Source organism: Betaproteobacteria bacterium (genome assembly GCA_009377585.1).
Taxonomy (GTDB): domain Bacteria; phylum Pseudomonadota; class Gammaproteobacteria; order Burkholderiales; family WYBJ01; genus WYBJ01.
The window spans coordinates 1-57671 of sequence record WHTS01000003.1 but is presented as its reverse complement, the minus strand read 5'-3'; the positions used below and the strand labels follow the sequence as shown (position 1 = coordinate 57671).

Below are 57671 nucleotides of genomic sequence, written 5' to 3'. Positions count from 1 at the left end.
AAAGATGTTCGGATGCAGAACATTCTTCGTGCGGTTCATGAATTCCACGAACCCACGGATGCCCCCGGTGAAGGCGAAGACTTCTTCCTTGGCGCTGCGTTGATCGACCAGGCGTATGCGTACGCCATGATTCAGAAACGACAGCTCCCGCAGGCGCCGTGCCAGGATGTCGTAGTGGTATTCGACGTTGCCAAACACCCCTCGGCTGGCGAGAAAATGCACCTCGGTGCCGCGCTTCTCGCTCTTGCCGATCGCCTTCAACGGCTCGACCGCCAAGCCCTCGCGAAACTCGATGAAGTGCGCCTCGCCGTCGCGGCGGATTGTCAGTCGCAGCCAGTCCGACAACGCATTCACCACCGAGACGCCGACCCCGTGCAGCCCGCCCGAGACCTTGTAGGAGTTGCTGTCGAATTTCCCGCCGGCGTGCAGCTCCGTCATGACGATCTCGGCAGCCGAGCGCTTGAGCTCGTCGTCCTCTTTGATCTCGGTCGGAATGCCGCGGCCGTTGTCGGCGACGCTGATGGAATTGTCGGAGTGGATCGTGATCAGGATGTCGTCACAATGGCCGCCGAGCGCCTCGTCAACCGCGTTGTCGACCACTTCGAACACCATGTGGTGTAAGCCGGTGCCGTCGGCCGTGTCGCCGATGTACATGCCCGGACGCTTGCGCACGGCTTCCAGGCCCTTGAGGATCTTGATGCTGCGCGCATCGTACTCCATGCCCTCGTCGCGGCGCGGAAACTCTTCGTTGTCGTTCTCCATCGAACCTGTCATGACTAGATTCGCATCGGCATGATGACGTACTTGAAATTCTCCAACCCGGGATCGGTCATCAATACGCTGCTGCTCGCGTCGCCGAACGCGCACGTGACGTGGCTGCCCGAGAGCGCATTGAGCACATCGAGCAGGTAGTTCACGTTGAAGCCGATATCAATCGCGGCGCCGGAATAATCGAGCTCGATCTCCTCCTGCGCCTCTTCCTGCTCGGTGTTGCTGCAGGATACGCGCAGGCTGTCCTTGGTGAGCACCCAGCGCACGCCGCGGAATTTGTCGTTGGAAAGGATCGCTGCGCGCTGCAGCGCCTGCAGCAAGCCGAGGCGCTCGACCGTGATGATGTTGGGATGACCAGTCGGTATGACGCGGCCATAGTCTGGAAACTTGCCGTCGACAATCTTGGTAAAGAGCTCGACCTCGCCGAAATTGAATCGCACCTGGTTGCCCAGCAGCCCGATGCGAACCGGGGCATCGCTTTCCGCCAGCAGTTTCGACAGTTCCAGCACGGCCTTGCGCGGGAGAACCACTTCGTGGCGAGGGTGCTCCAATTCGAGGCGGGTGTCGGCGAATGCAAGGCGATGGCCGTCGGTGGCCACCACGCGCAGCTCACGCCCTTCGACCGACAAAAGCAGCCCGTTCAGGTAATAGCGGATGTCCTGCTGCGCCATCGCGTATTGCACGAGCATGAGCAACGAGCGCAATGTCCCCTGCGGCACTACGACCTCGCCGACGTGGTCGCTGCCTGCTGCAAGGCGCGGGAAATCGTCCGCCGGCAAGGTTTGCAACGTGAAGCGGCTGCGTCCGGATTTCAGTTGCAGGCGGTTGGCGCTGCTTTCGAGCGACACCTTCGCTTCGGTAGGCAGGGCACGCAGGATGTCCTGCAGCTTTCGCGCCGAAGTGGTGATCGCGGTCGCGGTCGGCTGCGAGCCGAACGATGCCTTGCAGCAGACCTGGATCTCCAGGTCGGTGGCCAACAACGTCAAGCCATCGTTGTTCTGGTCGAGCAGGACGTTCGACAGGATCGGCAGCGTATGACGCCGTTCCACGATCCCACTGACCGTCTGCAGCGGCGACAGCAGTTCGTCACGCGAGCATTCCAACAGCTTCATTGGTTATCCAATGTGGTGGTAGTAGTAGGCGGCAGTGAAACTGCGGGAAAACGAGCCAAGGCGATCAATGCAGACGACAAAACAGATATGGGGGGGAGGGGACAGGATTTGTATGGAGTGTGCATGAATTGTGAATGAATTTGCCGAATCCGCGCGCAGGCCTGCTTATCCACATTTCGTACCGGAAAGCGCATCGTCAGTTTCTCAGCACCTGCAGCAACGAATTAAAGTCGCGCGTGATGTCGGAATTGGTGCCACGCAGCTCCTTCACCTTGCGGCACGCGTGCAGTACGGTGGTGTGATCACGGCCGCCGAACGCGTCGCCGATGTCCGGCAGGCTCAAGGGCGTGAGCTCCTTTGCCAGCGCCATCGCGATCTGGCGCGGACGTGCGATCGTACGGCTGCGCTTCTTCGAGTACATCTCCGAGACCTTGATCTTGTAGTACTCGGCGACGGTGCGCTGGATGTTGTCGATGGTTACCTGCCGGCTCTGCACGGCGATCAGGTCGCGCAGGGCTTCCTTGCACGTATCGACGCCGAGGTGCTGGCCCGAGAATCGGCAGAATGCGAGCACGCGCTTGAGCGCGCCCTCGAGCTCGCGCACGTTGGACTGCACCTGCTGCGCGATGAAGAAGGCAACGGGCTGATCGAGGCCCGCGCCTTCGAGCTCGGCCTTCTTCAGCAGGATCGCGACACGCATCTCAAGGTCCGGCGGCTCGACCGCGACCGTGAGGCCCCAGCCAAAGCGGGTCTTGAGGCGGTCCTCCATGCCCGTGATTTCCTTCGGGAACGAATCGCACGTGATCACGATCTGGCGGCGCGACTCGAGCAGAGCGTTGAAGGTGTAGAAGAACTCTTCCTGCGTTCGATCCTTGTCGGCGAAGAACTGGATGTCGTCGATGAGGAGCAGATCGAGCGACTGGTAGTAACGCTTGAACTGATCGAACGAACGATGCTGCACGGCGCGCACCAGGTCGGAGACGTACTGCTCGGCGTGCAGGTAGCGAATCTTGGCGTTCGTGGTGCGCTCACGCAGGAGGTTGCCGATCGCATGTAAGAGGTGCGTCTTGCCGAGCCCTACGCCGCCGTAGATGAACAGGGGATTGTACGAGCTGCCGGGGCTGTCGGCGACCTGAATGGCAGCGGCGCGCGCAAGCTGGTTCGCTCGCCCGGTGACGAACGTCTCGAAGGTGTAGGCCGGATTGAGCCGGGAAGGATCGGCAATGGGCTGCGGACGCACCGCTGCTGCGTCGACCCGGGGAGCGTTGCCGACGGCATGATCGTGCACGGCGTTGTTCTGCCGCGGCAGCAACTCGATCGCGATGTTCATGGGCGTATCGAAGTGCTCGTCGGCGAGGTGTTGCACGCGTGCGAGGTAGGTGTCCTTGATCCAGCGCAGCGCGAGCCGGTTCGGGACTTCGAGCAGCACGATATTGTCGTTGCGGCTGCACCGGATCGGTTTGATCCAGGCGGTGAATTCCTGCGGAGTCAGTTCGCGCTGAAAATATTCGAGGCAGGAACGCCAGAAGCTGCTCATGGGGGATAGGGACAGTCTCGTGGAAGGCACGGCTCTGGTGGCCGATTGATTGGCGTACGGCTTCGCATTTTACCGCCTTTCATCGACGCTTATCCACAATCGGCGAGCGCCTGCGATGCGCTGGGCCGCATGGCGCGGGCAACCTTTCACGATTGACAGTGCTGCGACGTGGAATGTCTAATACAAAGCTTTTTCGAGTCTTCCGGAGTGACGGCAAATGAAACGCACCTACCAGCCTTCCAAGACACGCCGAAGCCGTACGCATGGATTTCGCGCTCGCTTGAAGACGCGTGGTGGGCGTGCGGTTCTGCGGGCACGGCGAGCCAAGGGTCGCGCGCGCCTCGCTGTGTGAGCTCCAGGCTGCGCCTGCCTCGTGCAGCGCGCATTCGCGATGAGATCAGCCTGCGGCCATTGCAGCGAGCCGGGCGGGCGCGAGGACACTGGTTCGTCGCGGCAGCCATGGCAAACGGCCTCGGCGAGTCGCGTCTTGCAGTGCGCGTCGCCAAGAAGGTCATGAAAAGCGCCGTGGCACGCAACAGGATACGCCGCTGCGTACGGGAAGTATTTCGCCAGCGGCGCGCGGCGTTCGTCCCGAGCGATTTTCTCGTTTCCCTGGTTCAGCCCTATCGCAGCCGATCGCTGCAGGCTGCACGACAGGAGCTCGAGCGGTTGTTGGCGCAGGCGGCACGGCGATGAGCAGGCTCATTGTGGCGTTGATCCAGGCGTATCGATATGCGCTGAGTCCGCTGTTCGGGCCCTCGTGCCGTTTTCATCCTTCGTGCTCGGAGTATGCGCTCGAGGCCGTCTCGCGCCATGGGTCGCTGCGCGGCGTTTGGCTCGCGCTCAAGCGCGTGCTCCGATGCAATCCCTGGCACTGCGGCGGACACGATCCGGTGCCCTGAACAGAAGACGACATGGATACCCAACGCCTGATTCTCGCGATGATTTTCTTTTTCTCGTTGTTCATGCTGTTCGAAGCATGGCAGCGGGACACGCGTGGTCCGAGCCTGCCCGCCACAGCCGAGAAGAAAGCGCCCGACTCCCCGCAAGCACCGCCTGCCACGACGCCGGCTCCGACCACCAAGCTCGAGCCGCCCACCACCGCGGCCATCACGGCACCGCAGCTTCCCAAGCAGACCAGCGGCGAGGTCGTTCGCGTCGAAACCGATGTCTTCAGCATCGAGATCGATAGCGTCGGCGCGACGATCACGCGGGCGGAACTGAAGCAGCATCGCGGGACGGTCGATACGAGCAAGAACTTCGTGCTGCTCGAACGCGAGCCCGGTCGTATCTATGTGGCCCAGTCCGGGCTGATCGGCGAGGGGCTCCCCAATCACAATACGCGCTTCGTCGCTTCCGCCAAGGAATACAAACTCGGCGAGGGGCAGAAACGTCTGGAAGTGCGCTTCGAGGCCCAAGGCGAAGAGGGCGCCAAGGTGGCCAAGGTGTTCGTCTTCGAGCGCGGCAACTACACGATCGGCGTACGGCAAGAAATTCAGAACACGACCGCCACCCCCTTGCAGCCGTATGCGTATTACCAGGTCGCGCGCGACGGGAATCCGCCCGAGGGCGATTCGATGATGATGCCGACCTACACGGGGGTCGCCGTCTATACGGACACGGAGAAGTTTCAGAAAGTCGCCTTCGATGACATCGAGAAAGGCAAGACGTCCCATACCCACACCGCCGCCGACGGCTGGATCGGACTGGTACAGCATTATTTCGTGACCGCCTGGATTCCGCCCGAGAACGTCTCGCGCGAGTTCTTCACCCGGCGTCTCGGCGACAATCTCTATTCGGCGGGCGTGATCCTGCCGTTGAGCCGGATCGAGCCCGGCGCCTCGGCCACGCAGCAGGTCACGCTGTATGCGGGCCCGCAGGATCAGGACAAGCTCGCCACCATCGCCCCCGGGCTCGACCTCACCGTCGACTACGGCTGGCTGACGGTCATCGCGGCGCCGCTGTTCTGGGTGCTCAAGACCTTGCACCGCTGGGTCGGAAACTGGGGCGTGGCGATCATCCTGCTTACGGTTCTGATCAAGCTCCTGTTCTATCCCTTGTCGGCGGCGAGCTACAAGTCGATGGCGCGCATGCGCGTGCTGGCGCCGAAGATGCAGCGGCTGAAGGAGCAATACGGCGACGATCGTCAACGCATGCAGCAGGCGATGATGGAACTGTACAAGACCGAGAAGATCAATCCGCTGGGCGGCTGTCTGCCCATCCTGGTCCAGATCCCGGTGTTCATCTCCCTTTACTGGGTGCTGCTCGCGAGCTTCGAGCTGCGCCAGGCGCCGTTCATGCTCTGGATCAAGGATCTGGCCGCTCCCGATCCGTACTTCATCCTGCCGGTGCTGATGGGCGCGACCATGATCATTCAAACCCGCCTCAACCCCGAGCCGCCGGACCCGGTGCAGGCCAAGATCATGAAGATCATGCCAATCGCGTTCAGCGTGTTCTTCTTCTTCTTCCCCGCCGGGCTGGTGCTCTACTGGCTGGTCAACAACATCCTGTCGATCGCGCAGCAATGGCACATCACCCGGAGCATGGAGCAGCACGCGGCACCGGCCCATGGGCGCCGATGACACGATCGCCGCAGTAGCAACACCCGCAGGCCGGGGCGCGATCGGGGTGGTGCGCGTGTCTGGACCGGCTGTCCCGGCGATCGCCGCCGGCATCGTCGGCTCGGCGTTGCGGCCTCGCACAGCGCACCTGGCGGACTTTCGGGACGGCACGGGTGCGGCCCTCGATCGCGGCCTCGCGCTCTACTTCCCCGCTCCGGCCTCGTACACCGGCGACGACGTGCTCGAGCTGCAAGGCCACGGCGGCCCGGTCGTACTTTCGCTCGTGCTCGAGCGCTGCCTCGAGCTCGGCGCCCGCCTGGCCGAGCCTGGCGAGTTCACGCGGCGCGCATTCCTGAACGACAAGATCGACCTCGCGCAGGCCGAGGCGGTCGCCGATCTGATCGATGCCGCCACGGCCCGGGCGGCCCTTAGCGCGGTCCGGTCGCTCTCCGGAGAGCTGTCGGAGCGCGTTGCTGCATTGCAGCAAGCGCTGCTCGAAATACGCGTGGCATTCGAAGCGAGTTTCGATTTCCCCGAGGAAGAGCTCAACCTGCTGAGCGAGATGGGTGCGGTTGGACGGCTTGCGGCATTGCGGCAGGAATTTGCCAGGATTGTGCGCGCGGCGCAGCAAGGCAGCCTGTTGCGGGACGGGGTGACGGTTGCGTTGATCGGCCCGCCGAACGTCGGTAAATCCAGCATAATCAATCGATTATCTGGAGAGGAAGTAGCCATTGTCACGCCCGTGCCCGGTACCACGCGGGACCTGTTGCGGGCCACCATCGCGTTGGACGGCATTCCGGTGCACTTGGTCGATACGGCCGGATTGCGCACCACAGAAGATCCCGTCGAGAAAATCGGCGTGGAACGCGCCCGTGCCGCGGCGCGTCAGGCGGACCTTGTGCTGCGCATCATGGATGGCACGGCGGAGTCTCCAATGACTACGGACAGTGGAGAACAAACGAACGGGCAGCTGATTCATGTGCACAACAAGATTGATTTGGCCCAGGTCGACTCGCGAGCGGAAACCGTTGCGGGCGAGGAACACGTCTGGATTTCGGCCAAGCTCGGGTCGGGAATCGAGCTGCTGAAAGCGGTCATCGTCCGGGCCGCGGGTGCCGAGGCGCTCGCAGAAGGAACCTTCATCGCGCGGCAACGTCATCTCGAGGCGCTAGGCACGGCGGGCGCGCACGTAGCGCAGGCCGAAGCGAGACTGGACATCCCCGAATTCGCGGCCGAGGAGTTGCGCTTGGCGCAGACGGCCTTATCCCGGATCACGGGCGAGCAGGTGGCGGACGACCTCCTGGGCGAGATCTTTTCCCGCTTCTGCATCGGGAAATAAGAGGGATTCCCAAGAAGCGACTCTTCGAGTTCGACCTGGCGCCCGGCGAGGGAGCTGGTGCGCGAAGGTGAGCCCGATTGCTGGTCCGGCTCGGCCATCAGCCGGCGATGTTTCACGTGAAACCATGCACCGTACGCCACCGTTTCTGTTTCACGTGAAACGTCCGATTGAAACGCCGCTCGTTTATCATTGCGTCACATCAGAGAGCGGGCACCATGGATTTCAACAGGCAGTTCGACGTGATTGTCGTCGGCGGGGGGCACGCAGGAACCGAGGCCGCGCTCGCGTCTGCCCGCATGGGCTGCGCGACGCTGCTCCTCACGCATAATCTGGACACCCTCGGACAAATGTCCTGCAACCCGTCGATCGGCGGGATCGGGAAGGGGCATCTGGTCAAGGAGATCGACGCCCTCGGAGGCGCCATGGCAGCGGCCGCCGACGAGGCCGGAATCCAGTTCCGCATCCTGAATGCGAGCAAAGGACCGGCGGTGCGTGCAACGCGTGCCCAAGCCGATCGTGTGCTTTACCGTCGCGCGATACGCGGCCGGCTGGAGAATCAGCCGGAACTCTCGCTGTTTCAGCAATCGGTCGACGACCTCGTTCTCGACGGCGATCGCGTGGCCGGCGTCATCACGCAATTGGGCATCCGCTTTTCGGCGCCAACCGTCGTGCTTACCGCCGGTACCTTCCTGGCCGGCCGCGTCCACGTCGGCCTGGAAAACTACGCCGCGGGCCGGGCAGGCGACCCCGCGGCCGTGCGCTTGTCCGAGCGCCTGCGCGAGCTGAACCTACCGGTCGGCCGCCTCAAGACCGGCACGCCGCCCCGCATCGACGGGCGCAGCATCGACTTCTCGGTCATGCAGCGCCAGCCCGGCGACGAACCGACGCCGGTGTTCTCGTTCCTGGGTCGTCGCGAACAGCACCCCGAGCAGCGGCCCTGCTGGACCACTTCCACCAACGAGGCGACGCACCACATCATCCGCAGCGGCCTGGATCGCTCGCCGATGTTCACCGGCGTAATCCAGGGCGTGGGACCGCGCTATTGCCCGTCCATCGAGGACAAGGTGGTGCGCTTTGCCGACAAGGCTTCGCATCAGATTTTCCTCGAGCCCGAGGGTTTGAGCACGCACGAGTACTATCCGAACGGGATCTCCACGAGCCTCCCGTTCGATGTGCAGATCGCCGCGGTGCGCACTATCCGCGGGCTGGAGAACGCACATATCCTGCGGCCCGGCTACGCCATCGAGTACGATTATTTCGATCCGCGCGCGCTCAAGTCGACGCTGGAATCGAAAGCGATTCAGGGCCTGTTCTTCGCCGGCCAGATCAATGGGACGACCGGCTACGAGGAAGCGGCTGCGCAAGGGCTGCTCGCCGGCATCAACGCTGGCCGTCGTGTCCGTGGCGAAGAAGACTGGTGCCCGCGGCGCAACGAGGCGTATCTCGGCGTGCTGGTGGACGACCTGATCACCCGTGGCGTCAGCGAACCCTATCGAATGTTCACCAGCCGGGCGGAATTTCGCCTGAGCTTGCGCGAAGACAATGCGGATTTGCGCCTGACGGAAACGGGCCGGCAGCTGGGCGTGGTCGACAATCATCGGTGGGATTGCTTTCAGCGCAAGCGCGCGGCCATCGACAGCGAGCTCGAACGCTTGCGCGCAAGCCGCCTCGATGCGCGCGCGCTGGCGGCCGAGCAGCAGGCCCGGTTATTCCCGGAAGGGCCCGCGCGAGACCTTCTCCTGAGCGATCTCCTCAAGCGACCAGGCGTTAAATATCGAGATGTGGTGGATGCTGCGAAGCTCGAGGGAGTGGCCGATCCGGCGGTCGCCGAGCAGGTCGAAGTCCAGGTCAAGTACAGCGGCTACATCGAGCGCCAGCGTGAGCAGGTGGCGCGCAACGAGCGCTACGAGTCGTGGCGCCTGCCGCCGGACATCGACTACCTGGCGGTTAGCGGGCTTTCCAACGAAGTGCGCCAGCAGCTCGCGCGCCAGCGCCCGGAGACCCTCGGGCAGGCGGCCCGCATTTCAGGGGTAACCCCGGCTGCGATTTCCCTGCTGCTCGTGCATTTGAAGCGAATGGCCTCGCCCGCGCGGCAAAGCGCCTGATGAGCGCCGAGACGCTAGCGAGCGGTGTTACCCAGTTGGGCATCGAGTTGCCGGACGGCGCCGCCCAGACGCTCCTTGCCTATCTGGAACTGATCACGAAGTGGAACCAGGTCTACAACCTGACAGCCATCCGCGATCCGCAGCGCACGGTGGTCGAGCACGTGCTCGATAGCCTGGCGATCATGCCGCATGTGGTGGCACCGCGCGTGCTCGATGTGGGCACCGGCGCCGGTTTGCCGGGCGTACCTTTGGCCATTGCCCGGCCCGCATGGCGGATCGTCCTGCTCGACAGCAGCCACAAGCGCTGCAGTTTTTTGCAGCAGGCGGCGATCGAGCTGCGACTGAACAATGTCGAGGTGGCATGCGAGCGGGTCGAGTCGTATCGGCCGGCCGAGCCTTTCACGAGCGTCGTCTCGCGCGCTTTCTCCGATACCGCCCACTTCGCGCGTGTCGCCTTGCCGCTCGTTGCGCAGGGCGGGACGATGCTCGCCATGAAAGGTCTCTATCCCCATGAGGAGCTGGCGCAGCTTGCGCCCGAGGTTGCGCTCAAAGAGGTCGTCGCCCTCGCCGTTCCAGGGCTCGACGCACAGCGTCATCTAGTCGTCATGACAAAAGCATAATGGCTGCGCGCGTTCTCGCGGTGGTGAACCAGAAGGGCGGTGTGGGCAAGACCACCACGACCGTCAACCTCGCCGCCAGTCTTGCCGCAGCCAAACGTCGCGTACTGCTGGTCGATCTCGATCCGCAGGGCAATGCCACCATGGGTAGCGGCATCGACAAGCGCAAGATCGCACCGACCGTCTATGCCATACTCATCGAACAATGCCGCGCGGGCGACGCCATCCTGCGCTCCGCGCAGGGCGGCTACGATCTCATCTCGGCCAATCGCGAGCTGGCCGGCGCCGAGGTCGAGCTGGTGGCCATGGGGCAGCGGGAGACGCGCCTGCGAGACGCGTTGCGCGAGTGCGTCGAGCGCTACGACTTCGTCCTGCTCGATTGCCCGCCGGCTCTGAACCTGCTCACCGTCAACGCCCTGGTCGCGGCCGACGCGGTCATGATTCCCATGCAATGCGAATACTACGCGCTCGAAGGGCTGAGCGATCTGGTGGAGACGATCAAGCGGGTGCGCGAGCATCTCAACCCGAGGCTCGAAATCGACGGCCTGCTGCGCACCATGTACGACCCGCGCAACACGCTCGCCCAGCAGGTCTCGAAGGACCTGATGAGCCATTTCGGCGACAAGGTGTATCGCACGATCGTACCGCGCAACGTGCGCCTCGCCGAGGCGCCCAGCTATGGCGTGCCGGTGCTGGGCCTGGATCGCAAATCGAAGGGCGCGCTGGCTTACCTGGCGCTCGCGGGCGAGATGCTCGCCCGTGCCGAGCGCGCCGAGGAGGCGGGTTGATGGCGAAGATGCGGGGTCTGGGCCGCGGGCTCGATGCATTGCTCAATGCCGGGGGCGAGTCGGCGCCGGTCATGGAAGCGCCACGCGAGCTGGCGCTCGATGCGCTGGCGCCGGGGCGCTTCCAGCCGCGCGTGCACATGGACCAGTCGGCGCTGGAGGAACTGGCCGAATCGATCCGCTCGCAAGGCGTCATTCAGCCGATCGTGGTTCGGCCTGCGGGCGAGGGTCGCTTCGAGATCCTGGCCGGCGAGCGGCGCTGGCGCGCGGCCGGCATCGCAGGGCTGGCGCGCGTGCCGGTGGTGGTGCGCAACGTTCCCGATCGCGCCGCGATGGCGATGGCGCTGATCGAGAACATTCAGCGCGAGGACCTCAATCCGCTGGAGCAGGCGGGCGGACTGAAACGACTGGTGGACGAGTTCGGGCTCACGCACGACGAAGCGGCCCGGGCAATCGGCTCGTCGCGCAGCCAGGCGACCAATCTGCTGCGGTTGCTCTCGCTTGCCGCGAGCGTGCAGGCGCTGCTGCGCGAGGGCCGCATCGACATGGGTCATGCGCGCGCGCTGTTGGCGCTTGAAGGCGCGCGGCAAGTCGAGATCGCCAATCGCGTAGCCGTCAGCGGGCTTTCGGTGCGACAGACCGAGCAGCTCGTGCGCTCGGCGCTCGCGGCGCCCGCGGGCGTGAAGCGGCCGCGCCGCAATCGCGATCTCGAATCGCTCGAGCAGGAGCTGTCCGATCGGCTCGGCACGACCGTGGCCATTCGCCCGGGGCGCAAAGGTTCGGGCCAGCTGATCGTGCGCTACGGCAGCCTCGAGCATCTGGATGCACTGCTCGAAAGGCTGCGTAGCTGATTGCCGGCAGTCAAATTGACTCTGCGCGGCCTGCACAATTAGAATCCACAGGTTTTTCAGGATGTCCGTGTTGGGGCGTCTGGGAAACCGACCGATGCGAGCTGCGGCTTGCTGGCAGCTCCTGGCTACGGCAATCAGCGCGGCGGTCGCGGGTTTGTTGGGGGGCATGCACGCGGCCATTTCGGCCGCGCTGGGCGGAGCGCTGATCACCGTCGCGAACATCGCCTACGCGTGCACTGTGAGTCTGAGTGCGCCGCGCACCGCGGGCGCGACGATTCGAACGTTGTTTCGCGCAGAAGCCGTAAAGGTCGCGCTTGTCGTGTTCGGACTATGGCTGGTGTTCACCGGATACGGCGAGGTCGTGGCCTTGCCCCTGGTCTGTACATTGATCGTCACCGTGCTGCTGTGGCCGGTGGCGCTGCTCTATAGGGACTGATCGCGTTCAAATGGCTGCTGGCACCGAATTCTCCGCGACCGGTTACATCTCGCACCACCTCACGCACCTCAAAGGCACGCTCTTCGGCGGTGCGGTGCACCTCGACACGATCATCACCTCGTTCATCCTCGGCGTCGTGGGGCTGTGGTTGATGCATACGGCGGCCCGCCGGGCCACCGCGGGCGTCCCGGGGAAGTGGCAGGCCGCGGTCGAGCTGCTGGTGGATTTCGTCGACGACCAGGTGAAAAGCGTCTTTCCCGGCAATCGAAGCATGGTCGGTCCGCTCGCGCTCACGGTATTCGTCTGGGTCGTGCTGATGAACGCGATGGATATCCTGCCGGTCGATGTGCTGGCACTGGGGACGAGCCCAATTGCGCACGAGTGGCGGTTCGTGCCCACGGCGGATGTCAACACCACATTCGCCCTGGCGCTTTCGGTATTCGGCCTGATGATCTTCTACAACATCAAGGTCAAGGGCTTGGGGGGCTGGCTGCATGAGCTGTTCTGCGCGCCCTTTGGTTCCAACCCGGTGCTGTGGCCCTTCAACCTCGCGTTCCAGTTCGTCGAGTACGTATCCAAGCCGCTGTCGCACAGCCTGCGGTTGTACGGAAACATGTACGCCGGCGAGCTTATCTTTCTGCTGCTGTGGACGTGGGCGGCCTCGGGTGTCGTCGGCGCTTTCTTCGGCGCGCTGCTGGGCTTGGGCTGGGCGATCTTCCACATCCTGATCGTCATACTCCAGGCCTTCATCTTCATGATGCTCACGGCGGTCTACATTGCCATGGCGCACGAGCATCACTGAACGCGCTTTCACATCACCATCCGTCAGACTAAAAGGGGAAGACATGGACAAGCTGCAACTCCTCGCGACCATCCAGGCCTATACCAGCGTGGGCATCGGTCTCATGATCGGCCTGGGCGCGGCCGGCGCATGCATCGGCGTGGGTATCATGTGCAGCCGCTTTCTGGAGGGTGCAGCCCGGCAGCCGGAGCTGATGCCGCAACTGCAGGCCAAGGTGTTCCTGCTGCTCGGCCTGATCGACGCGTCGTTCATCATCGGCGTCGGCCTGGCGCTGTGGTTCGCCACGGGCAACCCGCTGCTTGCCGTCATCCAGTAATCGCACACGAACGGCCGTAGCCGAGGACTTGTCATGAACATCAACGTGACGCAGCTCCTTTCACAGGTCGTGATGTTCGCGGCCTTTGTCTGGTTCTGCGCCCGGTTCATCTGGCCGCCGCTCATGCGGGCGATCGAGAACCGGCAGAAACAGGTTGCCGAGGGCCTGGCCGCAGCCGAGAAGGGTCGCCAGTCGCTGGAGATATCCGCACGCCAGGCCGAGCAAGCGGTCGCCGAAGCACGCTCGCGGGCGGCCGAGATCGTCGGCCAGGCCGAGCGGCGGGCGGCGCAGGTTGTGGAGGAAGCCCGGGGCGCAGCCAAGGAAGAAGGCAACCGCGAAAAAGCGGCGGCCAAGGCCGAGATTGCGCAGGAGTACACGCGGGCGCGCGAACAGTTGCGCGAACACGTGGCCGCGCTGGCGGTCGCAGGCGCGGAGAAGATTCTGCGGCGCGAGGTCGATGCCAGAACGCACGGCGATCTGCTCGCCGACATTCAGCAGCAGCTGTAGTTTCGACACGGGGCACACGATTGGAGCTGCAGCAGCGAATCCCGGACTCAGGACACTAGTCGATGGCCGAACCGAGCACGATCGCACGACCCTATGCCGAAGCGGTGTACCGCCTCGCGGATTCGGCCGGGAAGCTGGGCGCATGGTCCGACATGCTGGCCAACCTTTCGAAAGTGGCGGCCGATCCCGCGGTCGCAGCGGCCCTGAAGGATCCGAACCTGTCCGCCCCGAAGGCCGCCGGCATGCTGATCGGCATTCTGAGCGGCCAGTTGAGCGGCGAGGCCGAAAACCTGGTACGGGTGCTGGCCGACAACCGCAGGCTCGACGTACTGACGGAAATTGCGAGCCAGTTCGACCGGCTCAAGAACGAACGCGAAGGCGTGGTCGAGGCCGAGATCGTCTCCGCCACGCCCCTGGAGAACGGCCAGCTCGAGGCGCTCGTGTCCCGGCTCGAAGCGCGCACCGGCAAGCGCGTGAAGCCGCGTGTCAGCGTCGACCGGGATCTCATTTCCGGCGTGCGGGTGCTGATCGGGGACAAAGTGATCGATGGATCGGTTCGAGCGCAACTGCACGCGCTCGCAGCCGCTCTCAAACAATAGGAGTCGTCATGCAGCTCAACCCATCCGAGATTTCGGAGCTCATCAAGAGCCGCATCCAGAACCTGGACGCCGCTGCCCAGATGCGCACGCAGGGCAGCGTGGTCTCGGTGACCGACGGCATCTGCCGCATCCACGGATTGTCGGACGTGATGCAGGGCGAGATGCTGGAATTCCCGCAGAACACTTTCGGCCTGGCGCTCAATCTCGAGCGCGATTCGGTGGGCGCGGTGATTCTGGGCGAATACGAGCACATCACCGAGGGCGATGCGGTCAAGTGCACCAGCCGCATCCTGGAAGTGCCGGTCGGGCCCGAGCTGCTCGGGCGGGTGGTGAATTCGCTCGGACAGCCGATCGACGGCAAGGGCCCGATCGAGGCCAAGCTCACCGACGTGATCGAGAAGGTGGCCCCGGGCGTGATCGCGCGCCAGTCGGTGTCGCAGCCGGTGCAGACGGGCTTGAAAGCGATCGACGCCATGGTGCCGATCGGTCGCGGCCAGCGCGAGCTCATCATCGGCGACCGCCAGACCGGCAAGACTGCGGTCGCGATCGACACGATCATCAACCAGAAGGGCAAGGACCTCATCTGCGTATACGTCGCGATCGGTCAGAAGGCCTCGACCATTGTCAGCGTCTTGCGCAAGCTCGAAGAGCACGGCGCGATGGCGTACACCATCATCGTGGCCGCGTCGGCATCCGAATCCGCGGCCATGCAGTACATCGCCCCGTATTCGGGCTGCACCATGGGCGAATACTTCCGCGACCGCGGTCAGGACGCGCTCATCATCTACGATGACTTGACCAAGCAGGCGTGGGCGTACCGGCAGATCTCGCTGCTGCTGCGCCGCCCGCCGGGCCGTGAGGCTTATCCCGGCGACGTGTTCTACCTGCACTCGCGCCTGCTCGAACGCGCCGCGCGGGTGAATCCGGAGTACGTCGAGAAGTTCACCAAGGGCGAGGTGAAGGGCAAGACCGGATCGCTGACCGCGCTTCCGATCATCGAGACGCAAGCGGGCGACGTGACCGCGTTCGTTCCGACCAACGTGATCTCGATCACCGACGGCCAGATCTTCCTGGAAAGCGACCTGTTCAACGCCGGCATCCGGCCTGCCATCAACGCGGGTATCTCGGTGTCGCGCGTGGGCGGCGCGGCGCAAAGCCGCATCATGAAGCGACGCGATACCGGCGGCGGCGTGCGGCTGGCGCTCGCACAGTACCGTGAGCTCGCCGCGTTTGCGCAGTTCGCCTCCGACCTGGACGAGACCACACGCAAGCAGCTCGAGCGCGGCCGCATGGTGACCGAGCTCATGAAGCAGCTGCAGTACCAGCCGCTGCAGGTATGGGAAATGGCGCTCACCCTGTTCGCGGTCAACAACGGTTATTTCGACGACGTGGAAGTGCGCGATGCGCTCTCCGCCGAGCGCTCGATGCGCGAATACCTCAAGAGCAAGTACGCCGACCTCGTCAACCGCATGGAAGACAAGAAGGATCTCTCGGCGGACGACGAAAAGGCGCTGCACGAGGCGATCAAGGACTGGAAGGCGAACGAGACGCTATGAGGTCCCGCTTTACTGAATGCGCAACCGCGTGCGCTCGAAGGTGAGCTAAATGCCGGGAACCAAAGAAATCCGGATGAAGATCCGGAGCGTGCAGAACACGCGCAAGATCACCAAGGCGATGGAAATGGTGGCGGCATCGAAGATGCGCAAGGCGCAGGAGCGCATGCGCGCCGCGCGTCCCTACGCCGAGAAAATCCGCAACGTCGCCGCGCACATCAGTTACGCCAATCCGGAATATCGCCACCCCTTTCTGGTCTCGCGCGATACGGTCAAGCGCGTGGGCATCATCGTCATCAGCACCGACAAGGGGCTGTGCGGCGCGCTCAACACCAACGTGCTGCGGCTGGTGCTCGCCAGGTACAAGGAGTGGCAGGCCGAAGGCGAGGAGATCGACGCCTGCTGCATCGGCAACAAGGGCTTGGGGTTCATGCAGCGCCTGGGCGCCAACGTCATCTCGCAGGTGACCGGCCTGGGCGACCGGCCCCAGCTCGAAGCGTTGATCGGCGCGGTGAAGATCATGCTCGACGGCTATTCGAGCGACCGGTTCGACCGCGTGCTGCTGTTCTATACCAGCTTCATCAACACGATGAAGCAGGAGCCGGTCATGGAGCAGCTGCTGCCCCTGTCCGGCGAGCGGCTGGGCGCGCCCGAAAGCGCGTGGGACTACATCTACGAGCCCGATGCACGGGTCGTGCTGGAGCAGGTGCTGACGCGCTATATCGAGGCGATCATCTACCAGACGGTGGCCGAGAACATGGCCTCCGAGCAATCGGCGCGCATGGTCGCGATGAAATCCGCCTCGGACAATGCAGCGACACTCATCGACGAGCTGACCCTCATCTACAACAAGAATCGCCAGGCAGCCATCACCAAGGAAATCGCCGAGATCGTGGGCGGCGCCGCCGCAGTATAGCCCGGACGTTTCACCGGGCCGGCCCGAATCGTAACCAATGCTTAGAGTAATGACGTGATTGAGCCAGTAGCCGCCCAGTTCGATTTGAACGTAGGCCTGCGCGGGCGCTGGCGGCCGATTTGCGGCCATTTTGTGCATGTCCGTCTTGCCAATAGTCTGGCTATTGGCTGCGACGGCCGAGCCCAAACTGGCTCGCAACTCGACTCGCCATCATCCCGTGCCCCGATGAAACATCCGGGCTAGCGCGGCACGTGAACCTCTTATTCAGCAGGCAGACACCATGAGTACAGGAACCATCGTTCAAACCATCGGCGCGGTGATCGATATCGCATTTCCGCGCGAGGGCATGCCCAGAATCTACGACGCGCTCGTGCTGGAAGACACCGGCGACAACCCGTTCGCGGAGAAAGGGCTGACCTTCGAGGTCGAGCAGCAGCTGGGCGACGGCATCGTGCGTTGCATCGCGCTGGGCTCCTCCGACGGGCTGCGCCGCGGCATGGCGGTGCGCAGCACCGGCGCGCCGATATCGGTTCCGGTCGGCGCCGGAGTGCTCGGGCGCGTGATGGACGTGCTTGGGCGCCCGATCGACGAACGCGGTCCCATTCAGTCGGACGAGCGCCGGGCGATCCACCAGCCCGCGCCCAAGTTCGACGAGCTGTCGCCCTCGGTCGACCTGCTCGAAACCGGCATCAAGGTGATCGACCTGATCTGCCCCTTCGCCAAGGGTGGCAAGATCGGCTTGTTCGGCGGCGCCGGCGTGGGCAAGACCGTCAACATGCTCGAGCTCATCAACAACATCGCCAAGGAGCACTCGGGGCTGTCGGTATTCGCCGGCGTGGGCGAGCGCACCCGCGAAGGCAACGACTTCTACCACGAAATGTCGGAAGCCAAGGTGATCGTGCAGGAGGACCTGAGCCAGTCGAAGGTGGCCATGGTGTTCGGGCAGATGAACGAGCCGCCCGGCAACCGCCTGCGCGTGGGCCTCACGGGACTGACGATGGCCGAGAGTTTCCGCGACGAGGGCCGGGACATCCTGTTCTTCGTCGACAACATCTATCGCTACACGCTGGCCGGAACCGAAGTGTCGGCGCTGCTCGGGCGCATGCCCTCGGCGGTGGGCTATCAGCCGACGCTGGCCGAGGAGATGGGACGGCTGCAGGAGCGCATCACCTCCACCAAGGTCGGTTCGATCACCTCCATCCAGGCGGTGTACGTGCCTGCGGACGATCTCACCGACCCGTCGCCGGCCACGACCTTCGGCCACCTGGACGCTACCGTAGTGTTGTCGCGCGATATCGCTGCGCTCGGTATCTATCCGGCGGTGGATCCGCTCGACTCGACCTCGCGCCAGATCGACCCGAACGTCGTCGGCGAAGAGCACTACAGCACCACGCGCGCGGTGCAGGCGACGCTGCAACGCTACAAGGAGCTGCGCGACATCATCGCCATCCTGGGGATGGACGAGCTTTCCCCGGAAGACAAGCTGGCCGTGTCGCGCGCCCGCAAGATCCAGCGCTTTCTGTCGCAGCCGTTCCACGTGGCCGAGGTGTTCACCGGCTCGCCGGGGAAATACGTATCGCTCAAGGACACGATCCGCGGCTTCAATATGATCGTCAACGGCGAGTGCGATGCGCTGCCGGAGCAGGCCTTCTACATGGTCGGCACCATCGAGGAAGCGTTCGAGAAGGCGAAGTCGCTGCAATAGCGGCGGACCCGGACCTCGAGCCAAGCGCAAGGAATCGTTATGGCCGCCACCATGCAGGTCGATGTTGTCAGCGCCGAGCACGCGATCTTCTCGGGACAGGCGGAGTTCGTCGTTCTGCCCGGCGAGGTCGGCGAGCTCGGTGTCTATCCGCGGCATACGCCGCTCATCACCCGGATAAGACCCGGGACGGTGCGCATCAAGGTATCGGGACAGGCTGACGAGGAGCTCATTTTCGTCGCCGGCGGAATCCTGGAAGTGCAGCCGAACATGGTGACCGTGCTGGCCGATACGGCGATACGCGGGCAGGACCTGGATGAGGCGAAAGCGCTGGAAGCGCAGCAGCGGGCCGAAGAAGCGCGACGCAATGCCCAGGGCGCGCAGGAGATCGCCACCGTCGAGAGCGAGCTCGCGATGGCGGCAGCGCAGCTGGCGGCCATCCGCAAGCTGCGCCAGAGAAAGTAGCCCGGCCGGCCTTCGCACGCCAGCGGCAAGGCAGCTGCGGCTGCCTTTTTCGTTCGCCCGCGCGGCGTCATCGCATTTGCCGTGCGAAAACCATCGCACCTCGCCCGTGCGAATATCGGTACCATGCGACATGAGCGTGGCCGCGCACGGAGTACGGGCGGGCCGCTACCGCAATGCCGCTCCAGCTGCCTGCTATGCCTTGACCGCGATCTCCTGCCGTGGCGCAAACCGACCTCTTCGACCTGCTGATCATCGGCGGCGGCATCAACGGCGCCGGTATCGCGCGCGATGCGGCCGGCCGCGGGCTCAAGGTGGTGCTGTGCGAGCAGGACGATCTGGCCGCCGCAACCAGCTCGGCGAGCAGCAAGCTGATCCACGGCGGGCTGCGGTATCTGGAGCAGTACGAATTCCGCCTGGTGTCCGAGGCACTGGCCGAGCGCGAGCGGCTGCTCGGAATCGCGCAGCACCTGGTCACGCCGCTGACGTTCGTCCTGCCCTGGATGCCGGGCATGCGGCCGCGCTGGCTGTTGCGGCTCGGTTTGTGGCTGTACGACCATCTCGCCCGTCGAACCGTGTTGCCGTCATCTCAGGCGCTGCTGTTCGCCAATTCGCCGTTGGGTGCCGGCCTCAAATCCGGAATCGAGCGCGGTTTCTCCTACTCCGACTGCTGGGTCGATGATGCGCGCCTGGTGGTGTTGAATTGCGTGGATGCGGCGCGGCGCGGCGCGACCATCTGCACGCGCACCCGGGTGGTCGCGGCGGCGCGCGATGCGGGCCGCTGGCGCGTGGCGATCACCGGAGCGAACGGGCGTGGCGAGTATTGCGCCCGGGCCCTGGTCAACGCGTCCGGTCCGTGGGTTCGCAGCGTCCTGGCCGCGGTGTCGGGTGCGGAGCCCAAGCATCGCATCCGCCTCGTCAAGGGCAGCCATATCGTCACGCAACGGCTCTACGACGGCGACCACGCCTTCATCCTGCAAAACGACGATGGCCGTGTCATTCTGGTGATGCCGTACCGCGGACGGTATTCGCTGATCGGCACCACCGACATTCCCCATAGCGGCAAGCCCGAGGACGCGATCATTTCCGCGGAGGAAATCGCCTACCTGTGCGCCGCCGTGAACCGCTACTTCCGGCGCTCGATCGGTTCGTCGGACGTGCTTTGGAGCTTCAGCGGCGTGCGCCCCTTGTACGACGATGGCTCGGCCAATCCATCCGAAGTGACGCGCGACTACAAGCTGGTCGTGGACGAGCGCGACCGGGGCGCCCCGCTGCTCTCGATCTACGGCGGCAAGATTACGACCTACCGGCGCCTTGCCGAGCAAGCCCTGCATCGGCTGCGGCCCTGGTTCCCGCAGTTGGGTCCGGAGTGGACCGCGCACACCCCGCTGCCGGGTGGTGACTTCAAGGGAGGGCCGGCTGCAATGGCAGCGGCGCTCGCGCCCGGATATCCGGAGCTGCCGCGGGTGCTGCTGGAAGCCTTGGCATCCCGACACGGCATGGGCGCGCGCCAGGTGCTTGGCGATGCGCGCGCGCCGGCCGATCTCGGCGCGCATTTCGGCGAATCGCTCTACGCGCGCGAAGTCGATTACCTCGTGGCGTACGAATGGGCGCGCAGCGCCGACGATATCCTGTGGCGGCGAACTAAAGCGGGTCTGTCGCTGGACGATAATTCGCAGCAGGCGCTGACGCGCTATATGGCTGCGCGCGGCCGCACGCCCGAGCCTTCGGTGCGCGTGCCATAATTTGGAGTCGGTCCACCGCGGAAGAGGTCATGACTGCAGCGCTCAACGTCGTCGTTCTTGCGGCCGGAATGGGCAAGCGCATGCATTCGCGCTTGCCGAAGGTTCTGCATCGAATCGCCGAAAAGCCGCTGCTCGGGCACGTGCTGGATGCGGCTCGAGCATTGCGGCCCGCACCGGGCCGACTGTGCGTCGTTTATGGCCACGGCGGCGAGGCGGTGCGCGCAGCGTTCCACGCCTCCGATCTGTCGTTCGCGCGCCAGGAGCCGCAGCTCGGGACGGGCCACGCCGTGCAGCAGGCACTGCCGCACCTCGACGAATCGGCGCGCACCCTGGTGCTCTACGGCGATGTCCCGCTGGTGCGAACCGAAACGCTCGCCGCGCTGGTGGCGGCAAGCGGCGACGGCCTTGGCGTATTGACGGTCGTGCTCGACGACCCGAGCGGCTACGGTCGCATCGTGCGCGACGCTCGAGGATGCGTCACGGCGATCGTCGAGGAGAAGGATGCAAGCCCGGCCGACAAGGCGATCTGCGAGATCAATACCGGCATCATGCTGCTGCCGCAGGCAAAGCTGCGGGCCTGGCTTGGTGCGCTCACCAACGACAACGCGCAGCGCGAGTACTACCTCACCGACGTGGTACGGCTCGCGCTCCGTGACGGCGTGTCCGTGGTCGCCGTTGCCGCGCAAGCGCAGTGGGAGACGCTCGGCGTCAACAGCAAGGCGCAGCTCGCGCAGCTCGAACGCATCGCACAGCAGCGGATCGCGGATGCGCTGCTGGAGCAAGGCGTCACTCTGGCCGACCCTGCGCGCATCGACGTGCGCGGCACACTGACCGCCGGGCACGACGTGCGTATCGATGTCAATTGCATTTTCGAGGGCGACGTGCGCCTGGGCGACGACGTGACCATCGGCGCCAACTGCGTGCTGCGCGACGTGTCGGTTGCGGATGGCGCCGAGATCCTTCCCTTCTGCCATCTGGAAGGCGGCGACATCGGAGCGCGCTGCCGCATCGGGCCGTTCGCGCGCATGCGGCCGGGAACGCGCTTGGACGCAGAAGTGCACGTCGGCAACTTCGTCGAAGTGAAGGCATCCGAGATGGGCTACGGCGCCAAGGCGAACCATCTCGCGTATGTCGGCGACAGCGTGGTCGGGCGCAACGTCAACATCGGCGCCGGCACCATCACGTGCAACTACGACGGCGCGCACAAGCATCGGACCGTCATCGAAGACGATGTCCACATCGGCTCGGACGTGCAGCTGGTGGCCCCCGTGACGATCGGCCGCGGCGCTACCGTTGGTGCGGGCACGACGATCTGGCAGGATGTGCCTCCCGGCGGGCTCGCGCTCAATCGCAAGGAGCAGCTGCACCGGCCGCAGTGGAAGCGTCCGACCAAGTAAGGCGTTGAGAGCTGCGCGAGGGAGCCGCGCCGCCGCGCCGGCACGGACCTTGCCTCGAAGGCCTTGTTCGATGTTCCTGGCGTGACTTCGGTGCGATTGCGGCTTTCGAGGGCCGGCGCACGCCGCTCTAGCGGCGCCACGCCATAACGAGGAGCGGGCATATGTGTGGAATCGTCGGCGCAGCGTCGAAGCGCAATATCGTACCGGTCTTGATCGAGGGCCTTCGCCGGCTCGAATACCGCGGCTACGATTCGGCCGGGCTCGCCATCGTCAACGACGGATTGCGCCGGTTGCGCTCCACCGGCCGGGTTGCCGATCTGGCCGAGCGCGTGAGCAGCGCCGCCGTCGAGGGGCGGCTGGGGATCGCGCACACGCGCTGGGCGACGCACGGTGCGCCGAGCGAGCGCAACGCCCATCCGCACGTCAGCGGCGATCTCGCCGTGGTCCATAACGGCATCATCGAAAATCACGATGCCATGCGCCGGGAGCTCAAGTCGCAAGGCTTCGAGTTCGTCTCCGACACCGATACCGAGGTCATCGCCCACCTGATCGAGTCGCTGCGCCGCAAAGGACGCGGTCTTTTCGACGCCACCCGCGAGGCGGTCGCAAAGCTCGAAGGCGCCTATGCGATCGCCGTGATCAGCGCCGAGGCGCCCGGCACCCTCATCGTCGCGCGCAAAGGCGCGCCGCTGCTTCTCGGGCTGGGCGAGGCCGAGCACTTTGCCGCCTCGGATGTGTCTGCGCTGCTGCAAGTGACGCAGCGCGTGATCTATCTCGAGGAGGGCGACTGCGCCGAGCTTTCGCAGGATGCCTACCGCATCCACGACCAGTCGGGCCAGCGCGTCGAGCGCCAGATCCATGTGAGCCAGCTGTCGGCGCAATCGATCGAGCTGGGCCCGTACCACCATTACATGCAGAAGGAGATCTTCGAGCAACCGGGCGCCGTCGCGAACACGCTCGAGAACGTGTTCGGTGCACGCTCGCTGCAACCGGAGCTGTTCGGTGTCGAGGCGGCCGATCTGTTCAAGGGCGTGACCTCGGTGAACATCGTCGCCTGCGGCACGAGCTATCACGCCGGCATGGTTGCGCGCTACTGGATCGAAAGCCTCGCCGGGCTGCCCTGCAACGTCGAGATTGCGAGCGAATATCGCTACCGCTCGAGCGTGGCCGATCCCACGGGGTTGTTCGTCACCATCTCCCAATCCGGCGAAACTGCCGACACGCTCGCCGCGCTGGCGCACGCCAAATCGATGGGCTACGAGCGCTCGCTCACGATCTGCAACGTGCCCGAGTCGGCGCTCATGCGTCAGTCGCGCCTGCGCTACTTGACCCGCGCCGGCCCGGAGATCGGGGTCGCATCCACCAAGGCGTTTACGACCCAGTTGGCGTCGCTGTTCCTGTTGACGCTGGTGTTGGCGCGCTGCCGGGACAGGCTAAGCGCGGAAGCCGAGGCGCGCCACCTGGCGGCGTTGCGACATCTTCCGGCGGCGTTGCAGGTCGTGCTCCAGGTCGAGGAGCGCGTGATCGAATGGTCGAAGCGCTTCGCGCGCAAACAGCACGCCTTGTTCCTCGGCCGCGGCATCCACTATCCGATCGCCCTGGAAGGGGCGCTCAAGCTGAAGGAGATCTCGTACATCCACGCCGAGGCCTACGCCGCGGGCGAATTGAAGCACGGGCCGCTCGCGTTGGTGGACGCCGAAATGCCGGTCGTCACGGTCGCGCCGAACGACGCGCTGCTGGAGAAGCTCAAGTCGAACATGCAGGAAGTGCGCGCCCGCGGCGGCGAGCTCTATGTGTTCGCCGACGAGGATACGCACATCGAGGAGTCGGACGGCGTGCACGTCATCAAGTTGACCGACCATTCCGGCGCGCTTTCACCCATCGTGCACGTCGTGCCGCTGCAGCTCCTCGCCTACCACGCCGCGATCCAGCGCGGCACCGATGTAGATAAGCCTAGGAATTTGGCGAAGTCCGTCACGGTAGAGTGACGGATGTTGCCGAATGACGCAGGCTTACGACGGAGGCTAACAATTGAGCGAATGCTCAATGTTAAGCAAGGCCACGTCGCGGCCGGAGTCACAAACCGCGCGGACGAAACCCACGGCGGTAAAGTAAGACTTGGCATTGCGAGGTATGCGACGGAGCGCTCCTACTCTACTTCTCCCGCACCATCCGGATCAACTGCTCCGCAACCGGCACGACCAGCTTCACGTCATCCGTCATGCCACTGGAGGTCAAATAGCGGCCATTGATCACCACCGACGGCGTACCCTGGATGTCGTAGTCCTGCGTCATGCGTCGCGCCTGCTCGACTAGCCGCGTGACTTCCTCCGAGTTATACGTCGATAGCCAGCGGTCGCGATCGACCCCGTGGCGTTGCGCCCAGTCGGCCATGACTTCCGGGCGGCTCATGGAAAGCTCTTCGTCGTGATAGCCCTTGTACACTTCTTCGTGCAGCCGTTCGGCTTCGCCCAGCAGCTCGAGCGTGTAGTACGTTTTCGCGAGCGGCACCCACGTGTCGCGGCGCACGGTCGGTGTACGGCGGAACACCACGTCGGCCGGCAGCGCTTTGCGCCAGCGTTCCAGCATCGGGCGCAGCTCGTTGCAGAACGGACAACCGTAGAAGAAGAAATCGATGACTTCGATCCGGCCCGGATCGGCCACCGGCTGCTGCGGGATCAGCCGATAGTTCTTGCCTTCGCTCAACGTGACCGAGCCGGGTGCAGATTGCGCCTGCGCCGCTACCGCGGCAACAAGCCCCAGCAGCAGTGCGAGCCATTGGCGGCAGCGCGTCATCGCAGCGCCCGGATTTGTTCCGTCAGCCCTTCTTCGCCGCCGGCTGCTTGCGCGCCATCTCGATGAGGCCGTTCAGGACCTGGCCGAAGCGTTGATAGTCGATGCTGTTGTCGGCCCTGAGCGTCATGGAGGGCCCGGTGAGGTAGCGCCCGCCGACCACGATCGACGGTGTCCCGGTGATGCCGTAGGCGCGCGTCATCTTGAGCGAGCGCTGGGTCTTGGTCTGGACGGCGAACGAATCATAGGCCTCGGCAAGCTTTCGCGTATCGATGCCGCGCTTCGCGGCCCAATCGAGCAGGAGCTTGCGATCGCCCAGGTTCACACTGTTCTTCTGCACCGTATCGAACACGTCGTCGTGCACTTTCTCCAGTACGCCGATCGTTTCCAGGGCGTAGTACGTGCGCGTGAGCGGCACCCAGGATTCGCGGAACACGGTCGGCATGCGCGTGAACGCGATGTCCTTCGGCGCGCTCTTCAGCCACGCCTTCAACGCCGGCTGCAGGTTGTAGCAATGCGGGCAGCCGTAATAGAAGAACTCGATCACTTCGACCTTGCCGCCGGTGTCGGCGTCCAGCGGCGGCATGGGCGGCTCGACCAGCGTGTATTCCTTGTCCTTGACCGGTGGTGCGGCCGCGAAGCCGGCCGTGACGGCACCCAGAAAGAAGAACGCTCCGGTCGCTGCGTATAGCCATCTGCGAATCATCGTCGCTCCAGGTCGTGCGAGCTTGCCCGGGTGGGCGCGCGCTCAATTGGCGGACTCACGTCCCTTGATCAGAGTGGTCTCGATGCCGTTTTGTTTCAGCGTGGCGCGGGTCCGATTGACTTCCTCCACGCGCTCGAACGGCCCGATCCGTACTCGGTGCAGGGTGCCGCGATCGGTGGTGGCGTTGCTCTGCACGGCGGCTTCGATCCCGAGCATCGCCAGGCGGGCTTTCATGTTGTCCGCCTCCGCCGGGCCTTGGAAGGCTCCGGCTTGCAGGTAGAACGTCTCCTTGACTTGCGCCGGAGCGCTGCGCGGCGGCTCCTGCGCCGGCTTGGTCGCGGCATCCTCGTTTCCCGGCAGGATGCTATAGAAGTCGAAGCGCGGTTTTTCCTCGCTGCGCCCGCTCGGCAGGGGGACCGGTTTCAATATTTCCGGCTTCGGCGCGACGCTCTCGGCGCTCTTGCCGTGCGAGAGAAACGGGCTGGGCACCTTGTTCAGGTAGATCGCCACCGCAAGCGCGATGCCCAGACCGAGCAGCAACCCGATCAGGATTCCGACCAGCAGCGAACTGCCTGATCCCGAGGAACGCTTGCTGCGATTGCGTGCGGACGGTTTGTAATCGCGGGTCATGGCCCGGTGAGAAAACGGCGAGCGTGGAGCGATCGCTCGGTCGATATTACATTCTTTCGGGAGCGCTTACACCCAGCAGACGCAGTCCGTTGCGCAGCACCCGGCGCACCGCGGCTACCAGCGCCAGGCGGGCGAGCCGAGTGCGCTCGTCATCCACCAGGAAAGGCACGGCGTTGTAGTAGCTGTGGAAGGCCGCGCACAGATCGCGCAGGTAGAAAGCGATCAGATGGGGTGCGATCTCGCGCGCGGCGGTCGCGACGGTTTCGGGGTACTCGCCCAAGCGCACGGCAAGCGCGGTTTCCTGCTCGTGCTGCAGCGGCTCCAGATCGACGTCGACCAAAAGCGCCGGATCTCCTCCCCAGTTGTTCAGCACGCTCGCGATGCGTGCATGCGCGTACTGCAGGTAGTAGACCGGATTGTCGAGGCTCTGGCTCTTCGCCAGATCCAGATCGAAGTCGAGATGCTGGTCGCTTTTGCGCAATATGTAAAAAAAGCGGGCCGCGTCGTTGCCGACTTCGTTGCGCAGCTCGCGCAAGGTCACGAACTGGCCCGCCCGCGTCGACATGGAGACTTTCTCCGCGCCGCGATAGAGCACCGCGAATTGCACCAGCGCGACATGCAGGCGACCCGCATCGCATCCGCTCGCCTGCAACGCGCCCTTCACCCGACTGACGTAGCCGTGGTGGTCGGCGCCCCAGATGTCGATGACCCGGTCGAAACCGCGCGCGAACTTGTCGAGGTGATACGCGATGTCGGAAGCGAAATAGGTATAAGCGCCGTTCTCGCGTCGCAGGACCCGGTCCTTCTCGTCGCCGAATGCGCTCGAGCGAAACCAGAGCGCGCCATCTTGCGTATAGACGTGAGCGGCTTCTTCCAGGCGCGCAACCGCCTGCGCGACCGCACCCCGGTCGTACAGCGATTGCTCGGAAAACCAGCAATCGAAGCGCACGCCGAATTCTTCCAGATCCTGCCGGCAATCGGCCAGCTGCTCTGCGAGCGCGAAGCGATGCACGCGCGCATAGTCTGCGCCCAGGATCTCCTTGGCGGCGGCGATGAGCGCATCCAGGCGCTGCTCGCGCTCGTCGGCCGCTTGCTCCTCGGCATCGTTCGTGGGCGTCGAGCTGTGCAGCAAACGTTGGGCGTGCGCCTCGAGAGCGTGCGCCGGGCGGGCCAGGGCGGTTCCCTCGCGCTCGCGAAGCTGCGCGGCCATGGCCCGGACGTAGTCGCCTCGGTAGCCGTTGTCCGGAAAAACCGGCTGCTCGCCGCAGGCTTCGAGATAGCGCAGCCAGGTGGACAACGCCAGGATGTCCATCTGCCGGCCGGCATCGTTGACGTAGTATTCGCGCGTCACCCGATGTCCGGCCGCTTCCAGCAGGTCGGCCACGGCTGCGCCGTACGCCGCGCCCCGGCCATGGCCCACGTGCAGCGGGCCGGTGGGGTTGGCCGACACGAACTCGACTTGAACGTTGTCCGGTCGATTCTGGGAACTACGGCCGAACCGCGAGCCGGATTCGAGCGCGGCGCGCACCGCGGTGAGCTTGGCTTGGGGGCGCAGCCGGAAATTGATGAATCCGGCGCCGGCGATTTCGGTGGCGGCGATGGTCGCCGACTGCGGCAGTGCCGCGACAATCGCCTGTGCGATGTCCACGGGCTTGCGTTTGAGGCTCCGCGCGAGCTTGAGCGCGATATTGGTCGCGTAGTCGCCGTGGCTCGCTTGTCTGGGCCGCTCGAGCACGATCTCCGTGTCGACGGCCGCTGGAGCCACCTCGCTCAAGGCAGCGCGCAGCAAGGCGATCAGATGATGCTGGGCGGAATCGGTCACAATGATTGTGCGCGCGTCGTGGCCATGCAACCGGCGCAACAGGCCAGGCGCAAGTCACGTGGAGCGCGCGAGTCGCGAAACAAAGCGAAGGCGCGTCGCGCGCTAACAGGGGCGAAATTCTAGCACGCGCCCTCGAGCTCCCCTCGACCCGGAGCCCGCGTCGGGGACGCGATCATGGCGAGTCATGTCGCTCGCCCTCGCCCGGGTAGAAGTATGTGCGGGCTTGGCCCGGAGCTCGGTGGCTAGGCGCCCAACCTCGGTCAGATATCGAGCGGGTCGACATCGAGCACCCAGCGCGCACGGCTGCTGGTCGCGGACCACAAGGCCTCGCACCAGCGGTCGAGAAAGCGCTGCAAGGCGGGGCGCGATTCGGACTGCACCAGCAATTGCGCACGCTCGCGGCCTTGCAGGCGCGGCATGGCCGCCGGTGCCGGGTCGTAGACCGTAACGCCCTCGGCGTGCGGCGTTGCGAGCTCGGTGGCGCGCTGGAGAAAGTCGAGCGCGTTTTCCAGCCGCGTCGCTTCGGCGCGCAGCAGCGCCTGGTGCATGAACGGTGGCAGGCCGGCGAGCCGGCGCTCGTCGAGCAACATGCGCGCGAACGATTCGTAATCGTGCGTGCGGACCGCGGCATACAGCGGATGCGACGGGAAGGCGGTCTGGATCAGGACTTCGCCGGGCCGCGTGCCGCGGCCGGCCCGCCCTGACACCTGCAGCAATTGCGCAAACAGCTGCTCGGAGGCGCGGAAGTTCGTGCTGTAGAGCGACCGGTCTGCGTTCAGGACGCAGACCAGACCGATGCCGGCGAAGTCGTGTCCCTTGGACATGAGCTGCGTGCCGACCAGCAAGTCGATTTCCCGGCGCATGATGGTGGCGCGCATCTGCGGCCATGCGTCGCGCGCTCGGGTCGTGTCCCGATCGATCCGTAGAATGCGTGCGGCGGGCAGCGCCGAGCGTAGCCCCGCTTCGATCCGCTGCGTGCCGAAGCCGACCGGCTGTAGGTCCGCATTTCCGCATTGCGCGCAGCGCACGGGCACCGGGTGCTCGTGTCCGCAGTGATGACACGCCATGCGCGCTCCTGCCTTGTGCAGCACCATGTGAACCGCGCAGCGCGAACAGCTCGGCGCCCAGGCGCACGCCGGGCACAAGAGCACCGGCGCGTAGCCTCTTCGATTGATGAAGACGAGCACCTGCTCGCGGCACGCGATGCGGTTGGCGATCGCGCTGAGCATTGCCGGCGCAATGCCATTTTCGAGGCGCAGTCCAGCGGTGGCGACGAGCTCGACCCGCGGCAAGGGCGCCGCATTCGGTCGCTGCGTCAGGCGTGCCAGCGCATAGCGATCGTTGGTTGCGCGGTGATAAGTCTCCAGCGAAGGCGTGGCCGAGCCGAGGATGATGGGAACGTCGCGGTTACGTGCGCGCCACACGGCAAGATCACGCGCCGAATAACGCACGCCCTCCTGCTGCTTGTAGGACTGATCGTGCTCTTCATCGACGACGATGAGCCCCAAGTCCAGCAGTGGCGCGAACACCGCGGAGCGCGTGCCAAGAACGATCCGCGCTCGGCCGCGCTGCGCCTCGTTCCAGTGCTCCGCCCGCCGTGCCGCGGCAAGCCCGCTGTGCAGGGTCACCAGTTTGTACGCGGGAAAACGCGCGCGCAGGCTCGCTTCCAGCTGCGGCGTGAGCCCGATCTCGGGGACGAGGAAGAGAACCTGGCATCCGCGTTCCAGCGCATCCGCCATGGCGGCCAAGTAGACCTCGGTCTTGCCGCTTCCTGTAATGCCGTGCAGAAGCCAGGCTTTGAATCCAGCCCCCGCCCCGTCGATGGCTGCTGCTGCCTGCGCTTGCTCAGTGGTGAGCGTCACGGCGCTCGGCGGCGACGCTGCGGGCTTCCCGCCCGAAGCCGAATCCACCAATCCCAGCCAGCCCCGGTCGATCAAACGCCGCAAGACGCGGCGTTGCGCGGGGGCGAAATCGGCGATTCGGCACGGTGCGTTGGCTCCGGCGTCCAAGGCTTGGAGCACCTGGGCAGCCAGTGGCGAGCGTTTGAGCCCGGCATGCAACGCACTCCGGCCCGCGCCGGTGATCGTCACCACGCTCGGGGTACGCCGCGTCGCGCCGGATCGATGCAGGGCCGGCAGGGCGGCCATGACGACTTCACCGATCGGATGATGATAGTAGGCACTTACAAACCGGGTCAGCGCCAATAGATCGGCGGGAAGCCCAGGCACATCGGCCAGAATCTCGCGGACGGTGCGCACCTTGGCGGGGTCGATCGCCGGGGCGTCCGCGATCTCCATGATGACGCCAACGACCTGCTTTGCACCGAAGGGCACGCGCACGCAGAGGCCGACATGAGCGGGCGTCGCGCCCGCACACGCGTAGTCGAACAACGTCGGCAGGGGCAGATCGAGCGCCACTTTGATATAGCGCATGCCGGATACGGCGGCGAATCGCTGCTCAGGTGCCTGCTGGAGCACGGAAATTGCGCCGCAGCAAGCGGTGCCCTGTGGATAAAACTGTTGATGAAACCGGTGCGCGCTTCAAGACGGTTGCGACAAGCCCTCGCCCGGGCCTCGGGCGGGAGCGGCAGCTGACCTGTATAGCGTGGTGATTCAAACGGTTGCGACCTGGCTATAGAACCCGCCAATGTGCTGCGGGCAGCAAATGGCTCGAAAGCCTTCATGTGCATAACTCATAGCGGCGGCTACCCGGAGAACCGCGGCAGGCAACGCTCTCGCGGCCCCCTCCCCGCTAAACCGCGCCACTAAACGTGATACGGGCGGCTCGCTGCGTGCACCGCTTGTACCAGGGCTTCCACGTGCTCGGGTGGTGTGAACTGCGACACACCGTGACCGAGATTGAAGACATGGCCACTGCCTCGCCCGAAGGCATGCAGGATATCGGCAGCGTGCTTTTCGATCGAGTCCGGCGTGCTCAGCAGCACGGCCGGGTCGAGGTTGCCCTGCAGGGCAACCTCGGTTCCGATGCGCGCTCGCGCAGCGCCGATGTCGATGCTCCAGTCCAATCCCACCGCGTCGCATCCCGAGGCTGCGATTCGCTCCAGCCATAGTCCGCCACCCTTGGTGAAGACGATGGACGGAATGCGCTCGCCACCATACTCCCGGTGCAGCCCCGACAGGACCTGGCGCATGTAACCGAGCGAGAACTCCTCGTAGGCCGACGCAGTCAGGATCCCGCCCCAGGTATCGAACAGCATGATGGCCTGGGCGCCATGCTCGATTTGGGCGTTGAGATACGCGCTGACGGCCTGGGCATTTACGGCGAGGATCGCGTGCAGCAGCGACGGCTCGCGATAGAGCATGTTCTTGAGCGTCGCGAAATCCGTCCCGGCACGGCCTTCAACCATGTAGCAGGCGAGCGTGAACGGGCTGCCGGAGAATCCGATCAGCGGCACGTCGCCGCCCAGGGTCTTGCGCACCTGGGCCACCGTGTCGAGCACGTAGCGCAGATGGACCGCCGGATCGGGCGCGGTGAGATTTCGAATCTCCCACTCTGCGCGCAGCGGGCGTTGAAACCGGGGACCCTCGCCCTCGATGAAATACAGGCCGAGGCCCATGGCATCGGGCACCGTCAGGATGTCGGAGAACACGATCGCCGCGTCGAGCGCGTACCGGGTCAGGGGCTGCAGCGTTACCTCGGTTGCGAGATCGGGATCGCGGCACAAATCGAGGAAGCTGCCCGCGCGCGCGCGCGTCTGGTTGTATTCCGGTAGATAGCGCCCGGCCTGGCGCATGATCCAGATCGGCGTGTAGGCCACGGGCTGCCGCAGCAGCGCGCGCAAAAACGTATCGTTGCGAGGTCGTGTCATGGCTGCGCTGCCCGCGCTCGCCGTAGCCGCTTCCACCGGGGCTCGGTTGCGAGCGGCTAGCGCGGCAGGCTCGAGCGGCCCATGAGGAACTCGTCCACCGCGCGGGCGCATTGGCGGCCTTCGCGAATGGCCCACACGACCAGCGACTGGCCGCGGCGAAGATCGCCGGCGGCGAACACCTTCGGCGCCGAGGTCACGTAGCTCGCCGCACCCTCGGTATCCGCGCGTGCATTGCCGCGTGCATCGCGTTCGACCCCGAAGGCATCGAGCAGGCGCGCGACCGGGCCGACGAAGCCCATAGCGAGCAGCACGAGATCGGCGCGCAGCTCGAATTCGCTTCCGGGCACTTCCACCATCCGCATCTGGCCCGTGTCCGGATTTTTCTCCCAATGCACGCGCACGGCGACCAGCTTGCTCACGTGCCCGTTGGCGCCTTCGAAGCGCTTGGTGCTCACCGCCCAATCGCGCTCGCAGCCTTCCTCGTGCGACGAGGAAGAGCGCAATCGAATGGGCCAGTAAGGCCAGACCGGATTGTTCGCGGGCGACGGCGGAACGGGCAGCAGCTCGAACTGCGTGACCGAAAGCGCGCCGTGGCGGTTGGAGGTGCCGACACAGTCCGAGCCGGTATCGCCGCCGCCGATGACGATCACGTGCTTGCCGGTTGCGACCAGCTCGCGCACGCCCTCGTCGCCGGCCACGCGCCGGTTCTGCAGCGGCAGGAATTCCATGGCGAAATGGATGCCGTCGAGCTGCCGGCCCGGCACCGGCAGATCGCGCGGCTGCTCGGCCCCGCCGGCCAGCACGACCGCGTCGAACTCGGCCAGCAGCGTCTTGGGCGCCACCACGGTGGGGGTGTCGTTTCCGGCGATCGGGGCAAGACCGCCGACCGCAGCGTTTACGCGGAATTGAACGCCCTCGGCGCTCATCTGTGCCAGGCGCCGGTCGATGTGCGACTTCTCCATCTTGAAATCCGGGATGCCGTAGCGGAGCAGCCCGCCGATGCGATCGTTCTTCTCGAACACGACGGTGTCATGACCGGCGCGAGCGAGCTGCTGCGCGCAGGCGAGCCCCGCCGGCCCGGAACCGATCACGGCGACGCGCTTGCCGGTGTGCTGCGCCGGAGGCTGCGGCGTCACCGAGCCGCTCTCCCAGCCCTTGTCGATGATGGCGTGCTCGATCGATTTGATGCCGACCGGGTCGTTGTTGATGCGCAGCGTACAGGCTTCCTCGCAAGGCGCCGGACATACCCGGCCCGTGAATTCGGGAAAATTGTTGGTGGAGTGCAGGCTCTCCAGCGCCGCGCGCCATTCGTCCCGATACACCAGATCATTCCAGTCCGGGATGATGTTGTTCACCGGGCAGCCGCTCATGCAAAACGGCGTGCCGCAGTCCATGCAGCGTGCGCCTTGAACGCCCGCTTGTTCGTCGCTGAGGCGATCGATGAACTCGCGCCAATGCTTCACGCGCTCGGTCGGCGCTTCGGCGGCTTCGTGCAGCCGCTGGTACTCGAGGAATCCCGTTACTTTGCCCATGCCTGTCCTGCTGTTCGCAATGCCTCAGCCACGCCGCGCAACGCACCCGGGCGCGCCGCGGCCGCGGTGGGTCGATCAAGCCGCAAGTTTGCGGCTGCGGTCCGCAGCCTCGGTCAGCGCGCGCCGATACTCGTGCGGGAACACCTTGATGAATTTGCTGCGCGCCTCGGCCCAGTTCTCCAGCATGAGGCCGGCGCGATTGCTGCCGGTGAGCCTGGCGTGATTGTCGACCAACGCGCGCAGGATGGTCTCGTCGGTTGCATCCAGATGCCAGAGATGGCGCGGAAGCTTCGCTTCCTGCTCGGTTTGCGACAGCACCGGCTCGAGCGCCACCATGGCCGTGTTGCAGTGGCTCTGGAACGTGCCGTCCGGATCGAACACATACGCGACCCCGCCGCTCATGCCCGCGGCGAAATTGCGCCCGGTTGTGCCGAGCACGACCACCGTGCCGCCGGTCATGTATTCGCAGCCGTGATCGCCGATGCCCTCGACCACCGCCAGGGCGCCGGAGTTGCGCACCGCGAAGCGCTCCCCGGCCACGCCGCGGAAGTACGCCTCGCCGCAGATCGCGCCGTAAAGCACGACGTTGCCCGTGATGATGTTCTGCGAGGCCTCGCCGCGGAACTTGGGCGAAGGCTGGACGACGATCTTGCCCCCGGACAAGCCTTTACCGCAATAGTCGTTGGTGTCGCCGATCAGCTCCATCGTCACGCCCCTGGCGAGGAACGCGCCGAAGCTTTGCCCGGCCGAGCCGGCAAAGCGCACGCGAATGTCGCGCTCGGGGGGCAGGCCCTCGTGGCCGAAGCGGCGTGCGATCTCGCCCGAGAGCATGGTACCGACGGTGCGATTGGTATTGCGGATCGGCATCTCGATCGAGACCGCCTGGCGGCCTTCCAGGGCCGCTTGCGCGAGCTCGATCAGGCGGTTGTCGAGCGCCTTTTCGAGCCCGTGGTCCTGGCCTTCGCAGCGCCGCCGCGACACATCGGCCGGCATCTCGGGACGGTGGAAAACGCGGGTGAAATCGAGCCCGCACGCCTTCCAGTGCTCGATGCCGCGTTTCATGTCCAGCAGATCGGTGCGGCCGATGAGATCGTCCAGCCGCCGGATGCCGAGACGCGCCATCAACTCGCGTGCTTCCTCGGCGACGAAGAACAGGAAATTGACCACGTGCTCGGGCTTGCCGGTGAACTTCTTGCGCAGCTCCGGATCCTGGGTTGCCACGCCGACCGGGCAGGTATTCAGATGGCATTTGCGCATCATGATGCAACCCGAGGCGACCAGGGGTGCGGTGGCGAAACCGAACTCGTCCGCGCCCAGCATGGCGCCGACGACGACATCGCGCCCGGTCTTCAACTGTCCGTCGACCTGCACGGCGATGCGGCTGCGCAGCCGGTTCAGTACCAGGGTCTGCTGCGTCTCCGCCAGTCCCAGCTCCCAGGGCGTGCCGGCGTGCTTGATGGACGACCAGGGGCTCGCGCCCGTGCCGCCGTCGTGACCGGAGATCGTGACGTGGTCGGCCTTGGCCTTGGCCACGCCCGCGGCCACCGTACCCACGCCGACCTCCGACACGAGCTTGACCGAGATCGAGGCGCGCGCGTTCGCGTTCTTCAGATCGTGAATGAGCTGGGCCAGGTCCTCGATCGAATAGATGTCGTGATGTGGCGGCGGCGAGATCAATTCCACGCCGGGCGTCGAATAACGCAGCTCCGCGATGTATTCCGACACCTTGCGTCCGGGCAGCTGCCCGCCTTCGCCGGGCTTGGCGCCTTGCGCCATCTTGATCTGGATCTGTTCGGCGCTGGCGAGATACTCGGCGGTGACGCCGAAACGTCCCGATGCGACCTGCTTGATCTTCGACTTGAGCGAATCGCCTTCCTTCAGCGCCAGGTCGATCTCGACCCTGCCCTGTCCTAACCGGGCCTGCAACGTCTCGCCGGCGTGCACGGGAGCGTACCGGCGCCGGTCTTCCCCGCCTTCGCCGGTGTTCGACTTGCCGCCGATGCGGTTCATGGCGATGGCGAGCGTGGTGTGCGCCTCGGTCGAGATCGAGCCGAGCGACATGGCACCGGTGGAGAAGCGCTTGACGATCTCCGCGGCCGGCTCCACCTCCTCGATCGGCACCGGTGTGCAGCGATTGAAGCGGAATTCGAACAAGCCGCGGAAGGTCATCAGGCGCGTGGACTGGTCGTTGATGATCTGAGCGTATTCCTTGTAGCTGCCGAAGCTGCCTTGCCGCGCCGAGTGCTGCAGCCTGGCGATCGCATCCGGGGTCCACATGTGCTCGTCGCCGCGCACCCGCCATGCGTATTCGCCGCCCGCGTCCAACGCGTTGGCGAGCACCGGATCGTCGCTGAAGGCGGCCCGATGCACCCGGATCGCTTCCTCGGCGGCCTCGAATACGCCGATGCCCTCGACCGACGAGGTGGTGCCGGTGAAGTACTTGTCGATCAGGGCGCGCGCGAGCCCGACCGCCTCGAAGATCTGCGCGCCGGTGTAGGACATGTAGGTCGAGATGCCCATCTTGGACATGACCTTGCGCAGCCCCTTGCCGATCGCCTTGATGAAGTTCTTGCACGCCTTGCCGCCGTCGAGGTTCGGGCCGAGCTTGCCGCTCTCGGCCAACTCGATGACGGTTTCGAACGCGAGATACGGATGCACCGCCTCCGCCCCGTAGCCGCCGAGCAGCGCGAAGTGATGCACTTCGCGCGCCGAACCGGTTTCGACCACGAGCCCCGTGGAGGTGCGCAATCCGCGATTGACCAGGTGCTGGTGGATCGCCGAGAGCGCAAGCAGGGCCGGGATCGCGACATGGTCGGCGTCGATCCTGCGATCCGAGATGACGAGGATGCTGAAACCCGAGCGCACGGCATCCTCGGCCTGCGCCGCGAGCGAGGCGAGCCGCGCCTCGATCGCCTCCTTGCCCCAGGCGACCGGGTAGGTGATGTCGAGCTCGAAGGAGCGGAACTTGCCGTCGGTATAGCGCTCGATGTGGCGGATCGTTTCCATCTGCTCGAAGTCGAGCACCGGCTGGCTGATCTCGAGGCGCAGCGGCGGATTGGTCTCGTCGACACCGAGCAGATTGGGCTTGGGCCCGACGAACGACACCAGCGACATCACCAGCTCTTCGCGGATCGGATCGATCGGCGGATTGGTCACCTGCGCGAACAGCTGCTTGAAGTAGTGATAGAGGGTTTTGTTCTTGAGCGACAGCACCGCCAGCGGCGAATCGTTGCCCATCGAGCCGACCGGTTCCTCGCCGTTGGCCGCCATCGGCACCAGCATGAACTTGAGGTCCTCCTGGGTGTAGGCGAATGCCTGCTGCCGGTCGAGCACCGATTCGCGCGGCTCGGGCCGGCGCTCGTTCGGCGCCGGCAGATCATCCAGCTTCACCGAGATGCGCTCGATCCATTCGCTGTAAGGCTTGGCGGAGGCGAGCGTGTCCTTGAGCTCCTTGTCGTCGATGATGCGGCCGCGTTCGAGGTCGACCAGGAACATCTTGCCGGGCTGCAGGCGCCACTTCTTGATGACGCGCTCCTCCGGCACCGGCAGCACGCCGCACTCGGAGGCCATGATGACGAGGTCATCGGCGGTCACGACATAGCGGGCCGGGCGCAATCCGTTTCGATCCAGGGTGGCCCCGATCTGGCGCCCGTCGGTGAAGGCGATGGCCGCCGGGCCGTCCCATGGCTCCATCATCGCGGCATGGTATTCATAGAAGGCGCGCCGGGCGGGCTCCATCAGCGTGTGACCTTCCCACGCCTCGGGAATCATCGTCATCATGGCGTGCGCGACCGAATAGCCGCTCATCACCAGCAGCTCCAGGGCGTTGTCGAACGACGCCGAATCGGATTGCCCCGGGTAGATGAGCGGCCACAGCTTGTCCAAATCTTTACCGAGGATGGGGCTCGATATGGCGCCCTGGCGCGCGCGGATCCAGTTGACGTTGCCGCGCAGCGTATTGATTTCGCCGTTGTGCGCGATCATCCGGAATGGATGCGCCAGGTCCCAGGCCGGGAAGGTATTGGTGGAGAAGCGCTGATGAACCAGGGCGAGCGCGGAGACGAAGCGCGCGTCCTGCAGATCCTTGTAGTAGGTGCCCACCTGGGCCGCCATCAGCATGCCCTTGTAGACGACGGTGCGCGCCGACATGGAAGCGACGTAGAACTCCTTGCCGTGGGCGAGATCGAGCGCCTGGATGGCGTGGCCGGCGCTCTTGCGGATGATGTAGAGCTTGCGCTCGAGCGCGTCGGTGACCGTCACGCCGGTGCCGCGGCGGATGAAGACCTGACGGATGACGGGCTCTAAGGCCTTGACCGATTCGCCCAGGTCGGAATTGTCGACCGGAACGTCGCGCCAGCCGAGCAGCACCTGGCCTTCGTCCTTGATCGCGCGCTCCAGCTCGTATTCGCAGGCGATGCGTGAGGCGGGTTCCCGGGGGAGGAAGACCATGCCGACCCCATACTGACCGAGTGGCGGCAGCTTGATGCCCTGGCGCGCGAGCTCCTCGCGGAAGAACTTGTCCGGCATCTGCACCAGGATGCCGGCGCCGTCGCTCGCTTTCGGGTCCGCGCCCACCGCGCCGCGGTGCGTCAGATTCTTCAGGATGAGCAATCCCTGCTCGACGATCTCGTGGCTCTTGTGACCCGTGATGTGGCAGACGAAGCCGACGCCGCAGGCGTCGTGCTCATTGGCGGGGTCGTAGAGTCCCTGGGCTTGCGGCGGGTTGAATCGGTCCACGGTACGTCTCCTGCAGCGGCTCGGGAAGTTCGTCCCGCGCCGCACCATTGCGAAGGTAAGCAGGAAAGTGTACCGCGCCGTGGTAGCCGCGACAACGCATCAGGCGGTGCGGTCATGGTCCGGGCCGGGACCCGTACCGGGCAGGCTCAGGCCGTCTCGACGGCGAACAGGCGCCGGTGCTCGCGGATGGCGTAGCGGTCGGTCATTCCGGCAATGTAGTCGGCGATCGCCCGCTCCAGGGAATCGCGCTCGGCCGCTGCGCGATGCTGAGGCGGCAGCATCTTCGGATCGGCCCGGAAGGCGCCGAAAAGCTCGGAGACGATACGCCGCGCTTTGTGGGCCATGCGCGCAACCAGGAAATGCTGGTACAGGTTGTGCCGCAGGAAGCGCTTCAAGTCCTGCTGTTCGGCCGCCATTTCGGCGCCGAAGCGGACGAGCGCCGGGGCGCGCCGGACCTCGTCGAGGGACTGCACGCCGGCCCGACGGATGTTTTCGGCGCTGGTGCGGGAGAGATCGGTAATGAGCGCGTCGATCATGCGCCGGATGGTCTCGTGGATCAGGCGCCGGTCGGCGAGCCCCGGATAGCGCGCCTGGACCTCGGCCAGATGGCGCGCGAAGGCGCGCACTTCGCGCAGCTGCTCGAGCGTGAGCAGGCCCGAGCGCAGCCCATCGTCGATGTCGTGATTGTTGTACGCGATCTCGTCGGCGAGATTGGCAAGCTGGGCCTCCAGCGAAGGCTGGCGCTTGCGCAGGAAACGCTCGCCCAGCTCGCCGAGCCTGCGCGCATTGGCGGCCGAGCAATGTTTGAGGACCCCTTCGCGGGTTTCGAAGCTCAGGTTAAGGCCGTCGAAGGCGGCGTAGCGTGTCTCCAGCAGATCCACCACTCGCAGCGATTGCAGGTTGTGTTCGAAGCCGCCATGACCGCGCATGCAGGCGTGCAGCGCATCCTGCCCGGCATGGCCGAACGGGGTATGGCCGAGATCGTGCGCGAGCGCGATCGCCTCGGTGAGATCCTCGTCCAGGTGCAAGCCCCGGGCGACGGCGCGGGCGATCTGCGCGACTTCCAGACTGTGCGTGAGCCGGGTCCGGTACAGGTCGCCTTCGTGATTGACGAACACCTGCGTCTTGTACTCCAGCCGCCGAAACGCGGTGGAATGGACGATGCGATCCCGGTCGCGCTGGAATTCGTTGCGCCCCTGCGGCGGATCCTCGGCGAAACGGCGGCCCTTGCTGCCCTCGGGCCGGGCGGCGTACGGCGCGGTATCAGCCATCGCCCGTGCAGGTTTCGAGGACCTCAAGGAGTTTCTCGTGCAAAAAATCGGCGCTCACGAAGGCTTCGCCCAGGCGGCGCAGCAGCACCAGACGCAGGCGCCCGGCCTGAACTTTCTTGTCGTGGCCCATGAGCTCCAGGTAGCGCTCGGCCGGCAAGCGCGGCGCCATGGTCGGCAGCCCCGCCGCCTGCAGTAGCCGGCGCGTGCGCTCAATGTCCGCGCGCGACAACCATCCCATGCGGGCCGAGAGCTCGGCCGCAAGCACCATGCCGGCCGCGACCGCCTCGCCGTGCAGCCATTCGCCGTAACCGAGGCCCGACTCGATGGCATGGCCGAAGGTGTGGCCGAGGTTGAGCAGCGCGCGTTCGCCGCTTTCGCGCTCGTCCGCCGCCACGACTTCGGCCTTGTGCTCGCAGGAACGCACGACGGCGTGAGTGATCGCTTCGCGGTCGCGGCGACGCAATCGCGCCATGTTCGCTTCCAGCCAGTCGAGGAAGGCTGCATCGCGGATGAGCCCGTATTTCACGATCTCGGCAAGCCCCGCGGACAGCTCCCGATCCGGCAAGGTGTCGAGGGTGGCGATATCGGCGAGCACCAGCTTCGGCTGGTAGAACGCCCCGATCATGTTCTTGCCCAGCGGGTGGTTGATCGCGGTCTTGCCGCCGACCGACGAATCCACCAGCGCGAGCAGCGTGGTCGGTATCTGGATGAAGGGCATTCCGCGCTGGTAGACGGCGGCGGCAAAGCCGCCGATGTCGCCGACCACGCCGCCGCCGAGCGCGATCAGCGTGGTGCCGCGTTCGCAGCGTGCCTCGAGCAGCGCGTCGAACACCCGATTGAGCGTCTGCCAGTTCTTGTGCTGCTCGCCGTCGGGAAGTACGATCTCGAGCGCGCTGACGCCGGCGCGCTTCAGGCCGTCGACCAGGCGTGCGAGGTAGAGCGGGGCGACGGTGGAATTGGTAACCACCGCAACCCGTTTCTGTTCCAGGTAGGGAACCACGAGCTCGGCCTGCGCGAGCAATCCGTCGCCGATCCGGATCGGATAGCTGCGATCGGCCAGCGAGACGGTGAGCGAAACGATGGCCGCGGGCGCGTCGTTCAAAGCGTTTGTCCCGAGTGTGACAGAAGGGGCGCGCCTTGGGGGTCAGGATCCGCCGGCGTGCGGGCGTGCAACTCGCGTTCCAGGCGCCCGACCAGGGTGCGTATCGCCTGGTTGCCGGTATCCACGATCAGGTGCGCGGTCTCGCGATAGAGCGGATCGCGGTCGCGATGCAACTCCTCGAGGCGAGCGAGCGGATCGGAAGTCCGCAGCAGCGGGCGGTTGCGATCGTGACGGGTGCGCAGCCACAGCTCGGTCGGCGCGGCGCGCAGATACACCACGGTGCCGGTCGCGTGCAGCAGACGGCGGTTTTCCGGATCCAGCACCACCCCGCCCCCGGTCGCGAGCACGAGGTCGTGCTGACCGGCCAGCTCGCGGATGACGGCGGATTCGCGCCGCCGGAACCCGGCCTCGCCTTCGATCTCGAAGATCACCGGGATGCGCACGCCGGTGCGGCTCTCGATCTCGTGATCGGAGTCGGCGAAGACCTTGCGCAACCGCTTCGCCAGAACTCGGCCGACCGAAGTCTTGCCGGCGCCCATCAGGCCAACGAGATAGATGTTGCCGTGAAACCCGGATGTGGCTTCGGGCGGCGTCGGAGCGGTCGTCATACAAGCCATTCTAGCGCGGAACATCGGCGCGATTGTCGGCCCGGAGACGGCGCCGCGGACGCGCGCCAGAAAGCAAACGGGGAGGCCAAGGCCTCCCCGAAGCGCGCGGGATCGGAGCGCCTAACGCAGCGTCAGGCTTTCCTTCAGGATCCGCGGCGTGATGAAGACTAGCAGTTCGCTCTTGTCGTCGAGCTTCAGGTTCTGCTTGAACAGGAAGCCGACGTAGGGCAGGTCGCCCAGCACGGGGATCTTGTTGGTGGTATTGCTCTGGGCCTGCTCGTAGATGCCGCCGATCACGACGGTGCCCCCGTTGTCCACCAGGACTTCGGTCGTAATCTGCTTGGTGTCGATGGAGGGACCCGCCGGGGTATCGGTTCCGCGCGTGTCCTTGTGGACCGCGAGATTCATGATGACTCGATCGTCCGGCGTGATCTGCGGCTTCACCTTGAGCGACAGGGTGGCCTTCTTGAACGCGATGCTGGTCGCGCCGCTCGACGTGGCCTGCTGGTACGGGATCTCGGTTCCCTGCTCGATGATGGCCTCGACCTTGTCCGCGGTAATGACGCGCGGGCTGGAGATCACCTTGCCGCGGCCGTCTGCCTGCAGCGCCGAGATCTCGAGGTTGAGGAATCGGGTCAGCCCCTGGTTGAAAAGGATGACGGAGAAGACCCCCGGATTGACCCCGTTGATCGTCGGCGCAGGCAGATTCACGCCGAGCGACTGGTCGAACGTCGACTGGGTTTCGACCTGACCGGTGACAAAGCCCGTATGGTTCAACTGTCCACCGACCGTGCCGCGGACCTGCGAGCCCGCGATGGTGGTGCCGGTCACGCCCGTGTTGGGGTTCTGCAGGTTATTAAATCCCAGGCGCACGCCCAGGTTGCGGCTGAATCGGTCGGACGCCTCCACCACCCGCGCCTCGATCATCACCTGGCGCACGGCGATATCGACCTGGCGCAGCAGCCGGCGCACTTCCTCCAGCTTCGACGGCGTGTCCTGGACGAACACCGTGTTGGTGCGCGGATCGACCACCGCGCTGCCACGCCGGGAGAGAATGCGCTGTTCCTTTTCGGTCAGCAGCTTGCGGAAGTCCTCGGCCTTCTGGTAATTCAGCTGGAAGCTCTCGGTGCGCGTGGGCTCCAGGTCGGCGATCTGCTGGCGTGCCTCGAGCGCGAGCTTCTCCTTGGTGGCGAGCTCGTCGCGCGGCGCGATCCAGACCACGTTGCCGGTCTTGCGCATGTCCAGGCCCTTGCTCTGCAGGATGATGTCCAGCGCCTGGTCCCAGGGCACGTCCTTCAGCCGCAAGGTGAGGTTGCCGCCGACGGTGTCGCTGGTGATGATGTTGAGCCCGGTGAAGTCCGCGATCACCTGCAGCACCGCGCGCACCTCGACGTTCTGAAAATTGAGCGAGAGCTTTTCGCCCGTGTAGCGGCCGCTTTGCACCAGCCGGTTCGGATCGCCGACCACCGGCTTCACTTCGAGAATGAAGCGCGAGTCGGTTTGATACGCGGCGTGTTCCCACTCGCCCTTGGGCTCGATCACGATGCGGGTGTTGTCGCCCTGGCGAAACGCCTCCACGGTCTGCACCGGGGTGGCGAAGTCGATGACGTTCAAGCGCCGCTCAAGGTTCTTCGGCAGCGAGGTCTGCAGCAGATCGATCACGATCTGACGCCCCTGGGTGCGCAGATCGATGCCGGTGGCATTGTCCGACAAATCGATCACCACGCGTCCCTCGCCCGCGGCTCCGCGGCGGAAGTCGATGTCGCGCACGCTGTGCTTTTGCGTGCCCGGCTTGGATTCCGCGAAATGCGAAACCGAGCCCGAGGCCGCGGCGGTCGGAGCGGTTTGCAGCGTGACCAGCAGGTCCTTGCCTTCGACCTTGGTTTCGAAACTCAGCGCGCGGCTCAGATTGAGCACGAGGCGCGTGCGGCTGCCCACCTGCACGATGTTGAGGCTGCGCAGGTCGCCTTCGCTCACATCCTGGCTGTTGCGGCCGAGCGCGTTGACGGTGTTCGGGAAGTCGAGCGCGATGCGGGGTGGGTTGTTGATGGAGAAGCCGGCGGGCGGGTTGGCCATCGGCTGGGCCAGCGTCACCTTGAGGAGGACTTGTCCGGATTGCTGGCTGGCTACGTCGATCGCTTCGATCCGGTTGTTTTCGGCCGCTTGAGCCTGCAGCTGCCACCACCCAAGCACCAGCGCGCAGACCACGCCCGCGAACGTCCTGATGATTGTGCTGAACGTGTTCATTTCCTCGCGACCTCCTGTTCTTCCTGCAATTGCAGGGTGCTGGCGCGCTCGGTCCAGTCGCCGACGCCGTCCTGCACGATTTCCCTGAGCTTGACGCTGCCCTCGTCGATCTCGGTGATCACGCCGAAATTCTGGCCGAGGTAGTTGCCTTTCTTGACTCGGAAAAGATTGTTGTCGGGTGTCTTGATCAAGGCGAAGACTTCGCGCTTCTGTGCCAGCGTTCCGACCATGCGGAGGTTTTCGAGCGGGTAAGCTTCCAGCGGTTCGCGCGGGCGATTGAGATCCGGCTGGATGTTGCTGCCGGCTGTTTGCTTGGGCGCTTCGATCTTGCGCGGACGGAACGGATCGAGCAGCCCGTCCTTGTCCGCCATGTACGCGAACGCCTCGAACGGCTTCACCTCGGGCAGCGGCTCGATGCGCGGCCGCGGCATGTTGTCCTGATCCTTGACCCAGGCCTCGAGCTCCCGCATCTCCTCGCCGGCGCATCCTGCCAGCAGCACGGCGGCCAACACGATTGCGGTGCGTGCGCCCATCATCTGCCTTTCGCCTGGGCCTTGGCGGCCTTGCGCTGTCGAGCCACTTCTTCTTCGTCGAGATAGCGGTAGGTCTTGGCCACCGCATCCATGATGAGCTGGCCGTCCTTGCCCGCCGTCATGCCGATGTCGTTCAGCGTCACGATTCGGGACAGGCGCGAGATGTCGGTCGCGAACGCGCCGAAATCGTGATAGCTGCCGGTGATCCGCAGCTGGATGGGCAGTTCCGCATAGAACTCGGACATCGTCTCGGCCGCGGCGGGCTTGAAGAGCTCGAATTGCAGCCCTCGTCCCAGGCCGGCCTGGTTGATGTCGGTCAGCAATGCATCCATCTCGGACTTGCTCGGAAGCTGCTTGAGCAGCGCGCCGAAGGACTTTTCGATGTCGCCGAGCTGCTTGCGGTAGGCCTCCAGATTGATCGCCTGCTTCTTCTTGTCGAGGAAGGTCTGGCGCAGCTGCGCTTCCTTGCTGCGGTGGCCATCCAGCTCTTCCATCTGGTTCTGCCAATCGAACCAGTAGCTCAGGAACACGATCAGCAACAGCAGGATCACCAGCGCGCCGAGCTTCGGCCCGAGCGGCCAGTTACCGATGTTTTTGGGGTCGAGTCGCCTCAGGTCGTCCAGCGTCATGCGGGCACCTAGATCAGGAGAGTCAGCCGCCTACGGAGGCGACGGCAGCCGAAGTGCGTAGCGGTGTGCTTGCTGGATCCAGGCGTCCGGTTCGAGCCGGCTTGCCGCCCGACTTGCCGTCGTCGGCCTGAGCCCGGGCCAGGTTCACGTTGAGCTGGAATTCGGACAGACGCTGGTTGTTCTGCAGCGCTGTCTTGATCTCTACCAGCGAGGCCTGCTCCAGCCACGGAGAGGACTCGAGGTTACGCATGAGCGTCGAGACGCGCGCGTTGGATTGGGCGTAGCCGTTGATCGCCACCCGCTGTCCGGTTTGCTTCACCGCCTTGAGGTACACCCCGTCGGGGAGCTGGCGCACCAGCTCGTCGAGCAGATGGACGGCCTCGGCCCGGTTTGCTTGAAGGGATTCGACCACTTTCTTGCGCGCCAACAACTGTGCAGTCTGTTCGCGCAGCTTCTGGATTTCGGCGATCTGCTTGTCGAGCTCGACGATCTTTTGCTCGAGGTACTGGTTGCGTGCCAACTGGTCTTCGATGCGGTCGGCGAACAGGCTGTGCACGACGAACCAGATGCCGGCGCCGAACAGCGCAACCGCCGCGGCGATGACGAAGAACTGGCGCTGCAGCGCCTTTCGCTTCAGCGCCCGATGCGGCAGCAGATTGATGCGGATCATGACGGATCGAACCTGCGCATGGCCAGCCCGCACGCCACCATGAGCGCCGGTGCATCGGTTTGGAGATTGCGCGGACGCACCTTGCCGGACAACTGCATGCCGGTGAACGGGTTCGCCACGAGCGTATTCACTTGCGTGCGCTTGGCCACCGCCTCATCGATTCCGGGGATCGAGGCGCAACCGCCGGCGAGCACGATATGGTGCATCTGGTTGAACTGGGTGGAGGCGAAGAAGAATTGCAGCGAGCGCGCGACTTCGAGGCTCAGGGTGTCGATGAACGGGGTGAGCACCTCGGATTCGTAGTTCTCGGGCAATTGCCCGGTGGTGCGCTTGGCCGCCTCCGCTTCTTCGGGTGTGAGCCCGAACACCCGCTGGATGTCCAGCGTGAGCTGATTGCCGCCGAACGGCTGCTCGCGCGCATAGACCGACTGGCCGTTGCGCATGACGCTCAAGGTCATGAGGTTGGAGCCGACGTCGAACACGGCGACATTCTGGTCCTTGCCCTGCTGCGGAAAGCTGCGCTCGATCAGCTCGAACGCGGTCTGGGTCGCGTACGACTCGACGTCCATCACCACCGTCTTCAGGCCCAGGCCCGCGGCCTCGGCGACCGCCTGTCGATCCTCGACCTTCTCCTTGCGCGAGGCCGCGATCAGCACTTCGACATCGTCGGGACTGTTGGCTGCGGGCCCCAGAACCTGGAAGTCGAGGTTGACTTCATCGAGCGAGAACGGGATGTACTGGTTCGCTTCCGTTTCGACGGTGAGCTCCAACTCGTCGTCCTGCTGGCCCGCGGGCACGATGATCTTCTTGGTGATCACGGCCGAGGTGGGCAGTGCCATGGCGAGATTCTTGATCCCGAAACCAGCACGCTTGTAACCCCGTTTGAGCGAATCGGCCACCGCGTCGAGGTTCTGGATGTTGCCGTCGACCACCGAATCGCGCGGCAGCGGTTCGATGGCGTAGCGCTCGATGCGCAGGACGTTCTTGCCCGCATCGGCGATCTCGACCAGCTTGACCGAGGACGAGCTGATGTCGCACCCGATTACCGGAGGTGTCTTCACCTTGAAGAGTCCCCCCAGAAAGCTCAGGTCGAAACCCGATTTTCCCTTGAACGTTGGCAAGTTAGCCACTTTACGTATAATTTACATGAAATCCTAGCAACAACCGATTTGAGAGTAAAGCAATAATACCGAGGGTTTCCGGCCGCTTATAATCGTGTCGGCTTTTTGCAACAAGGTGTATGTGCCTGTCCGCCGGTTGCACTTTTGCGCTCGCATAGCGTCTCACGCATCTGTCCGTCATTCAAGGATTCAGCTCTCACATGCGCCGCGCGCTGACCATCCTGTTCGTTTTTCTCGCCGTACCCTTGGCGGCCGCGCTGCTGCTGACCTTCGCGGTCATCCTGGTCTACCCGACGTTGCCGTCGCTGGAAGCCCTGACCGACTATCGGCCCAAGATCCCGCTGCAGGTGTTTACGGCCGACGGCGTGCTGATCGGGGAGTTCGGGGAGGAACGGCGCGCGCTGGTGCGCATCGAAGACGTGCCCGAAATGATGAAGCGGGCGATCGTGGCGGCCGAGGACGAGCGCTTCTACATGCATGGCGGCGTCGACTATGTCGGCGTGGCCCGGGCGGCGTGGTCGAACTTCACCTCCGGCGGGGTGAAGCAGGGCGCCAGCACCATCACGATGCAGGTCGCGCGCAATTTCTTCCTCTCCAGGGAAAAGACTTTCAGTCGTAAATTCAACGAGATGCTGCTCGCCTTCAAGATCGAGCACAGCCTCAGCAAGGACCAGATCCTGCAGCTGTACATCAACCAGATTTTCCTCGGCCAGCGCGCGTTCGGCTTCGCTGCTGCCGCCCGCATCTACTTCGGCAAATCGCTCGAGAACCTGAGCATCGCCGAAATGGCCATGCTGGCCGGACTGCCCAAGGCGCCGTCGCGTTTCAACCCGGTGGCGAACTTGAAACGCGCCACTGCCCGCCAGCATTACGTGCTGGGGCGGATGCGCGATCTGGGCGACATCACCGATGCCCAGTACCAGGCAGCATTGGCCCAGCAACTCGCCATCACGGGGGTGCTACGGGAATACGCGCTGCACGCGGACCATTTCGCCGAAATGATTCGTCAGGCGATGTACGACCGTTACCAGGAAGAGGCCTACCACCGCGGTTATCGGGTCTACACGACCCTCGACAGCCGGCATCAGCGCGCAGCCTACGAGGCGGTTCGCGCCGGCGTCCTGGCCTACGATCGGCGTCATGGCTACCGCGGTCCGGAAGCCTTCGTCGACCTGCCGGCAGGCGCAAGCGATGACGTGGCCGAAGACGTGCTGCAGGATTTTCCGGACAGCGATGACCTGCTGGCCGCGGTCGTGGTCGAGGCGCATGCTCGCGAGGTACGTGCGGTGGTCCGCGGTGGCGAGCGCATCACCATTCGCGGAGACGGGCTGAAGTTCTCGCTGCCGGCGCTTTCGGAGAAAGCGAGCGCTAACCAGCGCATTCGGCGCGGGGCTATTGTGCGGGTGCGCAAGGATGCCAAGGGGGGCTGGGCCATTGTGCAGCTGCCGCAGGTCGAAGCGAGTCTGGTTTCGATCGATCCCCGTGACGGCGCCATCCGCGCGCTGGTGGGTGGGTTCGATTTCAAGCGCAACAAGTACAACCACGTCACCCAGGCGCTGCGCCAGCCGGGGTCGAGCTTCAAGCCGTTCATCTACTCGGCTGCGCTCGAGAAGGGCTTCACCCCGGCCACCATCATCAACGATGCGCCGCTGCGCTTCGAGGCCCAGCAAACCGGGTCGGAGGCGTGGGAGCCGCACAACTACGACGGCACGTTCGATGGTCCGATGCGACTGCGCACCGCGCTCGCAAAGTCCAAGAACCTGGTGTCGGTGCGTATCCTGCAGGACATCACGCCGCAATACGCCCAGGACTACATCGCTCGCTTCGGTTTCGACCCGAAGCTGCACCCGGCCTATCTCACGATGGCGCTGGGCGCGGGCAACGTCACGCCGATGCAGATGGTCGTCGGCTACTCGGTACTCGCCAACGGCGGCTTCCGCGTCATGCCGTACTTCATCGAGCGCATCGAGGACCCCCGCGGCAAGGTGCTGGCGAAGGCACAACCGCGCCGCGCCGGTGAGGGCGCCGATCGCGTCGTCGATGCACGCAATGCCTTCCTGATGTCGAGCCTGTTGCAAGAGGTCGTGCGCTCCGGTACGGCCGGCCGCGCCATGCAATTGGGCCGCTCGGATCTCGCCGGCAAGACCGGCACCACCAACGATTTCGTCGATGCCTGGTTCGCCGGCTATCAGACCGGATTGGTCGCGGTGGCCTGGATTGGTTTCGACAATCCGCGCTCGCTCGGACGCAATGAAACCGGAAGCCGTGCGGCCCTGCCGATGTGGATGTCCTACATGGGCGACGTGCTGGAGGGTGTGCCGCAGCAGGCGCTTACACCGCCTCCAGGCATCATGTCGGCGCACATCGATCCCCTGACCGGGCTGCGATTGGAGATCGGAGGGGTGAATGAATACTTCTACCAGGAGTCGCTGCCGCCTGAGCAGCCGCTGGAGCCGCCGCTGAGTGTCGAGCGGCCGTCCGACGAGGTTCGAAACCAGCTTTTTTGAGGGCGAAGCGTGGCGAGAGAGGGATCAGGCCGGAACGGCCATCTGCGCGAACGCATCGCCCATCTCGCGGCGCGCATCATGGCCGAAGACGGTGTCGACGACTTCGGCTACGCCAAGCGCAAGGCTGCCCGCCAAGCCGGCGCGCGCGACGCGAAGGCCATGCCGGACAATCAGGAGATCGAGCAGGCGCTCGCCGCTTATCGCGCCCTCTATCAGCCGCAGGAACATCCCCCGCTGCTGCTGCAATTACGCGAGCAGGCGCTTACTGTCATGCGGATGCTGGCCCGCTTCAACCCCCACCTGACCGGTTCGGTGCTGTCGGGCGTCGCGGGCCGGCACTCCGACATCGATCTGCAGCTCTTTGCCGAGAGCGCCAAGGAAGTCGAGATTTTTCTCTTGAACGAGGGTGTGCGCTATCGCGCCTCCCAGGCGCGGGTGTACCTGAACAACGACGAGCGGATCGTGCCCGGCTTCAGCTTCGAGCACGCGGCGATCGAGGTCCGGTTGACGGTATTCGATGCGCGTGACCTGCGTCATAACATCCGGACCACCCCGGCGGGGAGGCCGCTCGAGCGGGCACCGATCGCCACGGTCGAGGAGCTCATCGCCTGCGCCGGTTAGCACACCCGTCACCGGGTTTAGTCCAACGTCCACAGTTGGGTTGGTTAGGCTTCTTCGCGCAACCACTGCGCAGCCTGCAGCGCGAAGTAAGTGAGGATGCCGTCGGCGCCCGCGCGCTTCATCGCCAGCAGCGATTCGAGAATGCACTTGCGTTCATCGATCCAGCCGTTCTGGCCGGCGGCCTTCAGCATCGCGTATTCGCCGCTCACCTGATAGACGAAGGTCGGCACGCGGAATTCTTCCTTCACCCGCCGCACGATGTCCAGGTACGGCAGGCCCGGCTTCACCATCACCATGTCGGCGCCTTCGTCCAGATCGAGCGCCACCTCGCGCAAAGCCTCGTCGGAATTCGCCGGGTCCATCTGATAGGTGTACTTGTCGCCGCCGCCGAGCGTCGCGCTGGAACCCACGGCGTCGCGAAACGGCCCGTAGAACGAGGAGGCGTACTTCGCCGAGTACGCCAGAATGCGGGTGTGGACATGGCCTTGCGCATCGAGCGCGGCTCGAATGGCGCCGATGCGCCCGTCCATCATGTCGGAGGGCGCCACCATGTCGACGCCTGCGGCGGCCTGGGTCAAGGCCTGGCGCTGCAAGGCTGCCAGCGTCTCGTCGTTGAGGACGTAGCCGTTCGCGTCCAGCAGGCCGTCCTGGCCGTGGCTCGTATACGGGTCGAGGGCGACATCGGTCATGACGCCGAGCCCGGGGAAGGCTCGCTTCAAGGCGGCGATCGCCCGGGGCATCAGGCCCTCGGGGTTGTAAGCCTCGCGGCCGTCGGCGCTTTTCAGCCGCGAATCGATTGCGGGAAAGAGCGCAATCGCGGGCACGCCGAGATGCACGCAGCGCTGCGCTTCTTCGAGCAGGCGGTCGATTGTCATGCGGCGAACGCCGGGCATCGAGTCGACGCTCTCGGTGCGGCTGCTGCCGTCCAGCACGAAAACCGGATAGATGAAGTCGTCGGCTGCGAGCTTGTGCTCGCGCATGAGCCGGCGGCTGAACTCGTCGCGGCGCATGCGGCGCATTCGGAGCGACGGAAAACGAACGGTGCGGATCTGGGTCAAGGCGGGCTCCTGAAAAACCATGCCGCGCGTAGGCGAAAGAGGATCGGGGAACTTATTTCCGGCCGGGCGCGTCTCAATTCGCAGACGATGTCTCATCGTCTCCCGCTTCTCCTCCCTGAGCGGGCGCCTTAATCCCAATTAAGGCATTTTTGCCCCCGGCTTTGCTCCCCTTTAGCCGGGGGTTCTTATTTTGTGCGCCCGCTTTTTCGATCGGTTGCGCAACGGGCAGGTCGAGCCAGCCGGCAACTACCGCGCGCGCGGGCTCGACACCGGTTCCGGCAAGGCTCGAAAAAAGCTGCACGCTGCACATCATGCCGGATGTCGCCGTCCATTGCTCGACCTGGCGCAAAGCCGCCAGGGCCTGGTTGCGCGACAGCTTGTCCGCCTTGGTCAGGAGAATATGCACGGGCCGGTGGCGAGGCGCAAACCACGCGAGCAACTGCCGATCGAGCGGCATCAGTGGATGGCGAACGTCCATGATGAGGACGAGGCCCTGCAGCGCTTCGCGCTGCGCCAGGTAACCGTCGACCAGCTGACCCCACTGTCGCCGTAACGACTCGCTGACCCGCGCATAACCGTAACCCGGCAAGTCGACGAGAAACCGCTGCGGCGCGACTTCGAACAGCTGGATTGTGCGTGTCTTGCCCGGTTGACGCGCGACATAGGCCAGCCGGCGCCGGCGCGTGAGCGTGTTGATCGCGCTCGACTTGCCGGCGTTGGAGCGGCCCGCGAACGCGACTTCGCGTCCCGCTTCCGACGGTAGCTGACTTAATTCGGCGACGGTGCGCAGCAGTCGGGCTTGATCGAAGACAGTCATGAGGCTTTGGCGGCGAGGCCCGCGCCTGGCATCGGCCTGGGCGCTTACTATAGAATACGCCGCTTTCGATCAGGCGTCGTGAAGGGCAGGGCGATGAGGGTGTGCGCAGCAGCGCTTGCAATGGGGATCGCAATGGCAGGCGCAAGCGCCTGGGCAGCCAAGCCGGCGAAGGGCGGTCCGGATCTCGCGAGGGGTCAAAAAATCGCGGCTGAAGTTTGCGCCGCCTGCCATGGTCCGGACGGCAACAGTCCCTTGCCCGAGAACCCGAAGCTGGCTGCGCAAATGGCTGCCTATACCGCCAAGCAGCTCGCCGACTTCAAGGCGGGCAAGGAACGCAAGAACCCGATCATGTCTCCCATGGCCGCGCCGCTATCGGCCGCGGACATGCAGGCGGTGGCAGCCCACTATGCCGCGCAGAAGCCGAGAATGGGCGCGGCGCGCAACAAGGAAACGCTGAGCGTGGGCGAGAAGCTCTACCGGGCTGGCAATGCGGCAAAGGGCGTGCCGGCCTGCAGCGGCTGTCACGGACCCGCCGGTGCCGGCATCGCGGCGCAGTATCCCCGCCTCTCCGGTCAGCACGCCCAATACACCGCGGCACAGCTGCGCGCGTTCCGCTCCGACGAGCGCAGCAACGATCCGAACCAGATCATGCGTATGATCACGGAGCGTCTGTCGGATCAGGAGATCGCCGCCGTCGCCGACTACATCGCCGGGCTGCACTGAGAGACGGTCCGGCCGAAGTTTCCTTCGTTGGCTCCCTGCGCAGACACGAGCCCCGGAACGTTCAACGGCATACGATGGATGCCCGTGCGCACGGGAATGACCTGGGCGGCCCTGGCGTTCTACCCGGCGTTGCGCGCGGCGGAGCGAAACGCCTGCTTCGCGGCATCCACGCTGCGCTCGATCTCGGCCTCGCCGTGGGCGGATGAGACGAAGCCCGTTTCATAAGCCGAAGGCGCGAGATAGACGCCTTGCGCCAGCATCGCGTGGAAGAAGTGGTTGAACGCGGCTGCGTTGCACGTCATGACTTCGGCGAGGCTCGTTGGCGCGCTCGAGCGGAAATAAAATCCGAACATGCCGCCGATCGATTGCGCGCTGAACGCGACACCGGCTTGCCGCGCCGCCTCGGTAAATCCGGTGGTGAGCTTGCGCGTCGTTTCCGCCAGGCGCTCGTAGTAGCCGGGCGAGCGCACCAGCCGCAGCGTGGCGAGCCCGGCCGCGACCGCGAGCGGATTACCCGCTAGCGTCCCCGCCTGATACACCGGGCCGAGTGGCGCAACGCACGCCATGATGTCGCGCCGGCCGCCGAAGGCGGCCAAGGGCATGCCGCCGCCGACGACCTTGCCGAGCGTCACCAGATCCGGCGTGATGCCGTACAGCGCGCTCGCGCCTTGCAAGCCGACGCGAAAACCGGTCATCACCTCATCCAGGATCAGCACCGCCCCGTGGCGCGTGGTGAGCTCGCGCAGGCGCGCGAGAAAATCCTCGGCCGGCGCCACCAGGTTCATGTTGCCGGCGACCGGCTCCACGATCACCGCGGCGATGCGGCTACCCGCCTCCGCGAACGCCGCTCGCACGGCGGCGATGTCGTTGTACGGCACAACCTGTGTGTGTCTGGCGACATCGGCGGGCACACCGGCCGAGCTCGGTTGGCCGAAGGTGAGCGCGCCCGAGCCGGCCTTGACCAGCAGCCCATCGGCGTGGCCGTGGTAGCAGCCGTCGAACTTGACGATCGTATCGCGCCCCGTGAATCCTCGCGCGAGGCGGATTGCGCTCATCGTCGCTTCGGTGCCGGAGCTGACCAGCCGTACCTGCTCCAGACCCGGCACCAGCGTGCACAGGAGTTCGGCCAGCTCGACCTCGGCTGCGGTGGGTGCGCCGTAACTCAAGCCGGCGGCGGCGGCGGCCTGCACGGCGCCCACCACCTCGGGATGCGCGTGACCGACGATCATCGGGCCCCACGAGCCGACGTAGTCGATGTAGCGCCGGCCGTCGACATCGGTAAGCCAGGCGCCGCTTGCGCTGCGAATGAAAGGCGGCGTGCCGCCGACCGCGCGAAACGCACGCACCGGCGAGTTCACGCCACCCGGGATGACGCGTTGCGCGCGCGCGAAGAGCTCGTCGCTCGTCATGGCCTAGCGTGTGCGTACAGGTCGGCGAACCGGCGCGCGGTTGCCGCGATGTCGGCGCTGTCGAACAGCGCCGAGACGACGGCCAGCGCATCCACGCCACCGTCGACCAGGGGACGCGCATTGCCGAGCGTGATACCGCCGATCGCCACGATCGGCAACGCCACGAGCCGTCTTGCCTCGGCGACGAGATCGAGCGAGGCCCGGATGTCGCCGGGCTTGGTGGTGGAGGCGAAAAAGCGACCGAAGGCGACGTAGTCGGCGCCGCTACGTTTCGCGCCAAGCGCGCGGTCGATCTCGTTGTAGCACGACACGCCGATGAGGGCATCGGGCAGCCGCGCCCGCGCCTTGGCCGCATCGCCGTCGTCGCGTCCGAGATGCACGCCTTCGGCGCCGATTTGCGCCGCGAGCTCGAGATCATCGTTGACGATCAGCGGCACGTCGTGGCGGCGACAGATGGCAAGCAGCGTGGCGGCCTGTTCGAAACGCAACACGTCCGACGCGGTCTTGTTGCGATACTGCAGCAGGCGCGCCCCGCCGCTCAGCGCCGTTTCCACCAGCGTGCACAGGCGCGCGGTATCCGGTTCGTCGGGCGTGACCGCGTACAGGCCGCGGATCGGCGGGTCAGTCCTTGTCTTCGTCATCGTCGCGAGCCCAGAACATCCGGTCCGGAATGTGCTGGCCCATGCCCGGGCGGAAGCCCTGCTTCAAACTCTGCCACGTGAACTCCTGCGCATCCCGCACCGCCTCTTCCATGGTCAGGCCGTTGGCGAGCGTGGCTGCGACGGCGGCCGCCAGCGTGCAGCCCGAGCCGTGATAGGAGCCGACGAGCCGGTCCCAAGAGTCGGAACGAACCACTCCGTCCTGGTTGTAGAGCGTGTTGATCACCTTCGGCGTATTGGCGTGCGTGCCGGTGACGAGCACGTATTGGCAACCGAGTTGCACGATGCGCCGTGCGTAGACGCTCTCTTCCAGCTCGTCCGAGTCGTCGCCCTCGTTGACCGCGAGCCGGCGCGCCTCCACCACGTTGGGCGTGAGGATGGTTGTCTGCGGAAACAGCATCTCGCGCATGGCGGCAATGAGCTCGTCGCCGGCGAATTCGTCGCCGCGTCCCGAAGCAAGCACCGGATCGAGCACCAGCGGCACATCCGGATAGTCGGAGACCACCTCGGCGATCGCGGCGATATTCTCGACGCTGCCCAGAACGCCCAGCTTGAATGCAGCCACCGGCATGTCCTCGAGCACGCAGCGCGCCTGATCGGCGACCCAATCCGGTTCGATCGGCATCACGGCCTCGACGCCGATCGTGTCCTGCACCGTGAGTCCGGTGACGACGCTGACCGGGTGGCAACCCATGGCCGCGAGCGTGAGGATGTCGGCCTGCATGCCCGCGCCGCCGCTCGGATCGGTCGCAGCGAACACCAGCACGATCGGGGGTGCTTCGCTCATGGCGCTCTGGCGGGGAAAGATTATCGATTAGAATCCCATTGTATCCGCAAACTTCGAACGCAAGCCATGACGACCGTCGACGCCACGGTGTATCGGACCTATATGTGCCTCATTTGCGGTTTCGTCTACAGCGAAGCCGCTGGATTGCCGGAGGAAGGCATTGCGCCCGGCACGCGCTGGGAAGACGTGCCGATGAACTGGTCGTGCCCGGAGTGCGGCGCGCGCAAGGAAGATTTCGAAATGGTGGAGATCTGAACCCGATCGATTCCTTACAGCGGAGACGCGAATGCGCATTCTGCACACCATGATCCGGGTGGGCGACCTCGAGCGCTCGATCGATTTCTATACCAAGGTGCTCGGCATGCAGGTGTTGCGGCGGCGGGACTATCCCGACGGCCGCTTCACCAACTGCTTCGTCGGCTACGATGACGAGGCGCGCACCGCGGTGCTGGAGCTCACCCACAACTGGGATACCAAGAGCTACGACATGGGCAACGGCTATGGCCATGTCGCGATCGAGGTCGATGACGCGTACAAGGCGTGCGAAGAGGTCACGCGCCGCGGCGGCAAGGTGGCGCGCCCGGCCGGCCCCATGAAGCACGGCACCACCGTGATCGCGTTCGTCGAAGACCCGGACGGCTACAAGATCGAATTCGTGCAGCGCAAGGCGGCCTGAGGACGTCTCACCGCGCTTGCCCGATCGCGTTCGAAAGGGCGACGTATTGCGCGACCGCGAGCGTTTCGCCGCGCGCTTGCGGATCGATGCCCACCGAGCGCATCTGCGCTTCGTCGGCAATGCCCGCAAGCGCGTTGCGCAGCGTCTTGCGCCGCTGCGAGAACGCCGCCGCGACGACGCGGCGAAAGATATCTTCATCGCTTGCCCGCCAGGGCAAGGGCGCGCGCGGACGCAGGCGTGCGAACGCCGATTCGACCTTGGGCTGCGGCCGAAACGCACCGGACGGGACGCGGAACAGCCGCTCGATCGCGAACCGGTAGCCGAGCATCACCGTGAGCCGCCCGTACTCGCGGCTGCCCGCCGCCGCCGTCATGCGATCGACCACTTCCCGTTGTAGCATCACGTGGATGTCGCGGATCGACGCGGTGTATTCGAGCAGTCGAAACAGCAGCGGCGAGGAGATGTTGTACGGCAGATTGCCGACGACGCGAAGATCGCTGCCCACGGCTGCAAAATCGTAATCGAGCGCATCGCCGACGTGCACCGCGAGTTTCCCGCGCGCATGGCCTTGCTCCAGGCGCGCGGCGAGATCGCGGTCGATCTCCACCACATCCAGCCGGTTCACCCGCTCGAGCAGCGCCCCCGTCAGCGCGCCCAATCCCGGACCGATCTCGATCACACGGTCATCGGGCTGCGGATCGATGCAATCAACGATGCGCCGCACGATGGCAGGCTCGACCAGGAAGTTCTGGCCGAAGCGCTTGCGCGCGCGGTGGAGTGCGAGCTCGGCCATCGGCTTATGGACGCTCCGGAAAGCGATTGACAAGCCGCTTTCCGCACTTCGCTCCCCTCTCCCTTCGGGAGAGGGGTTGGGGGTGAGGGAGCGAGCGGTCAGCCATTTGGCGGAAGCTCGCTACCCGCGTTCGAGCCGCAGGACATCGGCCGGCTTCGGTGAACCCGGCGGACGCGCCGGCGACATCAACCTTCGACGGCTCGGGTGGCGCCAGCGATCGGCCGCAGGCGCGCTTGCGGCATCATGCGTCCGGCATTGCGCGCCATGATCGCCGCCGCCTCGATCGCTTCGATGAGGCTCCCCGCGTCGGCCTTGCCGCTGCCCGCGATGTCGAGCGCCGTTCCGTGATCGACCGAGGTGCGCACGATCGGCAGCCCCAGCGTGACATTGATGCCGCAGCCGAAGCTCGCATACTTGAGCACCGGCAAGCCCTGGTCGTGATACATCGTGAGCACCGCGTCGAACGCTTTCAGGCGCGCCGGCGTGAACAGCGTATCGGCGGGGAATGGCCCTTGCACGTCGAGGCCCTCGGCGGCGAGGCGTTCGATCACCGGGGCGATGATCTCGATCTCCTCGCGCCCCAGATAACCCGACTCGCCGGCGTGCGGATTCAAGCCGGCAACGCCGATGCGCGGGCGCTCCAGCGCGTAGCGCCAGGAAAGATCGTGGACGAGGATGCGCAGCGTCTGCTCCAGCATCGGCTGGTCGAGCCGCGCCGGCACCTCGCTCAAGGCGACGTGCGTGGTGGCGAGCGCGACCCGCAATCCACCGCCGCACAGCATCATCACCACGCGCGGCGTTGCGGTGCGCTCGGCCAGCATCTCGGTGTGACCGGTGAACGCGACGCCGGCCGCGTTGATGATGCCCTTGTGCACCGGTCCGGTGACCATCGCGTCGAAGCGGCCGTCGAGACAGCCGTCGACCGCGTGCTCGAGCGTCTCGATCACGTAGGCGCTGTTGCGGGCGTCGAGCTCGCCAGGCATGGCCGGCGCTCGCAGCGGGACATGCAGAATTTCGAGCGCGCCGGCCCGCTTGTCATTCGGATGGTCATCCTCTGCCCGCCACTCGCTCAGCTCGAGATCGATCCCGAGATCGCGGGCGCGGCTTGCCAGGAGATCGCGATCGGCGATGACGACCACGCGTGCCGGCAGCCGGCGCCCGGCAAGCCGTGCGACGATATCCGGTCCGATGCCGGCCGGTTCTCCCGGGGTCAATGCCAACGTGATCACGCGCTCGCGCTCCGCAGCTCTGGAACCCGCAACTGTAGCATTGCTTAGC

Annotated in this window: 51 protein-coding genes (1 of these 51 running past the window's edge); 25 read left to right on the top strand and 26 right to left on the bottom strand. The window is 65.3% G+C overall.

The window, feature by feature from the left end:
* The 3 genes from gyrB to dnaA all read right to left on the bottom strand — a co-directional run.
* Positions 1–762: the start of a DNA topoisomerase (ATP-hydrolyzing) subunit B gene (gyrB, locus tag GEV05_01755; GenBank protein MPZ42131.1), read on the bottom strand. 1668 nt of this gene lie to the left of the window's left edge; only the first 762 of its 2430 coding nucleotides appear in the window; its start codon is at positions 760–762; its stop codon lies off the left edge, out of view.
* 14 nt (positions 763–776) lie between these two features.
* Positions 777–1883: a DNA polymerase III subunit beta gene (locus tag GEV05_01750; GenBank protein ID MPZ42130.1), complete on the bottom strand. Its 1107-nt coding sequence runs from the start codon at positions 1881–1883 to the stop codon at positions 777–779.
* Positions 1884–2079: 196 nt separating this feature from the next.
* Complete coding sequence (gene dnaA, locus GEV05_01745) at positions 2080–3420, bottom strand: chromosomal replication initiator protein DnaA (protein MPZ42129.1); 1341 nt, start codon at positions 3418–3420, stop codon at positions 2080–2082.
* A gap of 207 nt (positions 3421–3627) precedes the next feature.
* Between dnaA and rnpA the strand changes: the two genes are divergently transcribed.
* The 20 genes from rnpA to glmS all read left to right on the top strand — a co-directional run bounded on the left by rnpA (position 3628) and on the right by glmS (position 24101).
* On the top strand, positions 3628–4116 hold the full coding sequence (gene rnpA, locus GEV05_01740; GenBank protein ID MPZ42128.1) for a ribonuclease P protein component: 489 nt from the start codon (positions 3628–3630) through the stop codon (positions 4114–4116).
* Positions 4113–4322, top strand: a complete 210-nt coding sequence (gene yidD / locus GEV05_01735; protein MPZ42127.1) for a membrane protein insertion efficiency factor YidD — start codon at positions 4113–4115, stop codon at positions 4320–4322. The genes rnpA and yidD overlap by 4 nt, the downstream gene beginning before the upstream one ends.
* A 12-nt stretch (positions 4323–4334) precedes the next feature.
* Positions 4335–6002 carry a membrane protein insertase YidC gene (gene yidC, locus GEV05_01730; GenBank protein MPZ42126.1) on the top strand — a complete coding sequence of 556 codons (1668 nt, stop codon included), beginning with the start codon at positions 4335–4337 and terminating at the stop codon, positions 6000–6002.
* Positions 5989–7320, top strand: coding sequence for a tRNA uridine-5-carboxymethylaminomethyl(34) synthesis GTPase MnmE (gene mnmE, locus GEV05_01725; GenBank protein ID MPZ42125.1), 1332 nt, complete (start codon positions 5989–5991; stop codon positions 7318–7320). Before yidC ends, mnmE begins: the two co-directional genes overlap by 14 nt.
* A 215-nt stretch (positions 7321–7535) precedes the next feature.
* Entirely contained in the window at positions 7536–9425 is a 1890-nt protein-coding gene (mnmG, locus tag GEV05_01720) for a tRNA uridine-5-carboxymethylaminomethyl(34) synthesis enzyme MnmG (protein ID MPZ42124.1), read from the top strand.
* Positions 9425–10045, top strand: coding sequence for a 16S rRNA (guanine(527)-N(7))-methyltransferase RsmG (rsmG, locus tag GEV05_01715; GenBank protein ID MPZ42123.1), 621 nt, complete (start codon positions 9425–9427; stop codon positions 10043–10045). The genes mnmG and rsmG overlap by 1 nt, the downstream gene beginning before the upstream one ends.
* Positions 10045–10830, top strand: coding sequence for an AAA family ATPase (locus GEV05_01710; protein MPZ42122.1), 786 nt, complete (start codon positions 10045–10047; stop codon positions 10828–10830). Before rsmG ends, GEV05_01710 begins: the two co-directional genes overlap by 1 nt.
* On the top strand, positions 10830–11678 hold the full coding sequence (locus tag GEV05_01705; GenBank protein MPZ42121.1) for a ParB/RepB/Spo0J family partition protein: 849 nt from the start codon (positions 10830–10832) through the stop codon (positions 11676–11678). The genes GEV05_01710 and GEV05_01705 overlap by 1 nt, the downstream gene beginning before the upstream one ends.
* Positions 11679–11739: 61 nt before the next feature.
* Positions 11740–12114: an ATP synthase subunit I gene (locus GEV05_01700; protein MPZ42120.1), complete on the top strand. Its 375-nt coding sequence runs from the start codon at positions 11740–11742 to the stop codon at positions 12112–12114.
* Between the two features lie 10 nt (positions 12115–12124).
* Complete coding sequence (gene atpB, locus GEV05_01695; GenBank protein MPZ42119.1) at positions 12125–12916, top strand: F0F1 ATP synthase subunit A; 792 nt, start codon at positions 12125–12127, stop codon at positions 12914–12916.
* A gap of 43 nt (positions 12917–12959) precedes the next feature.
* Positions 12960–13232, top strand: coding sequence for a F0F1 ATP synthase subunit C (atpE, locus tag GEV05_01690; protein MPZ42118.1), 273 nt, complete (start codon positions 12960–12962; stop codon positions 13230–13232).
* Positions 13233–13265: 33 nt separating this feature from the next.
* Positions 13266–13739 (top strand): F0F1 ATP synthase subunit B, encoded by a 474-nt coding sequence (locus GEV05_01685; protein ID MPZ42117.1) that lies wholly within the window; start codon positions 13266–13268, stop codon positions 13737–13739.
* A gap of 62 nt (positions 13740–13801) precedes the next feature.
* Positions 13802–14338, top strand: a complete 537-nt coding sequence (locus GEV05_01680; GenBank protein MPZ42116.1) for a F0F1 ATP synthase subunit delta — start codon at positions 13802–13804, stop codon at positions 14336–14338.
* Positions 14339–14346: 8 nt separating this feature from the next.
* Positions 14347–15894, top strand: coding sequence for a F0F1 ATP synthase subunit alpha (locus GEV05_01675; protein MPZ42115.1), 1548 nt, complete (start codon positions 14347–14349; stop codon positions 15892–15894).
* A gap of 49 nt (positions 15895–15943) precedes the next feature.
* Positions 15944–16807, top strand: coding sequence for a F0F1 ATP synthase subunit gamma (gene atpG / locus GEV05_01670; protein ID MPZ42114.1), 864 nt, complete (start codon positions 15944–15946; stop codon positions 16805–16807).
* A gap of 280 nt (positions 16808–17087) precedes the next feature.
* Complete coding sequence (gene atpD, locus GEV05_01665; GenBank protein MPZ42113.1) at positions 17088–18512, top strand: F0F1 ATP synthase subunit beta; 1425 nt, start codon at positions 17088–17090, stop codon at positions 18510–18512.
* Between the two features lie 39 nt (positions 18513–18551).
* Positions 18552–18974 (top strand): F0F1 ATP synthase subunit epsilon, encoded by a 423-nt coding sequence (locus tag GEV05_01660; GenBank protein ID MPZ42112.1) that lies wholly within the window; start codon positions 18552–18554, stop codon positions 18972–18974.
* A gap of 218 nt (positions 18975–19192) precedes the next feature.
* Positions 19193–20716, top strand: a complete 1524-nt coding sequence (locus tag GEV05_01655; protein MPZ42111.1) for a glycerol-3-phosphate dehydrogenase — start codon at positions 19193–19195, stop codon at positions 20714–20716.
* 29 nt (positions 20717–20745) lie between these two features.
* Entirely contained in the window at positions 20746–22113 is a 1368-nt protein-coding gene (gene glmU, locus GEV05_01650; protein MPZ42110.1) for a UDP-N-acetylglucosamine diphosphorylase/glucosamine-1-phosphate N-acetyltransferase, read from the top strand.
* A 161-nt stretch (positions 22114–22274) separates the two neighbouring features.
* Positions 22275–24101 carry a glutamine--fructose-6-phosphate transaminase (isomerizing) gene (glmS, locus tag GEV05_01645; protein ID MPZ42109.1) on the top strand — a complete coding sequence of 609 codons (1827 nt, stop codon included), beginning with the start codon at positions 22275–22277 and terminating at the stop codon, positions 24099–24101.
* A gap of 166 nt (positions 24102–24267) precedes the next feature.
* Here glmS and GEV05_01640 read toward each other — a convergent pair whose 3' ends face one another.
* The 16 genes from GEV05_01640 to pilM form a co-directional block, all read right to left on the bottom strand.
* Complete coding sequence (locus GEV05_01640; GenBank protein MPZ42108.1) at positions 24268–24909, bottom strand: thioredoxin domain-containing protein; 642 nt, start codon at positions 24907–24909, stop codon at positions 24268–24270.
* 22 nt (positions 24910–24931) lie between these two features.
* Complete coding sequence (locus GEV05_01635; GenBank protein MPZ42107.1) at positions 24932–25612, bottom strand: thioredoxin domain-containing protein; 681 nt, start codon at positions 25610–25612, stop codon at positions 24932–24934.
* A gap of 42 nt (positions 25613–25654) precedes the next feature.
* A complete protein-coding gene (locus GEV05_01630; GenBank protein MPZ42106.1) occupies positions 25655–26242 on the bottom strand; it encodes an SPOR domain-containing protein in 588 nt (195 codons plus the stop codon).
* A gap of 46 nt (positions 26243–26288) precedes the next feature.
* On the bottom strand, positions 26289–28064 hold the full coding sequence (locus GEV05_01625) for an arginine--tRNA ligase (protein MPZ42105.1): 1776 nt from the start codon (positions 28062–28064) through the stop codon (positions 26289–26291).
* Between the two features lie 260 nt (positions 28065–28324).
* Positions 28325–30496 (bottom strand): primosomal protein N', encoded by a 2172-nt coding sequence (locus GEV05_01620; GenBank protein MPZ42104.1) that lies wholly within the window; start codon positions 30494–30496, stop codon positions 28325–28327.
* A 332-nt stretch (positions 30497–30828) separates the two neighbouring features.
* Positions 30829–31893 carry a uroporphyrinogen decarboxylase gene (locus tag GEV05_01615; GenBank protein ID MPZ42103.1) on the bottom strand — a complete coding sequence of 355 codons (1065 nt, stop codon included), beginning with the start codon at positions 31891–31893 and terminating at the stop codon, positions 30829–30831.
* 56 nt (positions 31894–31949) lie between these two features.
* The gene (gene gltD / locus GEV05_01610) at positions 31950–33425 is read right to left on the bottom strand and encodes a glutamate synthase small subunit (GenBank protein MPZ42102.1); all 1476 of its coding nucleotides are present in this window, start codon (positions 33423–33425) and stop codon (positions 31950–31952) included.
* A gap of 75 nt (positions 33426–33500) precedes the next feature.
* Positions 33501–38210 (bottom strand): glutamate synthase large subunit, encoded by a 4710-nt coding sequence (gene gltB / locus GEV05_01605; protein ID MPZ42101.1) that lies wholly within the window; start codon positions 38208–38210, stop codon positions 33501–33503.
* A 98-nt stretch (positions 38211–38308) separates the two neighbouring features.
* Complete coding sequence (locus GEV05_01600) at positions 38309–39433, bottom strand: deoxyguanosinetriphosphate triphosphohydrolase (GenBank protein MPZ42100.1); 1125 nt, start codon at positions 39431–39433, stop codon at positions 38309–38311.
* Positions 39426–40514, bottom strand: coding sequence for a 3-dehydroquinate synthase (gene aroB, locus GEV05_01595; protein MPZ42099.1), 1089 nt, complete (start codon positions 40512–40514; stop codon positions 39426–39428). Before aroB ends, GEV05_01600 begins: the two co-directional genes overlap by 8 nt.
* A 17-nt stretch (positions 40515–40531) precedes the next feature.
* Entirely contained in the window at positions 40532–41143 is a 612-nt protein-coding gene (locus tag GEV05_01590; protein MPZ42098.1) for an AAA family ATPase, read from the bottom strand.
* A gap of 120 nt (positions 41144–41263) precedes the next feature.
* Positions 41264–43390 (bottom strand): type IV pilus secretin PilQ, encoded by a 2127-nt coding sequence (gene pilQ / locus GEV05_01585; protein ID MPZ42097.1) that lies wholly within the window; start codon positions 43388–43390, stop codon positions 41264–41266.
* Positions 43387–43923 carry a pilus assembly protein PilP gene (locus GEV05_01580; protein ID MPZ42096.1) on the bottom strand — a complete coding sequence of 179 codons (537 nt, stop codon included), beginning with the start codon at positions 43921–43923 and terminating at the stop codon, positions 43387–43389. The genes pilQ and GEV05_01580 overlap by 4 nt, the downstream gene beginning before the upstream one ends.
* Positions 43923–44552, bottom strand: coding sequence for a type 4a pilus biogenesis protein PilO (gene pilO, locus GEV05_01575; protein ID MPZ42095.1), 630 nt, complete (start codon positions 44550–44552; stop codon positions 43923–43925). The genes GEV05_01580 and pilO overlap by 1 nt, the downstream gene beginning before the upstream one ends.
* Before the next feature lie 22 nt (positions 44553–44574).
* Positions 44575–45222, bottom strand: coding sequence for a fimbrial protein (locus tag GEV05_01570; GenBank protein ID MPZ42094.1), 648 nt, complete (start codon positions 45220–45222; stop codon positions 44575–44577).
* Complete coding sequence (gene pilM, locus GEV05_01565) at positions 45219–46265, bottom strand: type IV pilus assembly protein PilM (GenBank protein ID MPZ42093.1); 1047 nt, start codon at positions 46263–46265, stop codon at positions 45219–45221. Before pilM ends, GEV05_01570 begins: the two co-directional genes overlap by 4 nt.
* Before the next feature lie 278 nt (positions 46266–46543).
* Here pilM and GEV05_01560 point away from each other — a divergent pair, with 278 nt between their 5' ends.
* On the top strand, positions 46544–48850 hold the full coding sequence (locus GEV05_01560; protein MPZ42092.1) for a PBP1A family penicillin-binding protein: 2307 nt from the start codon (positions 46544–46546) through the stop codon (positions 48848–48850).
* 78 nt (positions 48851–48928) lie between these two features.
* Positions 48929–49471, top strand: a complete 543-nt coding sequence (locus GEV05_01555; protein ID MPZ42091.1) for a hypothetical protein — start codon at positions 48929–48931, stop codon at positions 49469–49471.
* Between the two features lie 44 nt (positions 49472–49515).
* On the opposite strand, the gene hemB is transcribed toward GEV05_01555, so the two are convergent.
* Both hemB and GEV05_01545 read right to left on the bottom strand, forming a co-directional pair.
* The gene (gene hemB / locus GEV05_01550) at positions 49516–50550 is read right to left on the bottom strand and encodes a porphobilinogen synthase (GenBank protein ID MPZ42090.1); all 1035 of its coding nucleotides are present in this window, start codon (positions 50548–50550) and stop codon (positions 49516–49518) included.
* Between the two features lie 52 nt (positions 50551–50602).
* Positions 50603–51346 carry a YihA family ribosome biogenesis GTP-binding protein gene (locus GEV05_01545; GenBank protein ID MPZ42089.1) on the bottom strand — a complete coding sequence of 248 codons (744 nt, stop codon included), beginning with the start codon at positions 51344–51346 and terminating at the stop codon, positions 50603–50605.
* Between the two features lie 93 nt (positions 51347–51439).
* Here GEV05_01545 and GEV05_01540 point away from each other — a divergent pair, with 93 nt between their 5' ends.
* Positions 51440–52069, top strand: a complete 630-nt coding sequence (locus GEV05_01540; GenBank protein ID MPZ42088.1) for a c-type cytochrome — start codon at positions 51440–51442, stop codon at positions 52067–52069.
* A gap of 119 nt (positions 52070–52188) precedes the next feature.
* Here the strand turns inward: GEV05_01540 and hemL are convergent, their stop codons facing one another.
* From hemL to thiD, 3 genes are read right to left on the bottom strand one after another with little or no spacing between them, the layout of a single operon-like run.
* Positions 52189–53478 (bottom strand): glutamate-1-semialdehyde 2,1-aminomutase, encoded by a 1290-nt coding sequence (gene hemL / locus GEV05_01535; protein ID MPZ42087.1) that lies wholly within the window; start codon positions 53476–53478, stop codon positions 52189–52191.
* Positions 53475–54119, bottom strand: a complete 645-nt coding sequence (locus GEV05_01530) for a thiamine phosphate synthase (GenBank protein ID MPZ42086.1) — start codon at positions 54117–54119, stop codon at positions 53475–53477. Before GEV05_01530 ends, hemL begins: the two co-directional genes overlap by 4 nt.
* Complete coding sequence (gene thiD / locus GEV05_01525) at positions 54100–54924, bottom strand: bifunctional hydroxymethylpyrimidine kinase/phosphomethylpyrimidine kinase (GenBank protein MPZ42085.1); 825 nt, start codon at positions 54922–54924, stop codon at positions 54100–54102. Before thiD ends, GEV05_01530 begins: the two co-directional genes overlap by 20 nt.
* A gap of 66 nt (positions 54925–54990) precedes the next feature.
* Between thiD and GEV05_01520 the strand changes: the two genes are divergently transcribed.
* Together GEV05_01520 and gloA are read left to right on the top strand one after the other, a co-directional pair.
* Positions 54991–55179 (top strand): rubredoxin, encoded by a 189-nt coding sequence (locus GEV05_01520; GenBank protein ID MPZ42084.1) that lies wholly within the window; start codon positions 54991–54993, stop codon positions 55177–55179.
* Positions 55180–55210: 31 nt separating this feature from the next.
* Entirely contained in the window at positions 55211–55600 is a 390-nt protein-coding gene (gene gloA / locus GEV05_01515) for a lactoylglutathione lyase (GenBank protein ID MPZ42083.1), read from the top strand.
* 7 nt (positions 55601–55607) lie between these two features.
* Here the strand turns inward: gloA and rsmA are convergent, their stop codons facing one another.
* Both rsmA and pdxA read right to left on the bottom strand, forming a co-directional pair.
* Positions 55608–56393: a 16S rRNA (adenine(1518)-N(6)/adenine(1519)-N(6))-dimethyltransferase RsmA gene (rsmA, locus tag GEV05_01510; protein ID MPZ42082.1), complete on the bottom strand. Its 786-nt coding sequence runs from the start codon at positions 56391–56393 to the stop codon at positions 55608–55610.
* A gap of 185 nt (positions 56394–56578) precedes the next feature.
* Positions 56579–57622 (bottom strand): 4-hydroxythreonine-4-phosphate dehydrogenase PdxA, encoded by a 1044-nt coding sequence (gene pdxA, locus GEV05_01505; protein MPZ42081.1) that lies wholly within the window; start codon positions 57620–57622, stop codon positions 56579–56581.
* Positions 57623–57671: the final 49 nt, after the last annotated feature.

Bases quoted from the DNA above. Each gene is read 5' to 3' on its own strand.
- GEV05_01750 (MPZ42130.1), bottom strand. From the start codon at position 1,883: ATGAAGCTGTTGGAATGCTCGCGTGACGAACTGCTGTCGCCGCTGCAG.
- dnaA (MPZ42129.1), bottom strand. From the start codon at position 3,420: ATGAGCAGCTTCTGGCGTTCCTGCCTCGAATATTTTCAGCGCGAACTG.
- yidD (MPZ42127.1), top strand. From the start codon at position 4,113: ATGAGCAGGCTCATTGTGGCGTTGATCCAGGCGTATCGATATGCGCTG.
- yidC (MPZ42126.1), top strand. From the start codon at position 4,335: ATGGATACCCAACGCCTGATTCTCGCGATGATTTTCTTTTTCTCGTTG.
- mnmE (MPZ42125.1), top strand. From the start codon at position 5,989: ATGGGCGCCGATGACACGATCGCCGCAGTAGCAACACCCGCAGGCCGG.
- mnmG (MPZ42124.1), top strand. From the start codon at position 7,536: ATGGATTTCAACAGGCAGTTCGACGTGATTGTCGTCGGCGGGGGGCAC.
- rsmG (MPZ42123.1), top strand. From the start codon at position 9,425: ATGAGCGCCGAGACGCTAGCGAGCGGTGTTACCCAGTTGGGCATCGAG.
- GEV05_01710 (MPZ42122.1), top strand. From the start codon at position 10,045: ATGGCTGCGCGCGTTCTCGCGGTGGTGAACCAGAAGGGCGGTGTGGGC.
- GEV05_01705 (MPZ42121.1), top strand. From the start codon at position 10,830: ATGGCGAAGATGCGGGGTCTGGGCCGCGGGCTCGATGCATTGCTCAAT.
- GEV05_01700 (MPZ42120.1), top strand. From the start codon at position 11,740: ATGTCCGTGTTGGGGCGTCTGGGAAACCGACCGATGCGAGCTGCGGCT.
- atpB (MPZ42119.1), top strand. From the start codon at position 12,125: ATGGCTGCTGGCACCGAATTCTCCGCGACCGGTTACATCTCGCACCAC.
- atpE (MPZ42118.1), top strand. From the start codon at position 12,960: ATGGACAAGCTGCAACTCCTCGCGACCATCCAGGCCTATACCAGCGTG.
- GEV05_01685 (MPZ42117.1), top strand. From the start codon at position 13,266: ATGAACATCAACGTGACGCAGCTCCTTTCACAGGTCGTGATGTTCGCG.
- GEV05_01680 (MPZ42116.1), top strand. From the start codon at position 13,802: ATGGCCGAACCGAGCACGATCGCACGACCCTATGCCGAAGCGGTGTAC.
- GEV05_01675 (MPZ42115.1), top strand. From the start codon at position 14,347: ATGCAGCTCAACCCATCCGAGATTTCGGAGCTCATCAAGAGCCGCATC.
- atpG (MPZ42114.1), top strand. From the start codon at position 15,944: ATGCCGGGAACCAAAGAAATCCGGATGAAGATCCGGAGCGTGCAGAAC.
- atpD (MPZ42113.1), top strand. From the start codon at position 17,088: ATGAGTACAGGAACCATCGTTCAAACCATCGGCGCGGTGATCGATATC.
- GEV05_01660 (MPZ42112.1), top strand. From the start codon at position 18,552: ATGGCCGCCACCATGCAGGTCGATGTTGTCAGCGCCGAGCACGCGATC.
- glmU (MPZ42110.1), top strand. From the start codon at position 20,746: ATGACTGCAGCGCTCAACGTCGTCGTTCTTGCGGCCGGAATGGGCAAG.
- glmS (MPZ42109.1), top strand. From the start codon at position 22,275: ATGTGTGGAATCGTCGGCGCAGCGTCGAAGCGCAATATCGTACCGGTC.
- GEV05_01640 (MPZ42108.1), bottom strand. From the start codon at position 24,909: ATGACGCGCTGCCGCCAATGGCTCGCACTGCTGCTGGGGCTTGTTGCC.
- GEV05_01635 (MPZ42107.1), bottom strand. From the start codon at position 25,612: ATGATTCGCAGATGGCTATACGCAGCGACCGGAGCGTTCTTCTTTCTG.
- GEV05_01630 (MPZ42106.1), bottom strand. From the start codon at position 26,242: ATGACCCGCGATTACAAACCGTCCGCACGCAATCGCAGCAAGCGTTCC.
- GEV05_01620 (MPZ42104.1), bottom strand. From the start codon at position 30,496: ATGCGCTATATCAAAGTGGCGCTCGATCTGCCCCTGCCGACGTTGTTC.
- GEV05_01615 (MPZ42103.1), bottom strand. From the start codon at position 31,893: ATGACACGACCTCGCAACGATACGTTTTTGCGCGCGCTGCTGCGGCAG.
- gltD (MPZ42102.1), bottom strand. From the start codon at position 33,425: ATGGGCAAAGTAACGGGATTCCTCGAGTACCAGCGGCTGCACGAAGCC.
- gltB (MPZ42101.1), bottom strand. From the start codon at position 38,210: ATGGTGCGGCGCGGGACGAACTTCCCGAGCCGCTGCAGGAGACGTACC.
- GEV05_01600 (MPZ42100.1), bottom strand. From the start codon at position 39,433: ATGGCTGATACCGCGCCGTACGCCGCCCGGCCCGAGGGCAGCAAGGGC.
- GEV05_01590 (MPZ42098.1), bottom strand. From the start codon at position 41,143: ATGACGACCGCTCCGACGCCGCCCGAAGCCACATCCGGGTTTCACGGC.
- pilQ (MPZ42097.1), bottom strand. From the start codon at position 43,390: ATGAACACGTTCAGCACAATCATCAGGACGTTCGCGGGCGTGGTCTGC.
- GEV05_01580 (MPZ42096.1), bottom strand. From the start codon at position 43,923: ATGGGCGCACGCACCGCAATCGTGTTGGCCGCCGTGCTGCTGGCAGGA.
- pilO (MPZ42095.1), bottom strand. From the start codon at position 44,552: ATGACGCTGGACGACCTGAGGCGACTCGACCCCAAAAACATCGGTAAC.
- GEV05_01570 (MPZ42094.1), bottom strand. From the start codon at position 45,222: ATGATCCGCATCAATCTGCTGCCGCATCGGGCGCTGAAGCGAAAGGCG.
- GEV05_01560 (MPZ42092.1), top strand. From the start codon at position 46,544: ATGCGCCGCGCGCTGACCATCCTGTTCGTTTTTCTCGCCGTACCCTTG.
- GEV05_01555 (MPZ42091.1), top strand. From the start codon at position 48,929: ATGGCCGAAGACGGTGTCGACGACTTCGGCTACGCCAAGCGCAAGGCT.
- hemB (MPZ42090.1), bottom strand. From the start codon at position 50,550: ATGGTTTTTCAGGAGCCCGCCTTGACCCAGATCCGCACCGTTCGTTTT.
- GEV05_01545 (MPZ42089.1), bottom strand. From the start codon at position 51,346: ATGACTGTCTTCGATCAAGCCCGACTGCTGCGCACCGTCGCCGAATTA.
- GEV05_01540 (MPZ42088.1), top strand. From the start codon at position 51,440: ATGAGGGTGTGCGCAGCAGCGCTTGCAATGGGGATCGCAATGGCAGGC.
- hemL (MPZ42087.1), bottom strand. From the start codon at position 53,478: ATGACGAGCGACGAGCTCTTCGCGCGCGCGCAACGCGTCATCCCGGGT.
- GEV05_01530 (MPZ42086.1), bottom strand. From the start codon at position 54,119: ATGACGAAGACAAGGACTGACCCGCCGATCCGCGGCCTGTACGCGGTC.
- thiD (MPZ42085.1), bottom strand. From the start codon at position 54,924: ATGAGCGAAGCACCCCCGATCGTGCTGGTGTTCGCTGCGACCGATCCG.
- GEV05_01520 (MPZ42084.1), top strand. From the start codon at position 54,991: ATGACGACCGTCGACGCCACGGTGTATCGGACCTATATGTGCCTCATT.
- gloA (MPZ42083.1), top strand. From the start codon at position 55,211: ATGCGCATTCTGCACACCATGATCCGGGTGGGCGACCTCGAGCGCTCG.
- rsmA (MPZ42082.1), bottom strand. From the start codon at position 56,393: ATGGCCGAGCTCGCACTCCACCGCGCGCGCAAGCGCTTCGGCCAGAAC.